The sequence below is a fragment of the Nonomuraea diastatica genome (assembly GCF_004349015.1).
GTDB lineage: Bacteria > Actinomycetota > Actinomycetes > Streptosporangiales > Streptosporangiaceae > Nonomuraea > Nonomuraea diastatica.
Genome location: NZ_SMKP01000053.1, coordinates 1 through 55090 on the forward strand (window position 1 = coordinate 1; position 55090 = coordinate 55090).

General features: G+C 71.5%; 50 protein-coding genes. 20 read left to right on the forward strand and 30 right to left on the reverse strand.

What is annotated here, in order from left to right; all coding sequences use genetic code 11:
• Window positions 1-175: 175 nt before the first annotated feature.
• From E1294_RS19735 to E1294_RS19745, 3 genes are all read right to left on the reverse strand, one after another.
• Window positions 176-1156 carry a hypothetical protein gene (locus tag E1294_RS19735; protein WP_132510151.1) on the reverse strand — a complete coding sequence of 327 codons (981 nt, stop codon included), beginning with the start codon at window positions 1154-1156 and terminating at the stop codon, window positions 176-178.
• A 37-nt stretch (window positions 1157-1193) separates the two neighbouring features.
• Window positions 1194-2840, reverse strand: a complete 1647-nt coding sequence (locus E1294_RS19740) for an ABC-F family ATP-binding cassette domain-containing protein (RefSeq protein WP_132510153.1) — start codon at window positions 2838-2840, stop codon at window positions 1194-1196.
• 240 nt (window positions 2841-3080) lie between these two features.
• A complete protein-coding gene (locus E1294_RS19745) occupies window positions 3081-3602 on the reverse strand; it encodes a CGNR zinc finger domain-containing protein (RefSeq protein WP_132510155.1) in 522 nt (173 codons plus the stop codon).
• Between the two features lie 25 nt (window positions 3603-3627).
• On the opposite strand from E1294_RS19745, the gene E1294_RS52805 reads away from it, so the two are divergent.
• Genes E1294_RS52805 through E1294_RS19755 form a run of 3 tightly spaced genes read left to right on the forward strand, consistent with a single transcriptional unit; the run spans window position 3628 to window position 5991 of the window.
• A complete protein-coding gene (locus E1294_RS52805; RefSeq protein WP_165977378.1) occupies window positions 3628-3801 on the forward strand; it encodes a hypothetical protein in 174 nt (57 codons plus the stop codon).
• A 52-nt stretch (window positions 3802-3853) separates the two neighbouring features.
• Entirely contained in the window at window positions 3854-5623 is a 1770-nt protein-coding gene (locus E1294_RS19750) for an AMP-dependent synthetase/ligase (RefSeq protein WP_132510157.1), read from the forward strand.
• Window positions 5620-5991: an acyl-CoA thioesterase gene (locus E1294_RS19755; RefSeq protein WP_132510159.1), complete on the forward strand. Its 372-nt coding sequence runs from the start codon at window positions 5620-5622 to the stop codon at window positions 5989-5991. The genes E1294_RS19750 and E1294_RS19755 overlap by 4 nt, the downstream gene beginning before the upstream one ends.
• Here E1294_RS19755 and E1294_RS19760 read toward each other — a convergent pair.
• Both E1294_RS19760 and E1294_RS19765 read right to left on the reverse strand, forming a co-directional pair.
• On the reverse strand, window positions 5975-7063 hold the full coding sequence (locus tag E1294_RS19760) for an acyltransferase family protein (protein WP_246083124.1): 1089 nt from the start codon (window positions 7061-7063) through the stop codon (window positions 5975-5977). The two genes, E1294_RS19755 and E1294_RS19760, sit on opposite strands and share 17 nt — an antisense overlap.
• Window positions 7060-7680: a TetR/AcrR family transcriptional regulator gene (locus E1294_RS19765; protein WP_132510163.1), complete on the reverse strand. Its 621-nt coding sequence runs from the start codon at window positions 7678-7680 to the stop codon at window positions 7060-7062. The genes E1294_RS19760 and E1294_RS19765 overlap by 4 nt, the downstream gene beginning before the upstream one ends.
• Window positions 7681-7795: 115 nt before the next feature.
• Here E1294_RS19765 and E1294_RS19770 point away from each other — a divergent pair, with 115 nt between their 5' ends.
• The gene (locus E1294_RS19770; protein ID WP_165977379.1) at window positions 7796-8236 is read left to right on the forward strand and encodes a YbaB/EbfC family nucleoid-associated protein; all 441 of its coding nucleotides are present in this window, start codon (window positions 7796-7798) and stop codon (window positions 8234-8236) included.
• A gap of 47 nt (window positions 8237-8283) precedes the next feature.
• Here E1294_RS19770 and E1294_RS19775 read toward each other — a convergent pair whose 3' ends face one another.
• From E1294_RS19775 to meaB, 4 genes are all read right to left on the reverse strand, one after another.
• Window positions 8284-8985 carry a hypothetical protein gene (locus tag E1294_RS19775; protein WP_132510167.1) on the reverse strand — a complete coding sequence of 234 codons (702 nt, stop codon included), beginning with the start codon at window positions 8983-8985 and terminating at the stop codon, window positions 8284-8286.
• The gene (locus E1294_RS19780) at window positions 8969-9283 is read right to left on the reverse strand and encodes a hypothetical protein (RefSeq protein WP_132510169.1); all 315 of its coding nucleotides are present in this window, start codon (window positions 9281-9283) and stop codon (window positions 8969-8971) included. Before E1294_RS19780 ends, E1294_RS19775 begins: the two co-directional genes overlap by 17 nt.
• 191 nt (window positions 9284-9474) lie before the next feature.
• The gene (locus E1294_RS19785) at window positions 9475-10416 is read right to left on the reverse strand and encodes an acyltransferase domain-containing protein (RefSeq protein ID WP_165977380.1); all 942 of its coding nucleotides are present in this window, start codon (window positions 10414-10416) and stop codon (window positions 9475-9477) included.
• 37 nt (window positions 10417-10453) lie between these two features.
• Complete coding sequence (meaB, locus tag E1294_RS19790; protein WP_132510171.1) at window positions 10454-11413, reverse strand: methylmalonyl Co-A mutase-associated GTPase MeaB; 960 nt, start codon at window positions 11411-11413, stop codon at window positions 10454-10456.
• Between the two features lie 111 nt (window positions 11414-11524).
• On the opposite strand from meaB, the gene E1294_RS19795 reads away from it, so the two are divergent.
• Complete coding sequence (locus E1294_RS19795; protein ID WP_132510173.1) at window positions 11525-14218, forward strand: serine/threonine-protein kinase; 2694 nt, start codon at window positions 11525-11527, stop codon at window positions 14216-14218.
• Window positions 14219-14220: 2 nt separating this feature from the next.
• Here the strand turns inward: E1294_RS19795 and scpA are convergent, their stop codons facing one another.
• The 5 genes from scpA to E1294_RS19825 all read right to left on the reverse strand — a co-directional run bounded on the left by scpA (window position 14221) and on the right by E1294_RS19825 (window position 23038).
• Window positions 14221-16380 carry a methylmalonyl-CoA mutase gene (scpA, locus tag E1294_RS19800; protein WP_132510175.1) on the reverse strand — a complete coding sequence of 720 codons (2160 nt, stop codon included), beginning with the start codon at window positions 16378-16380 and terminating at the stop codon, window positions 14221-14223.
• Window positions 16377-18215, reverse strand: a complete 1839-nt coding sequence (locus E1294_RS19805) for a methylmalonyl-CoA mutase subunit beta (protein ID WP_132510177.1) — start codon at window positions 18213-18215, stop codon at window positions 16377-16379. The genes scpA and E1294_RS19805 overlap by 4 nt, the downstream gene beginning before the upstream one ends.
• A gap of 60 nt (window positions 18216-18275) precedes the next feature.
• Window positions 18276-20120 carry a peptidoglycan-binding protein gene (locus E1294_RS55910; RefSeq protein WP_246083125.1) on the reverse strand — a complete coding sequence of 615 codons (1845 nt, stop codon included), beginning with the start codon at window positions 20118-20120 and terminating at the stop codon, window positions 18276-18278.
• 82 nt (window positions 20121-20202) lie between these two features.
• The gene (gene mtnA / locus E1294_RS19820; protein ID WP_132510179.1) at window positions 20203-21141 is read right to left on the reverse strand and encodes an S-methyl-5-thioribose-1-phosphate isomerase; all 939 of its coding nucleotides are present in this window, start codon (window positions 21139-21141) and stop codon (window positions 20203-20205) included.
• Between the two features lie 31 nt (window positions 21142-21172).
• Entirely contained in the window at window positions 21173-23038 is a 1866-nt protein-coding gene (locus tag E1294_RS19825; RefSeq protein ID WP_132510181.1) for a CASTOR/POLLUX-related putative ion channel, read from the reverse strand.
• A 121-nt stretch (window positions 23039-23159) separates the two neighbouring features.
• Between E1294_RS19825 and E1294_RS19830 the strand changes: the two genes are divergently transcribed.
• The 5 genes from E1294_RS19830 to E1294_RS19850 all read left to right on the forward strand — a co-directional run bounded on the left by E1294_RS19830 (window position 23160) and on the right by E1294_RS19850 (window position 30325).
• Complete coding sequence (locus tag E1294_RS19830) at window positions 23160-24659, forward strand: serine/threonine-protein kinase (RefSeq protein WP_132510183.1); 1500 nt, start codon at window positions 23160-23162, stop codon at window positions 24657-24659.
• Between the two features lie 59 nt (window positions 24660-24718).
• Window positions 24719-25828 (forward strand): DUF5925 domain-containing protein, encoded by a 1110-nt coding sequence (locus E1294_RS19835; RefSeq protein WP_132510185.1) that lies wholly within the window; start codon window positions 24719-24721, stop codon window positions 25826-25828.
• Window positions 25829-25978: 150 nt separating this feature from the next.
• Complete coding sequence (locus E1294_RS19840; protein ID WP_246083126.1) at window positions 25979-27205, forward strand: C39 family peptidase; 1227 nt, start codon at window positions 25979-25981, stop codon at window positions 27203-27205.
• Window positions 27206-27209: 4 nt separating this feature from the next.
• A complete protein-coding gene (locus E1294_RS19845) occupies window positions 27210-29066 on the forward strand; it encodes a prolyl oligopeptidase family serine peptidase (protein ID WP_246083127.1) in 1857 nt (618 codons plus the stop codon).
• The gene (locus tag E1294_RS19850; RefSeq protein WP_132510187.1) at window positions 29063-30325 is read left to right on the forward strand and encodes a M20/M25/M40 family metallo-hydrolase; all 1263 of its coding nucleotides are present in this window, start codon (window positions 29063-29065) and stop codon (window positions 30323-30325) included. The genes E1294_RS19845 and E1294_RS19850 overlap by 4 nt, the downstream gene beginning before the upstream one ends.
• Here E1294_RS19850 and E1294_RS57245 read toward each other — a convergent pair.
• From E1294_RS57245 to E1294_RS19875, 5 genes are all read right to left on the reverse strand, one after another.
• A complete protein-coding gene (locus E1294_RS57245; RefSeq protein ID WP_281284457.1) occupies window positions 30213-30452 on the reverse strand; it encodes an ATP-binding cassette domain-containing protein in 240 nt (79 codons plus the stop codon). The genes E1294_RS19850 and E1294_RS57245 overlap by 113 nt on opposite strands.
• 89 nt (window positions 30453-30541) lie before the next feature.
• Window positions 30542-30934, reverse strand: a complete 393-nt coding sequence (locus tag E1294_RS19860; protein ID WP_132510189.1) for a GntR family transcriptional regulator — start codon at window positions 30932-30934, stop codon at window positions 30542-30544.
• 63 nt (window positions 30935-30997) lie between these two features.
• Complete coding sequence (locus E1294_RS19865) at window positions 30998-31741, reverse strand: DUF427 domain-containing protein (RefSeq protein ID WP_132510191.1); 744 nt, start codon at window positions 31739-31741, stop codon at window positions 30998-31000.
• 39 nt (window positions 31742-31780) lie between these two features.
• On the reverse strand, window positions 31781-32368 hold the full coding sequence (locus E1294_RS19870) for a hypothetical protein (protein ID WP_132510193.1): 588 nt from the start codon (window positions 32366-32368) through the stop codon (window positions 31781-31783).
• 92 nt (window positions 32369-32460) lie between these two features.
• Complete coding sequence (locus E1294_RS19875) at window positions 32461-32958, reverse strand: adenylyltransferase/cytidyltransferase family protein (protein WP_425465213.1); 498 nt, start codon at window positions 32956-32958, stop codon at window positions 32461-32463.
• Between the two features lie 151 nt (window positions 32959-33109).
• On the opposite strand from E1294_RS19875, the gene E1294_RS19880 reads away from it, so the two are divergent.
• Window positions 33110-33580, forward strand: a complete 471-nt coding sequence (locus E1294_RS19880; protein WP_246083128.1) for an ATP-binding protein — start codon at window positions 33110-33112, stop codon at window positions 33578-33580.
• On the opposite strand, the gene E1294_RS19885 is transcribed toward E1294_RS19880, so the two are convergent.
• Window positions 33577-34383 (reverse strand): class I SAM-dependent methyltransferase, encoded by an 807-nt coding sequence (locus E1294_RS19885; RefSeq protein ID WP_132510199.1) that lies wholly within the window; start codon window positions 34381-34383, stop codon window positions 33577-33579. The two genes, E1294_RS19880 and E1294_RS19885, sit on opposite strands and share 4 nt — an antisense overlap.
• 41 nt (window positions 34384-34424) lie before the next feature.
• Complete coding sequence (locus E1294_RS19890) at window positions 34425-35414, reverse strand: helix-turn-helix transcriptional regulator (RefSeq protein ID WP_132510201.1); 990 nt, start codon at window positions 35412-35414, stop codon at window positions 34425-34427.
• Between the two features lie 64 nt (window positions 35415-35478).
• Between E1294_RS19890 and thrS the strand changes: the two genes are divergently transcribed.
• From thrS to E1294_RS19910, 4 genes are all read left to right on the forward strand, one after another.
• The gene (gene thrS, locus E1294_RS19895; RefSeq protein WP_132510203.1) at window positions 35479-36786 is read left to right on the forward strand and encodes a threonine--tRNA ligase; all 1308 of its coding nucleotides are present in this window, start codon (window positions 35479-35481) and stop codon (window positions 36784-36786) included.
• Window positions 36787-36874: 88 nt separating this feature from the next.
• Window positions 36875-39022, forward strand: coding sequence for a TRAP transporter permease (locus tag E1294_RS19900; RefSeq protein WP_220447830.1), 2148 nt, complete (start codon window positions 36875-36877; stop codon window positions 39020-39022).
• On the forward strand, window positions 39019-39966 hold the full coding sequence (locus tag E1294_RS19905) for a TAXI family TRAP transporter solute-binding subunit (RefSeq protein ID WP_132510205.1): 948 nt from the start codon (window positions 39019-39021) through the stop codon (window positions 39964-39966). The genes E1294_RS19900 and E1294_RS19905 overlap by 4 nt, the downstream gene beginning before the upstream one ends.
• A gap of 26 nt (window positions 39967-39992) precedes the next feature.
• Window positions 39993-40481 carry a DUF1850 domain-containing protein gene (locus E1294_RS19910; protein WP_165977382.1) on the forward strand — a complete coding sequence of 163 codons (489 nt, stop codon included), beginning with the start codon at window positions 39993-39995 and terminating at the stop codon, window positions 40479-40481.
• Here the strand turns inward: E1294_RS19910 and E1294_RS19915 are convergent.
• Window positions 40459-41427: a magnesium transporter CorA family protein gene (locus E1294_RS19915; protein ID WP_165977383.1), complete on the reverse strand. Its 969-nt coding sequence runs from the start codon at window positions 41425-41427 to the stop codon at window positions 40459-40461. The genes E1294_RS19910 and E1294_RS19915 overlap by 23 nt on opposite strands.
• A complete protein-coding gene (locus tag E1294_RS19920) occupies window positions 41427-42134 on the reverse strand; it encodes a DUF72 domain-containing protein (protein ID WP_132510211.1) in 708 nt (235 codons plus the stop codon). Before E1294_RS19920 ends, E1294_RS19915 begins: the two co-directional genes overlap by 1 nt.
• Before the next feature lie 87 nt (window positions 42135-42221).
• Between E1294_RS19920 and E1294_RS19925 the strand changes: the two genes are divergently transcribed.
• A complete protein-coding gene (locus E1294_RS19925) occupies window positions 42222-43670 on the forward strand; it encodes a YibE/F family protein (protein WP_132510213.1) in 1449 nt (482 codons plus the stop codon).
• A gap of 42 nt (window positions 43671-43712) precedes the next feature.
• Here the strand turns inward: E1294_RS19925 and E1294_RS19930 are convergent, their stop codons facing one another.
• The 4 genes from E1294_RS19930 to E1294_RS19945 form a co-directional block, all read right to left on the reverse strand.
• Window positions 43713-44570 carry an NAD(+)/NADH kinase gene (locus E1294_RS19930; protein ID WP_132510215.1) on the reverse strand — a complete coding sequence of 286 codons (858 nt, stop codon included), beginning with the start codon at window positions 44568-44570 and terminating at the stop codon, window positions 43713-43715.
• 14 nt (window positions 44571-44584) lie between these two features.
• The gene (locus E1294_RS19935) at window positions 44585-45916 is read right to left on the reverse strand and encodes an enolase C-terminal domain-like protein (protein WP_246083130.1); all 1332 of its coding nucleotides are present in this window, start codon (window positions 45914-45916) and stop codon (window positions 44585-44587) included.
• A 14-nt stretch (window positions 45917-45930) separates the two neighbouring features.
• Window positions 45931-46845 carry a 5-dehydro-4-deoxyglucarate dehydratase gene (gene kdgD, locus E1294_RS19940; protein WP_132510217.1) on the reverse strand — a complete coding sequence of 305 codons (915 nt, stop codon included), beginning with the start codon at window positions 46843-46845 and terminating at the stop codon, window positions 45931-45933.
• Between the two features lie 124 nt (window positions 46846-46969).
• On the reverse strand, window positions 46970-47926 hold the full coding sequence (locus E1294_RS19945) for a LysR family transcriptional regulator (RefSeq protein ID WP_132510219.1): 957 nt from the start codon (window positions 47924-47926) through the stop codon (window positions 46970-46972).
• A 169-nt stretch (window positions 47927-48095) separates the two neighbouring features.
• Here E1294_RS19945 and E1294_RS19950 point away from each other — a divergent pair, with 169 nt between their 5' ends.
• The 4 genes from E1294_RS19950 to E1294_RS19965 are packed head-to-tail and all read left to right on the forward strand — an operon-like array spanning window position 48096 to window position 52556.
• Window positions 48096-49103: a Bug family tripartite tricarboxylate transporter substrate binding protein gene (locus tag E1294_RS19950; RefSeq protein ID WP_132510221.1), complete on the forward strand. Its 1008-nt coding sequence runs from the start codon at window positions 48096-48098 to the stop codon at window positions 49101-49103.
• A 58-nt stretch (window positions 49104-49161) separates the two neighbouring features.
• Window positions 49162-49698: a tripartite tricarboxylate transporter TctB family protein gene (locus tag E1294_RS19955; protein WP_132510223.1), complete on the forward strand. Its 537-nt coding sequence runs from the start codon at window positions 49162-49164 to the stop codon at window positions 49696-49698.
• Window positions 49699-49707: 9 nt separating this feature from the next.
• Window positions 49708-51243 (forward strand): tripartite tricarboxylate transporter permease, encoded by a 1536-nt coding sequence (locus E1294_RS19960; RefSeq protein WP_132510225.1) that lies wholly within the window; start codon window positions 49708-49710, stop codon window positions 51241-51243.
• Window positions 51240-52556, forward strand: coding sequence for an enolase C-terminal domain-like protein (locus E1294_RS19965; RefSeq protein ID WP_132510227.1), 1317 nt, complete (start codon window positions 51240-51242; stop codon window positions 52554-52556). The genes E1294_RS19960 and E1294_RS19965 overlap by 4 nt, the downstream gene beginning before the upstream one ends.
• Here the strand turns inward: E1294_RS19965 and E1294_RS19970 are convergent, their stop codons facing one another.
• The 3 genes from E1294_RS19970 to E1294_RS19980 all read right to left on the reverse strand — a co-directional run.
• Entirely contained in the window at window positions 52557-53273 is a 717-nt protein-coding gene (locus E1294_RS19970) for a FadR/GntR family transcriptional regulator (RefSeq protein ID WP_132510229.1), read from the reverse strand.
• A gap of 10 nt (window positions 53274-53283) precedes the next feature.
• Window positions 53284-54414 (reverse strand): L-talarate/galactarate dehydratase, encoded by a 1131-nt coding sequence (locus tag E1294_RS19975; protein WP_132510231.1) that lies wholly within the window; start codon window positions 54412-54414, stop codon window positions 53284-53286.
• 4 nt (window positions 54415-54418) lie between these two features.
• A partial coding sequence (locus E1294_RS19980; protein WP_132510233.1) for a mandelate racemase/muconate lactonizing enzyme family protein occupies window positions 54419-55090 on the reverse strand: 672 nt, incomplete at its 5' end.

Here is a 55090-nt window from a genome sequence, read left to right on the forward strand (position 1 = left end):
CCCCCGGCCCCGGCCCCGCGTGGGGCGCGCCGCACCACGGCGGCGGCCACTACGGCCGCAAGGGCCACAAGGGCCAGCGCGGTTGGGTGGGCATGCTGTTCTCGAGCTGAGCCGGCTCGCCTCGTCGAGGGCCGCGCACCGGGCGGGTGCGCGGCCCTCGCGCCGTCCGTGGTTCTCAGCCGGGGAAGTCGTCCGGGTCCACCGGGGAGGTGCGGGCGTTGCCCCCGGAGATGGCGTGCAGGGTGACCCGCCAGTCGTGCCAGCGGATCTGCGTGGCGGTGTAGGTCGTCCTGAACTTCACCGTTTTCTGAAACCGCTCGAAGCTGCACTGGCGGGTGAACGCCTTGCGCTTGCCATCCCAGTCGACGCCGTGCGTGAAATAGATCCTGTACGTGCCGTCGCGCACGCCCCGCACCTTGAACGTCGCGTTCTTGCGCACGTAGACGCTGAACGCCTTGCTGCCGCCCCGCACGGCGGTGACCACCGCGTCACGGCCGCCGCCGTTGTCGATCTCCAGTGAGCTGCGGCCGTTGAGCGCGCCCTTGCGCACGTACGAGCCGTTGCGCAGCCTCCTGGTCTGCTTCTTCCCGGCCGTCACGCCGACGACGTCGGCCTTGTAGTCTCCGGCGCTCTCCAGGGCTTCTCCGGCCTCGTCGAGCTGGTCCAGCGTGTCGTCGAGGTCGGTGAGCACGGCCGAGGAGGTGCACAGGTCCCTGTCGCCGACCTTGTCGCCGGTGGAGGCCAGCGCGGATGCGACGGAGCGCAGGCCGGCGACGTAGGAGTCGTGCTGGGCGCGCACGGACTCAGGAGGGGTGAGGTCGGCCAGCTCGTCGGCTCCCCCGCTCAGGGCTGATTCCGCGCGGCCGAGCCGCTGGTCCAGGGCTTTGAGACTGCGCGCGCCCGCCAGCGCGTCGAGCGCGTCGCGTATGGGCTCGCGCTCGTTGTCGAGCTCGTTCTTGTACGCCTCGGGGGTGAGAGCGGTCGCGCTGGGGGCGGCGGGCGTGGCCCCGCTGACCGAGGGGACGCCGCCCTGGCCGCCGGCCACGCCGGTGACCTTCGACTCACCCCCTGTGGGCGAGGGCGAACCGGCCGAGCACGCGCCGAGCGTGAGCGTGGTGAGGGCGAGAACGCAGGAGATCAACCGCGGTGCTGCCACCTGCCACACTATCGCCCTGTTGATCCCCGGCCGTCAATCACGTTTCGGCCAGTCCGGCCTCCCTGTCCAGATGCAGCCGGCGGGTGATCCCGAGCGTCTCCAGGAACGGCATGTCGTGGCTGGCCACGATGAGCGCGCCCCGGTAGGCAGACAGCGCCTGCGCGAGCCGGCCGACGCTGGCCATGTCGAGGTTGTTCGTCGGCTCGTCGAGCAGGAGCAGCTGCGGCGGCGGCTCGGCCGACAGCAGCGCGGCCAGCGTCGCGCGGAAGCGCTCGCCGCCCGACAGCGTGCCGGCCGCCTGGTTGGCCCGCTCGCCCCTGAACAGGAAGCGCGCCAGGCGGGCGCGCACCTCGTTCACCGAGGCGGAGGGGGCGGCGGCGCGCACGTTGTCCACCACGCTCAGCGAGTCGTCCAGCAGGTCGAGCCGCTGCGGCAGGTAGCGGACGGGCACGTGGGCGCCGTGCGCCAGGATCCGCTTGAGCAGCGTGGTCTTGCCCGAACCGTTCGGCCCGAGCAGTGCGATGCGCTCCGGCCCGCGCACGACCAGGGTCTCCAGCACGGCCGTGCGGACCTCCTCCGCCCCGTTCTCTGCGCTGTCTTCCGGGCCGTCCTCTGGGCCGTCCTCTCGCGGGGCGGGTGCTGGAGGCGGGTCCAGCGGGAGGGTCAGGACCGTACGGCCTGCCGGCACCTCGGTGCCCGGCAACTGGATGCGGATCTCCGCGTCGTCGCGCACCGACTGCTCGGCCTCGGTCAGCCGCTCACGGGCCTCCTCCAGCTTCTCCAGGTGCAGGGTGCGCTGCTTGCCCGCGCTCACCTGAGCCTTGCGTTTGAGCCCGTTGGCGACGATCTTCGGCACCTTCTTGTTCTCGAATGCCTTCCTGCCCGTGCGCAGGCCCCTGTCGATCCTGGTGCGGGCCTCGACGAGCTCGCGCTGCTGCCGTCTCACCTCGCCTTCCGCGGTGCGCACCGTACGTTCCGCGGCCTCCTGCTCGTCCGCGACCTGCGCCTGGTAGGCGCTCAGGTTGCCGCCGTACATGCGCACGGCGCCGTCGCGCAGCTCGGCGACCTGGTCGACGAGTTCCAGCAGCGCCTGGTCGTGGCTGACGAGCAGCAGCACGCCCTGCCAGGCGGACACGGCGGCGTAGAGCCGCCTCCTCGCGTCGAGGTCGAGGTTGTTGGTGGGCTCGTCGAGCAGCAACACGTCGGGCCGTTTCAGCAGCTGGGCGGCGAGCGCGACCATGATGGTCTCGCCGCCGGAGAGCGTGCCGACCGTGCGGTCCAGGCCGACGTCGCCGAGGCCGAGCCGGTCGAGCTCGGCCCGCGCGCGTTCCTCGACGTCCCAGTCGTCGCCGACCGCGGTGAAGTGCTCCTCGGCGACGTCGCCGCCCTCGATGGCGTGCAGCGCCGCCCGGGTCGCGCTGATCTCCAGCAGGTCGGACACGGTACGGCCGGCGGCGAGCGGCACGCTCTGCGGCAGGTATCCCACGTTTCCCGAGACGGTGACGGAGCCGGACTGCGGGACCAGCTCACCGGCGATGATCTTGATCAGGGTGGACTTACCCGATCCGTTGAGCCCGATGAGCCCCGTACGTCCCGCGGGAAACGCGGCGTCGAGCCCGTCGAGCACCTTTCCGCCGTCCGGCCAGGCGAAGGAGACATGATCGATGACAAGAGAGAAAGACATAAGGCGGCTCCCATCACAAACGTCGAAATTTCGTGACGTGGCGGGAAATCACCGCATAGACGCGCAACCCAGGGGAACTCGTACGGAGTCCGTGATCGAGGCGAGGATCTCGCCGAGGTCAGGTGTGCGCGCAAGCCCAGGACAGGGCGGAACGGCGCGGTGCCCGCGACCTCAGATCCTCACGTCGGCTGCCCCCACGGATCGGCTATAAGACGACGGCAAGTTTATGCGACGTGTGAATCACCTGGCAAGGCTCCGTGCCCGGTGCGCCGCCACGTTCACCCTGTTGGCGCAGGCCGGCGAGCAGAACCGGCGGCGCCCGTTGCGCGAGGTGTCGATGTAGACGACACCGCAGCCGTCCCTGTCGCACCGCCCCAGCCGCCGGCCGCCGGCGAACGACATGGCCATGGCCAGGCCGCCGGCCGTGGTGTCCTTCGCCCTGGCCACGATGTCGGCGTCCACCGAGAAGAAGTGCAGGTGGGGCTCGCGGCCGTCGTGGGCGCTCACGTACGGCTTGGACGCGGTCACGTCGAGCAGCTCGTTGACCAGCCTGATCTGGGTGTCCTGGTCGAGCTCCCCGAACACCGGGCCGAGCCGTCGTGCCCACGCCCGCAGCTCCCCCGCCTGCCCGGAAGTGACGGCGGCGCGCAGCAGGCGGTGCTCGGTGAGCATCGCCTCGACCGCCGGTGGGCTGAAGTCGGTCGCGTTGACCAGCGCCGCCGCGAGGGCCGCTCCGTTGCCGCCGTAAGCGTTGAAATGCATAAGGCCATTACACCAGGTTGGAATCATGCACTCCGCAGATCTGCACGACCCTCTCACCTTGACCGTCGTCTCCTCCCATCGCACGTCCGAGGGCCTGGTCTCCTACCTGAGGTGCGCCTGCGGCGTCTGGGAGGTGCGAACCTCGCGCATGGTCGCGACCGCCACTCCCGGAGGACGGTCGATCAGGGCCATCGACTGAGACACCGCCGTGGTCCTAGAGTCGGCCCCACACACCCTCCAGGAGGTCAGGCATGTCCAGCATTCCGTCCTTGCTGCGCGACAGGATCGCGGCGACTCCAGACGCCGAGGCGTACCGGGTGCCCTCCGATGGAGGCTGGAACTCGCTGTCCTGGCGGGAGGTGGGCGAGCGGGTCCGCGGCCTGGCTCTGGGGCTGGCCCGGCTCGGCGCCGGGCCCGGCACGCGCGTGTCGATCCTCTGCTCCACCCGGCTCGAATGGATCCTGGCCGACCTGGCGGTCCTGTCCACGGGGGCGGCCACGACGACGATCTACCCGTCCAACACGGCCGCCGAGTCCGCCTTCGTCATCACCGACTCGGGCAGCACGATCGTCATCGCCGAGAACGACGAGCAGGTCGCCAAGATCAGGTCCGTGCGGAAGGAACTGCCCGGCGTCACCCACGTCGTGGTGATCGACGGCTCGCCGGGCGACGACGGCTGGGTGATCACCCTCGGCTCGCTCGGCGAGGACCCCGCGGGCGGCGACTACGACGCCATGGTCGACGCCATCGCCCAGGACGACCTGGCCACGCTCATCTACACCTCGGGCACCACCGGCCGGCCCAAGGGCGTGGAGCTGACCCACGACAACTGGCTCTACGCGGCCGGTGCCGTGCGCGAGATCGAGCTGATCTCCGAGGCCGACCTGCACTTCCTGTGGCTGCCGCTGTCGCACTCGTTCGGCAAGCTGCTGCAGGTCGTGATGATCGACGCCGGCGTGCCCACCGCGATCGACGGCCGCCTCGACAAGATCGCCGACAACCTGGGCGCGCTGCGGCCGACGGTCATGGCGGCCGCGCCGCGTATCTTCGAGAAGATCCACAACACGGTCGTGGCCAACGTGCGGCGCGAGGGCGGCGCGAAGCTGCCCATCTTCACCTGGGCGAAGCGGACGGGCATCAGGGTCGCGCGGGCCCGCCAGCGCGGGGTCTCCGTCCCGATCACCACCAGGATCGAGTACGCCCTGGCCGACCGCCTGGTCTTCGCCAAGCTCCGCGACCGGTTCGGCGGCCGGATCCGCTTCTTCATCTCGGGTGCCGCCCCGCTGTCGCAGGACATCGCCGAGTTCTTCGACGCGGCCGGCCTGACGATCCTCGAGGGGTACGGCCTGACCGAGTCGTCGGCGGGCAGCTTCCTCAACCGGCCCGAGTCGGTGCGGTTCGGGACGGTCGGGCAGCCGTTGCCCGGCACCGAGGTGCGCATCGCCGACGACGGCGAGATCCTGATCGGCGGGCGCGGCATCATGCGCGGCTACCACGGCCTGCCGGAGGAGACGGCGGCGGCGCTGCGGGACGGCTGGCTGCACACGGGCGACATCGGCGAGCTCGACGAGGCCGGGCGGCTGGTCATCACCGACCGCAAGAAGGAGCTGATCAAGACCTCGGGCGGGAAATACGTCGCGCCGACCTACCTGGAGGGCCGGATCAAGGCGGCCTGCCCGTACGTGTCGCACGTGTTCGTGCACGGCGACCGGCGCAACTACGTGACGGCGCTGGTCACCCTCGACATGGACGTCGTCAGGCCGTGGGCGGAGGCCGAGTCGCTGCCCTCGGACCCCCGCGAGCTGTGCGGGCACCCGCGCATGCGCGCGGAGGTCGAGAAGGCGATCGATCAGGTCAACGCCGTCGAGGCGAGCTACGCGACGGTCAAGAAGTTCACGATCCTCGCGGAGGACTTCACCGTCGAGACGGGCGAGCTGACCCCCAGCCTCAAGATCAGGCGCAAGGTGGTGGAGGAGCGCCACGGCGACGTCCTCGACTCCTTCTACGCCTCGCCGGCATGATCTCCTCCCTCCCGGTGCGCCCGCGGCACTGCGACGCCCAGGCCATGATGCACGCGGCCCGCTACTACGAGTTCTTCGAGGACGCGTTCCTCGACTGGCTGGGCGCCAGGGGCGGCTACGGGCGGCTCCGGGAGGGCGGGGCCGACCTGGTCGTCAAGGCGAGCGGCTGCGAGCACCACTCCCCCGCCCGCCTGGGCGACGTGCTGGCCGTGGAGAGCGAGCCGGCCAGGGTCGGCACCACGTCGATCACGATGACGTTCACGATGCGGCGGGAAGGCGACCTGGTGGCCGTCGGCACGATCACGTACGTGTGCGTGGCCGGCGGCCGGGCCGCCCCGCTGCCGGAGATGCTCACAACACCCGCTTAGCTCCGGGCAGCGACCGCACCGCGTAGGCCAGCGCCCAGCACACCGGAAGCGCGATGACGAGCATGACGGCGAACTTGGCGATCGCGATCGCCTCGATCGGGCTCAGCGCGTAGCCGAGGGCGACCAGCACGAGGGGGTGGATGATGTAGACGGTGAAGGCGTGGTCGGACAGGAACCTGCCGCGGGGCCCCTGGTCGCCGAAGCGCTCCCGGAAGACCACGGTCAGCCCGATGATCATGCTGACCGCGAAGACGGACTCCCACAGGGCCGTCAGCGCCGACGACAGAGGGCCGGCCGTCATGAACTGCGCCGGCACCAGCACCGCGCTCGACACGCCCGCCGCGACGAGGCCGAGCAGCCCGGCCTTGGCCGGCAACGTCTCGAACCAGCCGCGCCTGAAGGCGACGCACCCGAGCGCGAACATGGCCGCGTACTGCGGCAGGCACTGCGGCGAAGGAAGCCCGAGCACCGGCACGTAGGTGCCGGTCGGCACCGGGATCCGCCACAGGAACGTCGCGACCGCCAACCCCAGGACGAAGAGCGCGATCCAGCCGAACGTGAGCGGGACGGAACGCTGGTCGAGCGGCCTGCGCCGGCTCCGCCACAGCACGTAGACCAGCGCGAAGACGATCAGCACCTCGGCGAACCACATGGGCCCCGGATCCCAGGAGCCGATGTAGTACTGCCAGTACGGCATGCCCGCGGGCGCGGCCCACTCGGCGTATCCGGGGAAGTTGACCAGCGGCCGCAGCAGGAAGAGGAAGACGAGCAGCGGGACGCCCAGCCGTACGAGCCGGTCGCGCATGAAGGCGCGGCCGCCCTTGCGGTCGTAGGAGCGGGGGGTGAAGAAGCCGGAGATGAGGAAGAAGAAGCCCATGAAGAACGCCTGGTTGACGGAGACCAGGAGGTCGAGCAGTACACCTGAGGGGTCCTTGGCGGGCTCGGTGTAGAACCAGAGGGGGATGTTTCCGTAGGTGATCGCCGCGTGGTGGGCGACGACCAGCACGGTCAGCACGACCCTCAGGTTGTCGACCGCGTGGAGGCGGGTCGCCGCCCTGGGCTCGGTTTTCATGATCTGCATGCCCTTTCGAAGATGCCGGCCAGTTCCCTGGCGTGCGCGTCGAGGTCGTGGTCGGGGCAGGCGACCCAGTAGGCGAACATGTTGTCGATGGCGGAGGCCTGGGTGATGGCCATGACGCGGCGGTCGAAGTGCCGGAACTCTCCGCTCTCCTGGCCCAGCGAATAGATCCCCTCCAGCGCCCGGTAGATCTCCTCGTTGGCCTTGATCCCGTAGCGCAGGCGCCCGTCGGCGCCCCTGAGGTTGGTGAAGATCTCTCCCAGCGCCGCCAGCTGGGTGCGGTGGCCGCGCATGTGCTCGGCGACGCCCAGAATGTAGGCCCTGAGCAGTTCCCTGGCCGAGGTCAGGCCCTGCATCCTGGCCCCCATGGTTTCGGCGATGAGGCCGTAGGTCCGCTCGACGACCTCCACCATCAGCTCGTCCTTGCCGGCGAAATGGTAGGAGATGACGCCCTTGCTGATCCCCGCGTGCCGAGCGATGCGCGCCAGCGAAGCCTGGGCGAACCCGACCTCGGCGATCACCTCCACGGCGGACGCGACGATCTGGGCACGCCTGGCCTCCTCGATGAAGGAGCGGCGCTTCTGACCGCTCGACTCATTTCCTGACCGCATGGCCAAAAATTAGCACACACTTGGCGAACAACGCGCCGTCCGCCTAAGGTCGCGTAACAGATGCGGCCTGTGCTATCACCGTCGGTTGCAACCCGCACAGAACGGAAGGGAACCCGTGGAGAGCCCGCTTGGCAGCTTCGCCAACATCGATGTCGAGGCATTCCTGCGAGATTCCCGGCAACGCGCGACCGAGTTCGCGGCCGCGCAGAAAGAGGCCGCAGCGGCGGTCGGCCGGGCCACGGCGGCCAACGGCCACATCGTGGTCGAATGCACCGCGCAGGGCGGCGTGACCCGGCTCGAGATCGATCCGCGAGCGAAGCGCATGAGCGTCGGGGAGATGTCGGAAGCGATTCTCGCCGCCATCCATGACGCCGACGCCGACCTCCAGCGCCAGGTCTCCACGATCGTGGGCGACTCGTTCGGCGGCATGGGTCCCGCCATGGCCGACCCGGACACGGCACTGGCGAAGGTCGCCGAGGCGCAGCAGGCGTTCGACAGGATGATGAGCGACGCCATGGGTGAGCTGGACAAGATGCGCAGGAAACTCGGTTACTGAAGGCGTCTTCGCGGGGCAGGGTCCATCCCTGCCCCGCGAAGAGCGGATCAGGCGTTCGCGGTGGTACCGCCTTCCCGCCCCTCCGCCCATGACGGCTCGAAGCCGTCGCTGAGGCCGAAATGGGCATAGCCGGCAGCGAAGGTCGCTACGCCGGCCCGCACTGCGCACCGCATGAGAAAAGCCTGCAGCTTGCTGGTCGAGTCCTGTATGCACGACTTCAACCAATCCGCCTGAAGGTGCGTGTAAAACCTCGTTGCCGGTCCCCCGAGCAATGAGACCCACACCAGGTTCGCAACCAACCAGGACGCAAGGAGGAATCTGAGGTAGATGCCAACCGTCGATATGTTGGCCACGCACCTGAGCAGGAACGCGAGGCCCTCGGCGGACTCGGAGTCGGAGTCGGAGTCCACGACGAAGCCGGCCATCTGCTGCCCTGACTGGTCGCGCTCCGGCGCCTGCCAACTGGCCGGCGAGACGTTGTCGTGCAGCTGCTGCGCCGTTCGGCCCGCCCCGTAGACGCTGCCGGCGAAGGAGCTCCAGCCGTCCGCCACCCTGTGCAGCTCGTGCGGGTCGCTCGGCACCGTCAGCCCTGTCATGACCACGGTCTCTTTGAGCTGAGGGAAGACGGCCGCGCCGTACGCCAACATGGCGAGGGTGGCGTACTGCATGTCTCTGAGGTCGGCCTGGTCGAAGGGCATCCACGTGCTGGAGCTCGCGTCGGGGGCGGGGATCTTAAATGCGTCGGACATACTCTTCGTTCCTTTTGTCCGCGATCTCGATGTTGCCGGCGACCCCGTGCAGCCTGTCCCGGTGCTCGTGCAGTCCGGCGATGGCGTACGTGACCGCGCTCTCGGCATCGCCGACGATCTTGTCGTGTACGAGCGCGAGCGGGAGCCCGAGCACGCCCATGGCGAACGCTCCGATGCGCATGTTCGGGGGCATGCTTCCGGCGTCGTACAGGTGTGACGCCGGAGAGGTGCCGTCGCTGTCGCCAGTGAGAGCGTCGCCCAGCGCTCTGATCGCCGACAAATGATGGATACGTGGCACTTCGTCCCCTATCACACCTGCTCCCACTACACGATGTACGACTTGGGGGGCAATGTTAACAAGGTGTTGCGAAAGGTGCACGCAGGGCAGCGGCGGCATGGCTCATCACCGGTCGAGGCCGTCGCGATCCGCCACGTCAGAGCCCCGGCCCGGGCAGCGTCCATGACGCCGTTCGCGCCGCCGGGCCGGCGTCAGAAACGCAGCCAGCCGATGCGGCCGTACCAGGTGCCGCCGGAGGCGAGGTGGTCGGCGACGGCCCTCTCCAGGCGCGTACGGCGCGGCAGGCGGGCCGGGTCGGCGGCGTCCACGCCGAACACGAACGGCACCGTCTCGGCGTTGTCGAACCTGTGGAGCGGGTGGAAGCGCCGCTGGAAGGCGAGGATGTTGGATTCGGCCGGCAGGTGGCGGGCGAGCTGCTCGTCCAGCAGCCACGATCCGCACGTCATGACCTGGTAGTCCTCCTGCGGGAAGTGCCGGGGGAAGAACCGCCTGGCCCGATCGAACGACGCGTCGCACGCCTCGGGGGTGAGCGGGCCGTACAAGTCGGGGACGTGCACCTCGAGGGCCAGCCGCCGCGGCCCTACCGGGACACCCGCCTCCTCGATGGCCGCGGCGGTCCGCGAGCCCGCCGTGCCCCGGTTGAACTGGAGCCGGCCCAGAGCGTAGAGGATCCCGCGGGCGTGCAACATGAACCAGTGGGGCGCGTGCAGACCGCCGGTGCCGTGACGCTTGCGGTGCACGGCCATGTTGCGCCCCAGGTCGGCGAACGTCGCCCAGGACACCTCCTCCGGGATGCCCAGCTCGCGGTGGTAGCGGCGGGTGTGCGGGAGGGCGGCGAGGAAGACGTACACGTAGAAGTACGGCCCCAGCTCGGGCAGGGGCTGGAACGGCGGCGGGTCGTCCAGGTCACCCATCGTGGACACCAGCGAGTGCGCGCACCGCTCGGCCAGCCACCACTGCGGGCTGCCCGGCTCGGGGCGGGCGGCGAGCACGGCGTTGACGTCCTCGTGCGGCACGGCGAGACGCAGCAGCTCGGACGGCAGGTCATCGGGGAGGGCGAGGTCGATGCCGCCCAGGGTCTCGAGGTGGGCGAGCCAGGCGGGGTGGGCACTCAGCAGGGCCTTGACGTCCATCGTGAGCAGCCTAGCCGCCGCGCCCGGCCTTCAGAGATCAGGGGCGCTTGAACACCGAGAGGAGGCGGTCGGCCGCGAGCGCGGGGGTGAGGTCGCCCGCGAGGACGTCGCGCTCCACCTCCTCGGTGATCGCCGCGACGCCGGGATCGTGGCGCAGCTCCGCCAGCAGCCGGTCCCGCACCAGGGTCCAGGTCCACCGCACGAGCTGCCGGCGGCGCTTGGCGGGCAGGTCGATCGCCTGCTCGTGAGCCAGGACCTGCCGCCAGAGTTTGTCCAGCCCGTCACCGGTCAGGCCGCTGCAGGTCAGCACGGGCGGCGGCGGCGAGTCGGAGCGGAGCATCCGCAGCGCTCCCGCCAGCTCGCGCGCGGCCTTCCTGGCCGCCAGCTCGTGGTCGCCGTCGGCCTTGTTGACCGCGATCACGTCGGCCAGCTCCAGCACGCCCTTCTTGATCCCCTGGAGCTGGTCGCCGGTCCGCGCCAGCGTGAGCAGCAGGAACGTGTCGACCATGTCGGCCACGGCGGTCTCCGACTGGCCGACCCCGACCGTCTCGACCAGCACGACGTCGAACCCGGCCGCCTCCACGACCACCATGGCCTCCCTGGTCGCCTTGGCGACGCCGCCGAGGGTGCCGGACGTGGGCGAGGGGCGGATGAAGGCGGAGGGGTCGGCCGACAGGCGGGCCATGCGGGTCTTGTCGCCGAGAATGCTGCCGCCCGTCCTGGTGGAGGAAGGGTCCACGGCCAGCACCGCCACCTTGTGGCCCTGCTCGGTGAGCATGGTGCCGAAGGCGTCGATGAACGTCGACTTGCCCACGCCGGGCACGCCGGAGACACCCAGCCTGCGCGCGTGCCCGGACTGCGGAGTCAGCTCGACGAGAAGCTGCTGGGCCAGGGTCATGTGATCGGCTCTGGTCGACTCGACGAGCGTGATCGCCCGGCCGATCCACGTACGCGAGCCGGCGCGTACGCCGCGGGCGTAGTCCTCCAGCGAGTGCACCCGACTTACCCCTTTCTTCCCAGTTGATCAGCCTAATGTCTTACAAGGCTTGACATTTGCCAGTAGGGTGCTGGAGTTCTGATCTCAGCCGTCACAGGAGTCACTCCCCTCATGCCCAACGTCGAACCCCTTCACGAGGGCGACCCGGCAGCGGTGGGGCCGTACCGGCTGGTCGGGCGGCTCGGCGCGGGCGGCCACGGCGTCGTCTACCTCGGCCAGGCACGCAACGGAACCCCCGTCGCCGTCAAGGCGCTGCGCGAGGGCATCGTCATGGGCGGCCGGCTGGTCAAGGACATCGCCACCGCGCGCATGGTCGAGCCCTTCTGCATCGCGCGCGTGCTCGACGCGTCGACCAGCGGCAGGGCGTACATCGTGGCCGAGTACGTGGACGGGCGCTCGCTCCAGCAGGCAGGCCGGCACACCGGCGTGGAGCTGCAGCGGCTCGCCGTGGCGACCGCGACCGCGCTGGACGCGATCCACCAGGCGGGCGTACTCCACGGGGACTTCAAACCGGCCAACGTGCTGCTCGGGCCCGAGGGGCCGCGGGTGGTGGACTTCGGCATCGCGGCGGCGCTCGGCTCGGGCATGAAGGCGACCAGCACCATCGTGGGCACGCCTGCGTACATGGCCCCCGAGCAGCTCGCGGGCAAGCCGGTGGGCGCGCCCGCCGACGTGTTCGCGTGGGCGTCGGTGATCGTGTTCGCGGCCACGGGGGTGCCGCCGTTCGGGGACGACTCGCTGCCCGTGGTGATCAACCGCATCGTGAACGAGGAGCCGCGGATCGGCCAGCTGCCGCGGCCGCTGCGCGAGGTCGTGCCGGTGTGCCTGGCCAAGGACCCGGCGGCCCGCCCCGCGATGCGCGACGTCCTGCTCCACCTGACCGCGCCCCAGCGCAAGGGCACGCCCCCGACGCAGGCCGCCCCGTCCGCGCAAGCCACGTCCTCCCCGCGGGGGCCCGCTTCTCACCAGGGCGCCGCCTCCTCTCAAGGCGCCACCTCCCCTCACAGGGCCCCTGCCCCTCAAGGCGCCGCCTCTCCTCACAAAGCTCCTGCCGTCCACGGCACCGCCTCCCCTCACAGCGCCCTCTCCAAGCAGGCCGGCTCCGGGCAGGGCGGCGCACCTTCTCCGGAGACGGACGGCTCGCAGCAGGCGCCCGCGTACGACGCGCCGTACCAGACCCCAGCGCATGAGACCACCAGCCAGCCGGCCAGGAACGACACCCCCGACTGGCTCTGGGAGCAGACACCGGAACCGGCTGCCGCCGAGCCCGCGGCGGGGCCCGGTGGCGAACAGCCCCCGCAGCAAGCTCCCGGCCCAGCGGCCTGGCCCGACACGCCCGGCCAGCCGTGGCCGGAGACGCCCGGTCAGCCCCGGCTCGAGACGGCCGACTCCGCTGCCTGGCAGCAGACCGCCGACCAGACCCTCGATCAGGAAGCGTCCCCGCCCCTCGGCAGCGCCGCCGGCGGGCCCCCGCCCCTGGGCAGGGTCGTCGGCGAGCCCCTGCCCAGGCGCAGGACCAGACCGCCGCAGCAGGGCGGGGCTCCCGGTGACGCCGCGTCTCACCATGGAGCCGGGCAGGCCGCGTACCCGTCGCCCGATTACCAGCCGGGCGGCGGCCCGCACGGGTCCGGCCGCGAGGTTCGGGATCCGCAGGCAGGCCCAGCACAGGGAAACCCGGCGCAGGCAGGCCCGGCGCAGGCAGGCCCGGCGCAGGCAGGCCCGGCGCAGGATGGCCCGGCGCAGGATGGCTCGCCGCTCCAGGCGCTGTTCGATCTGTCGTCGCCGGTCGAGTCCACGCCCTGGCACGGCACGCAGCCGGCGTTCGGGCAGGAAACGCCGCACGGGTCCCCGGCCGGGTTCGGGGCACCGTCCGGACCCGGGACATATGAGACACCGTCCGGACCCGGGACATATGAGACACCGTCCGGACCCGGGACATACGAAGCACCGTCCGGACCCGGGACATACGAAGCACCGTCCGGACCCAGGACATACGAAGCACCGTCCGGACCCGGGACGCAGGACGAGGGGCAGGACCGTTACGGCGGGCAGGCGCCTGAGGTGCCGGCGTGGTCGGAGCCGCCCGCGCCGTTCGCCGCGAAGCAGGGGCTGGATTCGGCGCCGTTCGAGTCTCAGCCGCATGCCTCGGTGCCCCCTCATGCGCCCGAGTCGACGCACTCGGTGCCGACGCCGCAGTCCTCGGCGCTCGTCGACGCCCTGGTCGGCGGCGAGGGAACACCCGCGGCTCGCCCGCCGAGGAAGCGACGCCGGGCGAAGAAGGTGATCATCGCCTCCGTCTCCGGTGTGTGCGTGCTCGCTCTCGGCGGCGCCATCGTCTGGCTGACCCCCACCACGCCCACCCCCAAGACCACGAAACTCGCCGTCGTCAGCGACGCGCCGACGGCCTCTCCGTCCGCCACCAGGGCCGAGCGGCCTAGGCGCAGCCGTACGACCACGCCCGAGCCCGACGACTCGACCGGCACCGGCCGCGCCACGAAAGGCCGGTTGAGGCTGGTCTACGTACGGGCCGGGGGCGCCAGGAACGGCGACTGCTGGGCCGGCGGCGAGGCGACGCTCCAGGCGCTGGTCGAGCGGACCGGCGAGGCGGTGAACTTCGCCTACACCTGGTACGTCGACGGCTCCGCCATAGGCCGCGCGACGGCGGGGATCTCGCGGAACGGCCGGCGCTATCTGGCCGCGCCGCGCAGCCTCACGAGCTCGGGGGGCGTCCACAAGGTCACGTTGCGGATCACCTCTCCCCTCACCACCCAGCGGACCGTCTCCGTCACCATGTGCCCTCAGTAGCCCTATGGACGCCTCCTCAGCTGGTCGATGAGGTCGAGGGCGGCGTCGGCGATCACGGTGCCGGGCGGGAAGATCGCGGCGGCGCCGGCGGCCCGCAGCGCGTCGTGGTCGTCCGGCGGGATGACGCCGCCGACCACGATCATGGTCTCGCCGGCGTCGTGGTCGGCCAGCGCCTTGCGCAGCGCGGGCACCAGCGTGAGGTGGCCGGCGGCCAGCGACGACACGCCCACGATGTGCACGTCGGCCTCGACCGCCTGCCTGGCGACCTCTTCCGGCGTCTGGAACAGCGGGCCGACGTCGACGTCGAAGCCCAGGTCGGCGAAGGCCGTGGCGATGACCTTCTGGCCGCGGTCGTGACCGTCCTGGCCCATCTTGGCGACCAGGATGCGCGGGCGGCGCCCTTCGGCGCGTTCGAAGTCGGCGCAGGCCTGGCGGACGCGTTCGATGGCGGCTGAGGGGCCTGACTCGTCGCGGTACACCCCTGAGATGGTACGGACCTGCTCGGCGTGCCGGCCGAAGACCCGCTCCAGCGCGTCGGAGATCTCGCCGACCGTGGCCTTCGCGCGGGCGGCGTCGACGGCCAGCTTGAGCAGGTTGTGCTCCAGGCTGTGCTTCGGATCGGGCGCCGGGTTGTCGGCGGCCTTGGTGAGCGCGTTGAGCGCGTGCTGCACATCGGGCTCGTGGCGCTCGGCACGGAGCCTGGCGAGCTTGTCGAGCTGCTGGGCGCGTACGGAGCTGTTGTCGACCTTGAGCACCTCGATGTCCTCGTCACCGGTCGCGCGGTATTTGTTCACGCCGATGACGGGCTGGCGACCCGAGTCGATGCGGGCCTGGGTGCGGGCGGCCGCCTCCTCGATGCGCAGCTTGGGCAGGCCCGCCTCGATGGCCCTGGCCATGCCACCGGCGGCCTCGACCTCCTGGATGTGCTCCCATGCGCGTTCGGCGAGGTCGTGGGTGAGGCGTTCGACGTAGTAGGAGCCGCCCCAGGGGTCGATCACCTGCGTGGTTCCCGACTCCTGCTGGAGGAGGAGCTGGGTGTTGCGGGCGATGCGGGCGGAGAAGTCGGTGGGCAGGGCGAGGGCCTCGTCCAGGGCGTTGGTGTGCAGCGACTGGGTGTGGCCCTGGGTGGCGGCCATGGCCTCGACGCAGGTGCGGGCGACGTTGTTGAACACGTCTTGCGCGGTCAGGGACCAGCCGGAGGTCTGGCTGTGCGTACGGAGGCTCAGCGATTTCGGATTTTTCGCGTTGAATCCGGAAACGAGCTTGGCCCACAACAGCCGGGCGGCCCGCAGCTTGGCGACCTCCATGAAGAAGTTCATGCCGATGCACCAGAAGAACGACAACCGCGGCGCGAACCGGTCGATGTCCATGCCCGCGGCGACCCCGGCCCGCAGGTATTCGACGCCGTCGGCCAGCGTGTAGGCCAGCTCGAGGTCGAGCGTGGCGCCGGCCTCCTGGATGTGGTAGCCGGAAATGCTGATCGAATTGAATTTCGGCATCTTATCGCTCGTATACGCGAAAATATCCGAAATAATCCGCATCGATGGTGCCGGGGGATAAATGTAGGTGTTGCGGACCATGAATTCTTTGAGGATGTCGTTCTGGATCGTCCCCGCGAGCTGCTCCGGCGCGACGCCCTGCTCCTCGGCCGCCACGATGTACAGCGCGAGAACGGGCAGCACGGCACCGTTCATGGTCATGGACACGGACATGCGGTCGAGCGGGATCCCGTCGAACAGCTGCCGCATGTCGTAGATGGAGTCGATCGCCACCCCCGCCATGCCCACGTCCCCGGCGACGCGGGGGTGGTCGGAGTCGTAGCCGCGGTGCGTGGCCAGGTCGAACGCGACCGACAGGCCCTTCTGCCCGGCGGCGAGGTTGCGCCGGTAGAAGGCGTTGGAGTCCTCTGCCGTGGAGAAGCCCGCGTACTGGCGGACCGTCCACGGCTGGTTGACGTACATCGTGGGGTACGGGCCGCGCAGGTAGGGGGCCGCGCCGGGATAGGTGCGCAGGAAGTCGAGACCGTCGAGGTCGCCGGCGGTGTAGAGCGGCTTGACCTCGATGCCCTCGGGCGTCTCCCACACCTGGCCCGCCGGCTCGGGGGCGTTGGTCCCCGGCTTGGGACCGCCGTTGAGCGGGATGCCGGAGAAGTCCGGGATCATCGGGTCACCTCCAGGTCGTCGAAGGTCGTGCGGAGCACGGCCAGCGCGTCACAGCCCGCGTGGAGGGTGGCGTCCACGCCGTCGTAGTCTCCCTTCCCCGCCAGCCACACCTTCTTCGCCCCCGCCTTGCGCAGGGCGGTGGCGACAGCCGCGGCGTGCTGGGTGTACAGCTTGTCGCTCGAGCACAGGCAGGCGACCGTCGTGCCGCTGACGGCGAAGGCGGTGGCGATCTGCTCGGGATCGGTTCCCGGGCCCGCGGTCTCGGTCTCCAGGCCGCCCGCCTGGAAGAGGTTCGCCGCGAACGCGGCCCTGGCGGTGTGGGCGGCCACGGGGCCGATGGTGGCGAGGAACACCTTGGGGCGCTCGGCCTGCGCGTCGGCCAGATCGCGCAGCTCCTCGAACGGCTCGGCGTAGCGCACCCGCGGCTGCCCCGCGCTCCCGCTCGCCTCCGGCGGCTCCGGAGAGCGGCCCGCCCGTGGCGCGACCGGAGGACCGGTCCCTTCCGCCGGCTCGTCCCTCCGGACGTCGTCAGGCGTCTCCTGCGGGGGTGTGCCGGTGGCCGGGGCAGGGCGGAGGGGTTTCTCGCGGATGTCGGGGTATTCGCTCACGCCCGTGATCGGGTGGCGCCGGTGGGCGACGTCGTCGGCGCGGCGGGCACGGGTGGCGGCGATACGATCGGACACCAGCCCGGCCCCCGCCACGATCCCCCCGGAGGTCTCGATCTCCTGGAACCAGTCCCACGCCCGCTCGGCCAGGTCGGCGGTGCGGCGTTCGACGTACCAGGAGCCGCCGGCGGGGTCGATCACCCGTCCCACACCCGACTCCTCCAGCAGCAGCGCCTGCGTGTTGCGGGCGATACGGCGGGAGAAGGCGTCCGGCAGCCGGAGGCGGGCGTCGAACGGCCGCACCGTGACCGCCTCGGCTCCGCCCACGCCGGCGGCGAAGCAGGCGAGCGTGGTGCGCAGCATGTTCACCCAGGGGTCGCGGGCGGTCATCATGGCCGCGCTCGTCACGGCGTGCTGCGCCTGGCCTCCGTACTCGGCGGCGCCGCAGACCTCGGCGACCCTGGCCCAGAGCCGGCGCGCCGCGCGCAGCTTGGCGATGGTGGCGAACTGGTCGGCGGTGGCGGCGTACCGGAACTCGATCTGCCCAAGCGCTTGCTCGACAGAGAGCCCGCCGCCGGTGAGCGCCCGCAGCTCCGCGACGCCCTGCGCCATCGAGCAACCCAGCTCCTCGGCGTCGCTCGCGCCGGCGTCATGGTAGGGCGTCGCGTCCACGACGACGGCCCGCAGCCCGGGGAAGCCGGCGACGCAGCGGCGCGCCAGCCCGGCCCCGAGCGCACCGGAGGCCCCCAGGTTGCCGCTCAGCGTGGTGCCGCGGGCCGCGGCCAGGCCGAACAGCGCCTCGGCGGCCTCCGCGGCGAGCTCGCCGGCCTCCAGCACGACAGGGGCCAGGTCGAGGTAGACGTCCTTCAGCACCGTGCCGAGCTCGCCCACCGGGATGGCGCCGGGCCCGGCGACCAGCCACAGCGAGGTGACACCGCTCTCCAGGTCGGCCAGCACGGCCTCGGGGTCGGCCACGGTGTGCCGCTGCCGCACGTCCCATCCGGGCACGGCCCTGGCCCCGCGGACGTAAGGGGCCGCGCCTGGCAGCCCCGGATCCCCAGGCAGGTCACCGGCGTCGTAGAGCGGCGCGACCGACACCCCGTCGTAGGTCAGGGTCGACAGCGCCTCCTCGGGAGAGTCCGCCTCGATCCCGGATTTGCGCAGGACCGCCACCGCCAGCGCCCGCCAGTCGTCGCGCGACACGGGCGCGAACCCCGCTGCCAGTTCCATGTTCGGATAGTAGGCGGAAGGCCGCGAACCCAGTAACCCAGGGTCCACCCCTACGCGGGATCAGCTGGTCGGGGCCTCCCACGTCAGCCGCCACGTGATCGGGCCCACGATCCCGTCGTCGTCGACTTCCTGCACGCGCTGGAATCTGCGGCACACATCGCGCGACTCAGCACCGTACGCGCCGTCCACGTCGATGTCCCAGCCGCGCCTGCGCATCTGCGCCTGCCACGTCCGCACGTCCTCACCGCGCGTCACCGGAGGGTACCTCAGCAGCCGCCCGGGGAACGGCGGCGTCGAGGGTGCCGGCGGCGCGGGCGTGCCGGGACGCGGGGCGCCACGCCTGACCCAGGCGTAGAGCGGGTCACCGGGACAGTCGGTGGCGTAGCCGTCGCGGTGCCCCTTGATCTCCTTGCCCGCGCGGCCGCGTCCGCGCAGGTGCTCGATCGCGTCGACGATCGCGTGCAGGACGCCGTCGGGCGGCTGCACGAGCCCCGTGTTGCCCACCAGCCCGAGCACGGCGTAGTGGCCGGAGTTGAGCCCCGGGCCGTTGGCGGCGGGCAGATGATGCGGCCCGCGCCCCTGGAACACCTTCCGGTGCGGGCAGGCGATCATGGTGTTGCCGGTGAAGTAGACGGTCCCGTCTCTGCGTGCCAGCCAGCTCTGGTTCTCGGTCCTGGGACACCAGATCTGGCCGTGGTACGTCTCCTTCCTGATGGTGAGGCCGGCGTCGCCGCGCTGTGCGGCCGGCCGCGGCACGACGTGCCGCCGACTGCCGACGGAGACCATCCACCCACCCGTCTCCGTGTCACCGACCGGCGGCACGCGGTGCAGCGACGCCCCCGACCCTGACAGCAGCACGGCGACCATGAAGGCCTCCGCCGCCGCCCGGTCCGTCCGCACGAGCCCATCGGGCCCGGCGTCACCCGCCGCCAGGGAGGTCTCCACGAACAGGGCGAGCTGCGCCCCCGACAGGGAGAGCAGGAAGTCGAGCGCGGGCACCCTGCCGGGTGCCACCTCATGCAGCCGCAGGCCCGCGCCGGCCGGGAGACGGAACGCGACACGATCGCCCGTGGTCGTCTCCCGCCATCGGGGACCATCGCTCCCCCGCCGGCGGAGCCGATCGGCGGGAGGGCCGAAGACCCCGTGGAGCGCAGCACGGATGCGCGCGAGATGCGCTTCGTCGTCCGGCGGCCGGTGGATCGCGACGCCGCCCTGAGAAGGGGTGCGCTCGACGACCCCCGCCGTCCAGAACCACGCGGCCAGTTCCACGAAGGCGTCCGACCATTTCGGCTCGGCCGGCAGGTCGGCGCAGGGAGCCGCGATCGCGATGCGGTCGTCGTGGCCGATGGTCTCGGTGGTCACCCACAGGCGCTCACGAAGGGTGACCGTCCGGCCCGTCCTCCCGGCGGGAAGCCACTTCGCGCCCGGCCCCCTCCACCGTACGGGGCCGGGGCCGCGGCGGCGGCGCTCCACCGGCCAGCGGTGATGGGGCGTGGTCAACGAGGAGTGGCCGGCGCCTTCCATCCGGATCATCTCCCGCTCCCGCGCGGGGAACACGCACACCTCGACCACGGGCTGCCACTCCGACATGCCGGTGCCGTGGTCGAGCGTCAGCGCGATGTCGCCGGGACGCAGCTCACGGTAGGACCTCCACCCCTGACGGGTGAGGATCTCGGTCTTCTCGTCCACGCAGTAGCCGATGTCGATCCAGCCGTTGCCGTCCATGTGGTGACCTTGAATGGAACGCACCAAGGCCGTGCAGGCGTTGTGGTCGGAGGCGATGCCGGGGTCGACCCTGCCACCCGTGTAGTGGACCTTCACACCCTTGGTGGAGTCGAGCTGCGTGTAGTCGCCGCGTGGCGCGCGAGCGTTCCAGTCGCGCCTTGATACCAGGTCGATGGCCACAGGTGAGCTCCGGGGGTCGCTGTCGGTGACGACCGAGCGTAACGCGGGTGGCGCGGACAGGTCCTGGAGATGGGGGATTTGGTCAGGGGCGGATCACCCGCTGGTCCGTCACGATCGCGGTGATGAGGTCGTGCGGTGTCACGTCGAACGCCGGGTTCACCGCGCGCGTGCCCTCCGGTGCCACGCGCACCCCTCTGATGGCCACGATCTCGTCCTCGCCCCGGTCCTCGATCGCGATCTGCTCACCGGACGGGGTGTTCTGGTCGATCGTGGACTCGGGCGCGACCACCACGAACGGCACCCCGGCGCGTTCCGCTCCGAGCGCGAGCGCGTACGAGCCGATCTTGTTGGCGGTGTCACCGTTGGCGGCGATGCGGTCGGCGCCGATGAGCACGGCGTCCACCTCGCCCTTGGCCAGCAGGTAGGGGCCCGCGGAGTCGGCGATGAGCCGGTGCGGCGCGCCCATCCTGGCCAGCTCCCAGGTGGTGAGGCGGGCGCCCTGCAGCAGCGGCCGGGTCTCCAGCGCCAGCACCTCGGCCAGCCGCCCGCGCTCGTGCAGCGTCTGGACGACGCCGAGCGCGGTGCCGCGTTCGACGGCGGCGAGCCCGCCGGTGTTGCAGACGGTCATGATCCGCAGCCGGTCGCCGTCGAGGAGGTCGGCGCCGCGCTCCCCCATGGACCGGCAGGCGGCGATGTCGGCGTCGCGGACGCGCAGCGCGGCGGCGAGCACCGCATCGCGGCCCTCCGGCAGGTGCGCGGCGACCTTGTCGACCCCCCACGCGAGGTTGACCGCGGTCGGCCTGGCGGCGCGCAGCCTGGCGATCTGGCCGGGGTCGCCGCCGGCCAGCACGACACCCAGCGCCCCGGCCACGCCGAGCGCGGGGGCGCCGCGCACGGCCAGCCGCCCGATGGCGTCGACGAGCTCGTCCACGGTGTGGATGCGCAGCAACACGCACTTGTCGGGCAGCAGCGTCTGGTCCACGAGCTCGACCGCGCCGTCCACCCAGTCAATGGTCCTCACGGGCACACGCTAACCCACCAGGGCGCGGGGGTCAGCGTTCGGCGAGGACGATCACCGAGTCCGCCTCCTCCAGGACGATGGGCTCGGTCTTGTCCGGGTTGAGGACGATGCCGTAGTGCGGCGGATCGTTCCTCGCCGTGTTCTTGCGGTAGCCGATGGCCGTCTCGCCCCTGCGCCGGGCGGACTCCACGACCGTGGAGAACGACACCTTCGCCCCCGTCTTCACGTAGGAGCCGGCGGGGCGCGGGTAGATCTCCGACCCGCGTGAGTCGAACAGGTAGCCGAACACGTCGGCCAGGTGCCGGTTCTCGGCGAGCTGGGCGAGGAGCAGGCCGATGACGGTGTCGCTGATGACGATGTCGTCGGCCTCGGTGACCTCGGCCAGGGAGCGGTTGTTCTCGTCGTGCATCTCGCTGACGATCGAGTAGTGCTCGCCGAGCGCGCTCTGCATGTCGCGGAGCTGCAGCAGCGTCATGAGCGTGCGCGTGTCGGAGTGGTGCGGGTCGAAACGGTCGTCGCTGAGCACGATGACATGCTGGAAGAGGCCGACGCCGAGCGATTCGAGGGCGAAGCGGTCGGTGGTGTCGCAGTCCTTGACGTTGACGGTGAGGTTGCGCAGGCCGGCCAGGCCGGTGCCGGCCTTGGGGTGGTCGGCGGCGATCTCCAGGACGGCGCCGCGGGCGACGTAGCCGTCGAGGTAGCGGACGATCTGCTCGGCCCTGCCGTTCCAGTTGAGCAGCAGCGTGCGCTCCGGTTCGGCGGGCGTGCGCTCCGACTCGACGATGGCGCCGTCCTCGACGGACGGCATGCCGGCCGCCAGGCGGACGTGGGAGTCGTCGTGGGCGATGACGATGACCTGGTCGTCGGCGTCGATGACGGTGTCGCCCGGCGGGTTCAGCACGACGCCGGACGGCCGGCGCAGGCCGATCACGGAGGCGGTCTGGTAGGCGTGCAGCGCCTCGCCGTACGTGACGCCGACGAGCTTCTTCGGGGTGCGCAGGTAGATCTCGCCGCCGTCGAAGTTGAGCAGGTCCATGCACACCACGGACATGCCGGACTGGCGCGAGGACTGCACGATGAGCCGGGACGCGGTGTCGTCGGAGTCGACCAGGTGCACCTCCTGGCCGCCGGCCAGGCGGGCGGCGGCGATGTTGCGGCTGGAGGTCAGTGCCGCGACGGCCGGCGGGTGCACGCCATCGCGCTTGGCCAGCGCGAGCAGGATCTTGATGACGTGGGCGTCGGGGTCCTCACGCTCGGGCGAGAGCACGACGACCGACCGGGCCGCCGCGAGGTTCATCAGGTCGAGGTCGTGCGGCTCGGTGGGCCGCCCGGTGCGGCAGACGATGCGCGTCTTGCCCAGGTCGCCGGCCTGCTCGCGGATCTGCTCCTCCATCTCCAGTTTGTCACGTTCCGCCAGGATGGCGATCACCGAGTTGCGCTGGCTCGCCTGCGCCTTGGCCAGCTCGGCCACGATCGTGAAGATCTGGTCGGACCAGCCGAGCACCACCGTGTGGCCGGACTCGACGATCCGGGAGCGGCCCCTGCGCAGGCGGTCGACCTTCTGCTTGAGCCCGTTGGAGAGCAGGCCGACGAGCATGCTGACGATAAAGATGCCGCCGAGCGAGCCGACGAACATCACCGTCATGTAAGCCGTCGAGCCTTCGTCGCTGGAGATCTTGCCGGGGCTGAGCGCGTGCATGAGCGCGACCCAGAGCACGTGTCCGGGACCGGTCACGCCCTCCGGCTCGTTGGGCGCGAGCCAGAGCGTCAGCACCGTGACCACGACGAGGAGCGCGACCGACACCAGGGCCAGCCAGCCGATCAGCGATGCCGTCCCTCTGGACATGGTGTTGTCGAACCAGTACCGCGTCCTTTCGCGGAACGTGATCTTCGACACTTCCCCTGATACCTCCGCGTAAGGAGTGAATTGACCCAACGGTCTAAAGTACCGGTGGATCTTGGCATCTGCATGATGATGGGCTCTTTGCCGTGTGTGTGACGACGGTAACGTATCGCCCATGGTGACCCCCCTGACACCAGACGACCCGGCGTCGCTGGGCGATTACCGCCTGGACTGCAGGCTCGGCGAGGGCGGGCAGGGCGTGGTCTACCTCGCCCGTTCCCCCTCCGGCGAACAGGTCGCGGTCAAGCTGCTCAACACCGGCGACACCGAGACCAGGGCCAGGCTCGCGCGGGAGCTCGACGCGCTGGCGGGCATCGCCTCCTTCTGCACGGCCCGGGTGCTCGACGTCTCCACCGGCGGGCCGCGGCCCTACGTGGTGAGCGAATACGTGGAAGGCCCCTCGCTGTCCGACCGGGTGCGCGAGCGCGGCCCGCTGCGGGGCGGCGACCTGGAGCGCCTGGTGGTGGGCACGGCCACGGCGCTGGCCGCCATCCACGCGGCCGGGATCGTGCACCGCGACTTCAAGCCGTCCAACGTGCTGCTCGGCCCCGACGGGCCCAGGGTGGTCGACTTCGGCATCGCCAGGGCGGAGGGGACGGCGACCATCACCTCCGGCCTGATCGGCACGCCCGCCTACCTGGCGCCCGAGCAGATCAACGGCACTCCCGCGGCTCCGGCCTCCGACGTCTTCGCGTGGGCCGCCTCCATGGTGTACGCGGCCACGGGAACGAGCCCGTTCGGGGCCGACACCGTCCCCGCCGTGCTGCACCGGGTGCTGCACGCGGAGCCGGACCTGTCGCCGTTGCCGCCGCGCCTGCGCGGGGTGATCGCGTCCTGCCTGTCCAAGGACCCCGCGCACCGTCCCTCGGCGCAGCAGCTCATGGTGTCCCTGGTCACCCCCGGCCACCCGGCCGGACCGCCCACGGGGCCCGCGGGCTCGGGAGCACCTTCCGCCGGCCCGTCATCGCGCACCGGCCCCACGGGACCGCTCAGCAGCGCGGAGACCACGGGCGAGACGCGGCGCGCCCGCAGACGTGGTCTGCTGCTCGGCGCGGTGGCGGTCGTGGTCGCCGCCGCCGCGGCCACCACCACGGCCCTGTTCATACACCCCCCGCTCGCGGAGGGCGACCGCTCGCCCACGGCCGCCCCTCCCACGCAGTCGCCGCCCGCCGGCACGCCGTCCCCGACCGGGCCGTCGGACAGCCCGTCACCGGACGGATCAAGCACCGCCTCCGCCGGCGCTACACCCACCGGGTCCGAGCCTTCGCCGGGCCAGGGTCTGCGGATCCCGGCCCGCTTCGAGGGCGTCTGGACGGGCCGTACCACCAGCACCAACCCGATGGACCCTGACGACAACGAGAACACGGTGGAGTTGAAGGAGGGCGAGTCCACCGCCAGGTGGCGCGAACGCGACGGCGACGACGACTGCCGGGGCACCATCACCCTGACCGAGGTGGAGGAGGCCCGGCTGACCTTCGCCCTGGGCCAGAACGAGGGCGGTTGTGTCCCCGGCACCATCGTGCTGGCGTTGGAGGGCGACTCGCTCGCCTATACCTGGCGCGACGTTCCCGGCCTCGGTCTCATCTCGCAGACGGGTACCCTCAACAAGGAATGACCACTTCTCCTCCCGGAAACCCTTCGACATCCGACGACCCTGCGGAGATCATTACCGATATGTCAGTGATCAGGGAGGTGCCGTTCCCCAGCCCGGACGCCTCAGAGCTCCCGATGAACATCAGCATCGACGACGCCGACTCCGCCATCGACCTCATCGACGCCCTGGCGCTGTCGCCGTTCGCGACGGGTGCGCAGCCCTGGTCCCGGCTGGCCAATCTGGACCGCGTACGCCCTGAGGCCACGCTCAGCCCCGCCGAAGGCCGCGTGCTGCGCACGGCGCGGGTCGAGGACGGCCCGGAGTCGCGGCTCATCAGCGGCGACGGCTGGACCCTGCGCGTCGTGCGCCACCGCGACCGCACGGCCACGGTCAGCGTGACGGCGGTGAGCGAGGAGCTGGCCAAGTCGGTGCTCCACGAGACCATCGACGGCGCGGAAGAGGCCATGCCTGACGTCGACCACGTCGAGATGGGCTTCTGGTGGCGCGGCACGCACGGCGGCACCCGCTCCGAGCGGCCGATCACGGCTCAGACGTGGGACGAGATCAGCGCCAACTACTCCGGCAAGGTGCGCGCGTCCCTCGACAGGCTGATGTCCGTCACGCCGTCCGGCGTGAACGGCCGGCTCATCCTCCTGCACGGACAGCCGGGCACCGGCAAGACCACGCTGCTGCGCACGCTGGCCAAGCAGTGGCACGACTGGTGCCAGGTCGACTGCGTGCTCGACCCCGAGCGGCTGTTCAACGAGCCGGGCTACCTGATGGAGGTGGCGGTCGGCTACGACACCGATGAGGACGCCCAGCGCTGGCGGCTGCTCGTCCTGGAGGACTGCGACGAGCTGATCAGCGCCGGCGCCAAGGCCCAGGCGGGTCAGGGTCTGTCGCGCCTGCTCAACCTGACGGACGGCCTGCTCGGCCAGGGCCGCGACGTGCTCGTGGCGATCACCACGAACGAAGACCTCGCCCGCCTCCACCCTGCCGTCGTACGCCCGGGCCGCTGCCTGGCGCAGCTCGAGGTGGGGCCGCTGAGCAGGGACGAGGCGATCGCGTGGCTCGGCACGTCGCAGGGCGTGGGCCCGTCGGGGGCGACGCTCGCGGAGCTGTACGCGCGCCGCGCGGGCCGGGAGATCCCCCACTCCTTCGACAACGACTCCACGGGCCTGTACCTCTGACCGCGGGGCCCGCGCACCCGCTCAGGACAGGCAGGTGTGCGGCGTCCCCAATCCCGGCGCCGTTCCGCCCGTCCTGGAGGGGCGGCGCGGGCACGGTACGCGAACCAGGCGGCGCGGCCGGGCCGGTACGTAAACCATCCGATGTGCGACATGGAGTGCGAAACCACAATATGGGTGGTGCTCACCGTCGACCCGTCCCCCGTTGCCTTCGCCCGCTTCGCGGTGCCCGACGGGTGGCCCGGCCGGGGATCCGGCAGCAGGCCCGACCGGGGGCCGCGCACCTGGATCGGTGAGGAGCACCCGATCGGGTTCGCCGCCACGCAGCTCGTCCCCTCGTGGACCGCTCGCACCCCGCCGGGCACGTGGATCGAGATCGCGCTGCGCGCCACGACGGCGTCCGGCGCCCGCTCCAAGTGGTACGTCATGGGCCGCTGGTCCGAGCACGGCGACCCGCGCACCTCGGTGCCCGGCCAGGGCGACGGGGACGGCGACGTGGCGGTGGACACGTTCGTCGCCAGGCGTCCCGTCGTGGCCTACCAGCTGCGGGTCACCCGACACGGCGAGAGCGCCCGCGTCACCGGCCTGGGCGTGATGGCCTCGGCCCTGCCGCGGCACCCGCTCCCGCCGAGCACTGTCGGCGGGCCTGGCGCCGACGGCGGCACGGTCGATGCCACCGGGCCGGACGCAGACGCCTGGCCGGACCCTCAAGCCGGGCCGGACGCCGACGCAGGGCCGGACGCCGGCGGCGGGGCGGGGGCCGTCGAGCTGGCGGTGCCCCGGCACTCGCAGTACGCGCACGCCGGGCACCACCTGCGCTGGGACGGCGGCGGCGCCAACTGGTGCAGCCCCGCCTCGGTGGCCATGGTGCTCGGCTTCTGGGGCCGCGGCCCCGGCCCTGGCGAGCTGGCCTGGGTCGGGGCGGACGACCCCGCCCCGATGGTGGACCACGCGGCCATGGGCGTGTACGACGAGAGCTACCAGGGCACCGGCAACTGGCCGTTCAACGTCGCGTACGCGGGGCGGTTCGGGCTGGCCGGCTTCGTGACGCGGCTGCGGTCGGCGGCGGAGCTGGAGCGGTTCGTACGGGCCGGGATCCCCGTGATCACGTCCCAGTCGTTCAAGGCGCACGAGCTGCCCGGCTCCGGCTACTCCACGAACGGGCACATCATGGTCGTGACGGGTTTCACCGCCGCGGGCGACGTCGTCGTGAACGACCCTGCCGCGCCCGCCGGGGCCGAGGTCCGCCGGGTCTATCCGCGGGCCGCGTTCGAGCGTGTGTGGCTCAGGAGCCCAGGCAGCGGCGGCAGCGGCGGCATCGTGTACATCCTTCACCCACCCGACCGTCCCCTTCCTCCCTGTACGAATGGCAATTGGTGACTTCATGAGCATTCGACCGATCGACGTGGCCCGTACCGACGGCGGCCCTCAGTGGGTGGAGGCGGTGGCCACGCCCTCAGGCACCGAGGTCTGGTGGGACGAGCCGCGCCCGCATGAGGGCGGCAGGCGCTGTGTGGTGCGCCGCCTCCCTGACGGCTCCCGCGTGGACGTCCTGCCGCCCGGCTGGAACGCGCGCAACCGGGTGGTCGAGTACGGCGGCCGCTCCTGGCGGCCGCTGCCCGGCGGCGGGCTCGTCTTCACCAACTGGGCCGACCAGCGCCTTTACCGCCTCGACGCGGGTGAGGACCCGGTGGCGATCACTCCCGTGGATACGTACCGTTACGCGGACCTGTACCTGCCCCCGGGACGCGAGGAGGTGTGGGCGGTCAGGGAGACGGAGAACGTGCGGGATCTGGTGGCGGTGCCGCTGGAGGGCGGCCGGACCAGAGTCATCGTCAAAGCCCACCATTTCCTGATGAATCCTCGGATATCACCCAACGGCCGCTTTGTCGCATGGATCGGCTGGGACCACCCCAACATGCCCTGGGACGGCACCGAGCTCTGCGTGGCCGAGCTGCGCGCGGACGGCACGGCCGGCCCGCACCGCGTGGTGGCGGGCGGCCCGCGCGAGTCGGTCGCCCAGGCCGAGTGGCGCGACGACACCGCTCTGTACGCGGTCACCGACCCCACCGGCTGGTGGAACGTGCATCTCGTGCCCGCCGACGGCGCGCCGTGCCGCAACCTCACGCCGATGGAGCTGGAGTTCGGCGGCGCGGCGTGGAAGCCGGGCATGACATACCTGGCGCTCGCGGACGACGGTGACCTGGTCGTCGTGTACGGCACCGCCGACCGCCGCCGCCTGGGCGTGCTGGACCCCGAGACCGGCGGCCTGCGCGAGATCGGCGGCGCGGCCACCCACTGGTCCTCGACCGTGTCGGTGGCGGGCGGCAAGGCGGCGGCGGTGCGCGCGACGCCGTACACCCCGCTGGAGGTGGCGCTGGTCGACCTCGACGGCGCGTACGAGATCGTGTCGGCGCCCAAGCCGCTGCCGGACGAGGAGCTGCTGCCCACGCCGGAGGCGATGACGATCGAGGACGTGCACGCGCACCTCTACCCGCCGTCGGGGACCACCGGCCCGAGCCCGTACGTGATCTTCGTGCACGGCGGGCCGACCGGGCACCTGCCGATCGTGCTCGACCTGGAGATCGCCTACTTCACCAGCAGGGGCATCGGCGTGGCCGTGGTGAACTACGGCGGCTCGACCGGCTACGGCCGGGCCTACCGGGAGCGCCTGCGCCACCAGTGGGGCGTGGTCGACGTGCAGGACTGCGCCAAGGTGGCCCGTGGCCTGGTGGAGCTGGGCCGGGCCGACGCGTCGCGGATCGCCGTCCGCGGCGGCAGCGCCGGGGGCTGGACCACGGTGGCGGCGCTCGTCCACAGCGACGTGTTCGCGGGCGGGGTCGCGCACTACGCGATCACCGACCCGGAGAGCTGGGCCGCGGAGACGCACGACTTCGAGTCCCGCTATCTGGACGGCCTCGTGGGCCCGCTGCCCGAGACACGAGAGCGCTACACCGAGCGTTCGCCGCTGCTGAACGCCGCCCGCGCGTCGGGCCCGTGCCTGATGTTGCACGGCTTGGAGGACGCGATCGTGGACGTCGGGCAGGCGGAGCGGTTCGCCGCCGAGCTGGACCGGCACGGCAAGGCGTGGGCCCTGCTGACGTTCCCCGGCGAGCAGCACGGCTGGCGCAGGGAAGAGACCATTGTCGCGGTGCTGGAGGCCGAGCTGGCCTTCTACGGGCTGCTCTTCGACCTGGAGACGCCCGAGGTGCCGCCGTTGACGCTTAAGGGGAGAGCATGAAGAGCGTTGCCGAGATCTGCTCGGATCTGATCAGGTTCGACACCACCAACCCGGGCTCGGGCGAGCGGCCCGCCGCCGAGTACGTCGCCACGCTGCTGGCCGACGCCGGCCTCGATCCCGTGGTGTTCGAGTCGGCGCCGAAGCGGACCACCGTCGTGGCGCGGATCGACGGCGACTCCCCCGACGCGCTGCTCATCCACGGCCACCTCGACGTCGTGCCCGCCGACCCGGCGGAGTGGCGGATGCACCCGTTCTCCGGGGAGATCGTGGACGACTGCGTGTACGGCCGGGGCGCGGTCGACATGAAGGGCTCGTGCGCGATGACCCTCGCGACCGTGCTCGACCTGGCCGCGCGGGGAGTGCGCCCGAAACGCGATCTGGTGCTGGCGTTCCTCGCCGACGAGGAGGCGACGGGCGACTTCGGCTCGCGGCACGCCGTCACCGAGCACCGCGAGCTGTTCGACGGCGTCACGGAGGCGATCAGCGAGTCGGGCGGCTTCAGCGTGGCCTCCGGCGAGCACCGGGTCTACCCGATCGCGGTGGGCGAGCGCGGCACCGCCTGGATGAGGCTCACCGCGCGCGGCGTGGCCGGTCACGGGTCCCGCCCCGCCGTGGACAACCCGGTGGCGACGATGGCGCACGCCCTGTCGCGGGTGGCCGCTCACCAGTGGCCGGTGCGCCTGACGCCGTCGGTCGCGGCGCTCATCGGGAACCTGTCGGAGATCACGGGGCAGCGCATCGACGTCGACCGCCTGGACGAGGAGGCAGTCCGTCTGGGCCCGCTGGGCAGCCTGTTCAAGGGCCAGATCCGCAACTCCGCGAACCCGACGATGCTGGACGCCGGCTACAAGGTCAACGTCGTGCCCTCGACCGCCGGGGCGCACGTGGACGGGCGTTACCTGCCGGGCCTGCGGGACGAGTTCCTGGAGACGATCGACGCGCTGCTCGGGCCGAAGATCACCCGCGAGTTCGTCAACCTGGAGGACGCCCCCGCCGCACCGTACCCGTCGGCGTTCTTCGACGAGCTGGCGGGCTCGCTCATGGCGGAGGACCCGCTCGCGCGGCCTGTGCCGTACGTGATGGCCGGCGGCACGGACGCGAAGTCGTTCGCGCGGATCGGGATCAAGGGGTACGGCTTCGCGCCGCTCATGCTCCGGCCGGACCTCGACTACTTCGGGATGTTCCACGGCAAGGACGAGCGGGTGCCGGTGGAGGGGCTGGAGTTCGGCACCCGGGTGCTCGCCCGCCTGATCGCCTGAGCCGCCCGGCTCCCGCCTCGGACACGATGTCCCCATGGTCGAGCTCCCGCGCCGGCCGCAGCAGCCCGACGGCGGCGTGCATGAGCGTGGACTTGCCCGCGCCGTTCTGCCCCACGAGCGCGGCCACGCGCCCGGCCGGGACCGCCAGCGAGCAGTCGCGCAACGCCCACGTGCGGCGGTAACGCACGCCGAGCCCCGTCGCCTCGAGCGCGGGCCTCATGCCGCCCCCTCCTTCGCGGCGTCGGCCAGGACCACGGTGAACAGCGCCCGCAGGTCGTCGTGGTCGAGCCCGGCCGCGCGGGCCTCGCGCACCCACTCCTCCAGGCCGCGCCGCAAGCGGGTGTGCTCGGCGAGCGTCGGCCCCGCGATCCCCCGGCGCACGAACGTCCCCATGCCTGGCCGGCCCTCGACCAGGCCCTCGCGCTCCACCTCCCGGTACGCCCTGAGCACGGTGTTGGGGTTGATGGCCAGGCGCTCGACCACCTCGCGCGCGGTCGGCAGCTGGTCACCCGGCCGCAGCGTGCCGAGCCTGAGCGCCTGCCTCACCTGGTGGACGAGCTGCAGGTAGGTCGACACCCCCGACCTGCGGTCGAGCTGGAACTCGATCACTACAACACCGTTTCACTATTCGAATAGTGAAACGGTGTTGTACGAGGTCGTGATCTGTCAACCTCAGCCGAACTTGGTCTTGGGACGCTCCTGCAGCTCGCCGTCGAGGTAGATGTCGAGCTTCTCGTCGTAGAAGGCGATCAGCCCGGCGACCCGCTCGCTCTCGGGCAGCGGTGTCCGGTAGGACCAGGCGAGGTCCTCCTTGCCGTTGACCGACCAGTATTCGGCCGACCCCTTGTACGGGCAGTGCGTGACCGTGCCCGTGGGCTCCAGCAGGTCGAGCCGGACATCCGTCTTCGGCAGGTAGTAGCGGGCGGGCAACCCGGTCTCGAAGAGGATGCGCGGGTTGCGGGAGTCGGCCACGGTCACCCCGTCGACCTCGACCCGCACGTGCCGCGAGCTTGGCAGGATGTCCACCCGGGTGTACGGGTCGCGCGGGTGGAAGAAGACCTCCTCGTCCTCCTCGAACCAGGCGTCCATGGCGTCCCACTCGAAGCGCACGTGGCCGCGGATCTCCTCCAGCGGGGAGTCGCGGTAGACCAGCGCCGCGCCGGGGGCCTCCTTGGCGCCCGCGGCGACCGTGTGCACCAGGCCGTCGCCCCTGCTCGGCGAGTGCTTGGCCGTGCCGGCCGGCATGAGCGCCGACTCGTCGACGTCCGCCAGCGGGAAGTAGTAGGCCGGATAGTAGGGGACCTCCCACACCAGCAGGGCGGAGGCGGTGTCGGCCACCGCCCGGCCGCCGAGGTAGGTCCGCACCCGTTTGGCTGTGCGCTCGACGCGTACCCGGCCGCGTTTCGTGGCATCCATGCTCGCGGCAACCGCCGCGGGCACCCCGCTATTCCGCGGTCATCCCAGGCCGAACGCGGCCAGCGTGGCCCACGTCACCAGCGCCCCCACCGCCGTGCCCGCCACCACCTGCGGCCAGGTGTGGTGTGTCAGGCGCACCCTGGCCCAGCACACCAGCGCAACGACGGCGGCGCCGACGACCGCGGCCGGCCAGGAGGGCAGCACGTGCGCGAGCACCACCACCGTGCCCGCGCAGACGGCGGCGTGGAAGGAGATCTTCCAGCGCAGCGTGATCGGCACGGTCACCGCCAGCGCGGCCAGCATCGCGGTCACGGTGGCGACGAGCAGCGTCGGCGCGCCCATGAGGACCAGCAGCGCCAGCGCCACCAGCACCGCTGCCACCGCGGCCAGCAACGGGCGCGTGCGGCGGTCGCGGTCGACGATGTGGTGCGAGTCGAGCCGCCCCGAGCGCACGCCGACCGCGATCACCGCCGCCGGCACTCCACCGCAGAACGCCGAGGCGACCAGGCCCCACGCCGCCCCGCTCCAGCCCTGCGCGAGCAGGCCCACGAGCGGCGGCATGACGATGACCAGCACCTGCGGTGCCAGCAGGTTGGTCACCTGTCTCGCCACGAGGTCACCCGTCATGACAGCCAAGATTACGCGATCATGGCGCGCGGCCCCGGCGACATGCCTGCGCCCCGCCCGCGTCCAGCCTGCGCCCCGCCCGCGTCCGGTGGTCAGCCCTTTCCTGCCGCGTTCACGATGCGGGTGGTCGAGCGGCCGGGGATGGCCTCCATCTCCCAGCACTCCGTGCCCAGGATCGCCGCTGCGGCGGCCCGCGCGCCCGCGTGCGGGTCGCCCGCCGTGTGCGCGAGCGCGCCCGGCCGCATCGGGGCGAGCAGGTCGATGTAGTCCTCAGGCCCGTGCGCCTCGGGCGGCCCCGTCACGATGAACACTCCGGTCACGAAGCGGAGCGCGGCCAGCACCTCGGCGCGTTCCGCCGCCGGGTTGAGCGGCCTGCTGGGGCCCTTCCACGCACGCACCCGCGGATCGTCCTCGACGCCGACGACCAGCGGCAGCCCGCGCTCGGCCACCGCTCCCAGATAGCGCACATGGCCCACGTGCAGGATGTCGAAGACGCCGGTCACGACCGCCGCACCCGGCCGGTCGTACGGGCGCACCCAGACGGCATCCAGGCTGTTCACGCCACCTCCTCGCACGCTGCGCTCCCCCATGGGCCTAGACGACTCGTCGATCGCAGCGTACTCGGTCGCCCCCGGAGGGAGCGCAGCCGACCTTGGGAAAGCCCATTCCTACCTTTTCGCGATAATCTCCAGCACCCGTCTGGCGCGTCTCATAAAGTCACCGGATTTGGGGGAGGTCGCCGTGGCACCGCCGGACTCGCACCGCGTCGATGGGGTCGATGGGACCGAGGAGAGTGATCCGCCCGCCGGCCATGATCTCGTGGCCCGGCTGCCGGGGAGCCCCTCCCAGGTCTCCAGGGCCAGGAGCCTCGTGACGGACGCGCTCGGCCGCGATCACCCCCTCCACGACGACGTCGTGCTGCTGACCAGCGAGCTGGCCACGAACGCGGTGCTGCACAGCCGGTCCGGCGCCGGGGGGTCGTTCACGGTGACCGTGACGCGCTCGGACACGCTGGTGCGGGTGTTCGTGGCGGACGCCGGGTCGGAGGGGCCTCCCTGCGTGTGCCGTACGAGTGCGCGGGCGACCAGCGGCCGGGGCCTGCCGTTGATCGAGGCGCTCAGCCACCGCTGGGGTTTCACCCGCGAGCACGGTTCGACGACCGTCTGGTTCGAGCTGCTCCAGGGCCGCGTGCCCGCGGGACTGGCCGTCTAGCTTCCGAGCACGCCTGGGCGGTATTGCCAGACCAGTTCCAGCCACGGCGGCGCCACCGTCATGAAGTGCTCCCAGCCGCCCGGCTCCGCGTCGTCGCGCTCACCGCGGACCTCGGACAGCAGCGTCAGCAGAAAACCCTCCCGGGTCAGGTTGTTGACGATCCGGCTCAGCGTCTGCGTGTACTCCCTGGGTTCGCGGACGACCCGGCCTGACGGTGTCCGGTCGTAGACCCAGTCCTGGTCGGGGTAGCAGGTCGCGGCTTCGTCCGTGTAGGGCTGCTTGAGCGTGTAGCCCTCCCCGTTCCACGACTCGTGCGTGAGGCCGGAGAAGAACGGGTTGGCGCACATCAGGTAGTAGTGGCCGCCCGTCTCGACGACTCCCGCGACCTCGCGGAACACGATCCGGCAGTCGGGGACGAACGTCAGCGAGTACGGATGCCAGACCAGGTCGAACGACGCGTCGCCGAGAACCGACAGGTCTCGCATGTCCCCTTGGACGGTGCGGATGCCGACGCCGTAGTGCTCGGCGGCCGATCGGTCACGCGCCAGTTGCCCCGTCGAGATGTCGAGAACCGTCACGTCGGCTCCGAGCAGGGCGAAGGCCGCGGACTGCTGCCCGCCTCCTCCCGCCAGGCAGAGCACCCTCCCGCCCGCCAGATCGCGGGGAAGGCCCAGCCGCTCCAGGCCGAGATAGTTGCGGGCCCGCTCCGCGTCCAGGTCGAGCATGGGTCGGGTGAACAAGGCGTCCGCTTCCACCAGGGCTTCCCAGCGTTCCTGGTTGTAGCGGTAGACGTCGTCATGCACGGCGATCACCCTTCCACGCGCTCCGGGCGATCGCCACTTCTTTACTTCCCGGCCGCACCCCGCACGTCAAGGCGGCACAGGCCCTCGGCGAGGGCCTTGGTGGTCAGGCGGGTGCGGCTGTCGCAGCCCAGCTTGGCGAAGATGTGCTCCAGGTGGGTGGTGACCGTGCGGACGCTGAGCACGAGCGCGGCGGCGATCTGCGGGTTGGAGTCGCCCGCGGCCACCCTGGTGAGCACGTCGACCTCCCGGCCCGTGAGGTCGTAGGGCAGCGGGCACGGGCGCTCGGCGGCGATGGCGCCCTGCAGCGCGCCCTGGAACCCGACGCCCGCCCTGAGCAGCCGCAGCTCGTGCCATCCGCCGGCGCCGTCGAGCCAGAGCCCGTGCCTGCTCAGCTCGCGCGAGTCGATGAACGCGCGGGCGAAGGCGGCCATCGCCGGGTCGTCCCGCAGCGCGGGCGAGACCTCGCGCCCCGGCACCTCGCGCCGGATGCCGAGCCGGTCGAAGGCGACCGCGCGGAAGCCGGCCGGCAGCCCCACCGGGTCGATCACGCAGCGGGTCAGGTCGGTGACGTGGGCCAGCATGGGGCTCACGGCGGCCACGAGCGCTTGCGTGCGGCGCGGGAAGTCGTCACGGGAGACCAGGTGCAGCAGCCCGGTGTAGCGGCCGCCGCCGAGGAACAGCGGCGCGGTCAGCCCGGCCCGCCACCCGTAGGGGGCCAGATGGCGCCGGAAATAGCGCTCGGTGCCCGGCTCGGGCATGCCGACCGGCGCTCTGGTGGCCAGGGCCCTGCGATAGGCATCCAGCCCGGCGTACTCCTCCGCCGCGTCGCGGTCGATGCGCGGGTGCCCGTCGGACACGACGCTCTGGTGCCGCCCGGTGGCGGGATCGAAGGCGACGAACTCGTAGGCGTCGAGCGGGACCACGCGGCGCAGCGCCGCCATCGCGGCGCACGCGCCGCCACCGCCCGCGACCTGGTAGCCGACCTCGGCGAACACCTGCAGCTGGCGGACGTCCAGGGTGATCTCGGCCACGGCCTCTTTATATCATTTGCCATTCCTTGAGGTTCTCGTGAAGGTTTCCTTCACCCCGCGCCGGATGTTATGGTCATCGCATGCAGCGCGCTCTCGTCACGACGACGCCGGACCTCGTCCCGGCGCGCTGATTCCATGCTTCCCGGGCGAACGCCCGGGAACGCGGTCGTTCGCCCTTTCCACGCAAAGGACGATCATGAACGACCACCGCAGGCTCGGCCGCGAGCTGGGCATCTTCGACACCGACCCGCTGATCGGCTCCGGCCTGCCCTGCTGGCTGCCGGCGGGCGCGGCCGTGCGCAAGGCCATCGAGGACTACGTCTACGAGCTCGAACGCCGCAACGGCTACCAGCACGTCAACTCCCCCGTGCTCGGCAAGCGCGAGCTGTACGAACGATCGGGGCACTGGGCGCACTACGCGGAGGACATGTTCCCGCCCATGAACGTGGGCGGCGAGGAGTTCGTGTTGCGGCCCAGCCTGTGCCCGCACCACGCGCTCATCTACCGCTCGCGCGGGCGCAGCCGCCGGGAGCTGCCGCTGCGCCTGGCGGAGCTGGGCGGGATGTACCGCTCGGAGCTGTCCGGCGTGCTCGGCGGGCTGACCAGGGTGCGCGCCATCCAGCTCAACGACGGCCACGTCTTCTGCGCTCCCGAGCAGGCCGCCGCCGAGGTGTCGGCCTCGCTCGACCTGATCGAGGCCGCGCACGCCCAGCTCGGCATCCGGGCCGCCCGCTACCAGCTGTCCTTGCGGGGCGACGGCGACAAGTTCGTGGACGACCCCGGCATGTGGGCGCGGTCGGAGGCGGTGCTGCGCGAGGTGCTGAAGGAACGTGGGCGCGACTACGACGAGGGGCGGGGCGAAGGCGCCTTCTACGGGCCGAAGATCGACATCCAGATCACCGACCCGGCCGGCCGCGAGGCCACCCTGTCCACCGTCCAGGTCGACTACTTCCAGCCGGAGCGCTTCGACCTGAGCTACGCCGGCGGCGCGCGGCCCGTCATGGTGCACCGCAGCGTCGTGGGCGGCATCGAGCGCCTGGTCGCGCACCTCATCGAGGTGCACGGCGGGGCCTTCCCCGCCTGGCTGGCGCCCGTCCAGGCGGTGGTGCTGCCGCTGTCCGACGCGGAGCTGCCCGCCGCCGAGTCGGTGCTGCGGCGGTGCCTGGCCGCCGGGCTGCGGGCGGAGCTGGCGCCCGCCGGCCGGGGCAGTCTCGGGGCCAGGATCCGGGCGCACCGGCTGGTGCCGTACCAGCTCGTCGTGGGGCCGCGCGAGGCGGCGGACGGCGGGGTCGCGGTGCGGCGGCGGGACGGCAGCCAGGCCGGTGACGTGCCCGTCGAGCGGCTGGCGGCCGATTCGCGTCCCTTGTACTGATAACGGAAACCAAATAGGTAACGGCCTCTTCCCAGATCAAGTAAGGGACTCGTAAAGTCCCTGCAACGCGCCCTGTCGGGAGGACGACTTGACCGAGCTGAGCGACCGTGAGGCCGACCTGGTTTCCGCGCACGAACAGGAACGCCCGGCGCGGCAGCTCGGCGGGGCCTTGCGGCTCGGCGTGTGGATCCTCGGCGGGCTGCTGTCGGTCTATGCGCTGGTGGTGGTGTTCCGGCCGGTCGAGGCGCTGCAGCACCGGATGACGTTCCTGGCCGTGGCGCTGCCGCTGGTGTTCGTCTGCTACCGCTCGGGCACGTCGGACTACCTGCGGCGGAGGATGTGGCTGCTGCGGCTGAGGTGGCGGACGCGGCGCCGCCGGGCCGATGACCGCCTGGCCGCGGTCGGCGCCGGCGCCCCCGAGGTCTCCGACCTCTCCGCCGACGGCGTGCCCGAGACCGGAGCCGAGACCGGGACCGGCGCGCGCCCGTCCGAGGCCCCCGACGTGCGCCCGTCCGAGGCCAAGTTCCAGGCCGGGGCCGGCGCGCTGCGGTCCGAGCGGCCGAGCGTCATGGACTGGGTGCTGGCCGCGGCCTCGCTGGCCGTGCTGGTCTATCCGCTGGCCGCGATCGACGACTTCCGCAACCGGGGCTCGGGCGCGGCGCTGACGGACCTCGACATCGTGGCCGGTCTGGCGCTGATGGTGCTGCTGCTGGAGGCGGTACGCCGGACCGTCGGCATGGCGTTGGCCATCATCTGCGTCATTTTCCTGATTTATGCCTATTACGGGGCATATCTGCCGATTGATTGGACCATCGGCCACCGGGGCTTCGACCTCAGCCAGATCGTCTCGCAGCTCTACACCGGCACCGAAGGCTTCTTCGGCGTCCCGATGCAGGTGGCCGCGAGTTACATCATCCTGTTCACCATCTACGGCGCCGTGCTGGACTATTCGGGCGCGAGCCGGTTCTTCATCGACCTGAGCTTCGCCGCCTTCCGCAGGTCCCGCTCCGCCCCCGGCCGCACCGTCGCCACCGCGGGCTTCCTGCTCGGCACCGTGTCGGGCTCGGGCGTGGCCACCACGGTCAGCCTCGGCAGCGTCGCCTGGCCGGTGCTCAAGCGGGCCGGCTACCCGAGGGAGCCGGCCGGCGGCATCCTGGCCGCGAGCGGCATCGGCGCCATCCTGTCGCCGCCCACGCTCGGCGCGGCGGCGTTCATCATCGCCGAATACCTCCGGGTCGGCTATCTCGAGGTGCTGCTGTACGCGACGATCCCGACCCTGCTCTACTACCTGGGCATCTTCCTGGCCATCGAGATCGACTCGCGCCGCTTCGGCACCCACGCCGTGCCGGTCGACGCGCCCAGAGCGGGCCGGCTGCTGCTGCGCTTCGGCTACCACTTCAGCTCGCTGATCCTCATCATCGTGCTGATGGCGCTCGACCGGTCGGCGTTCCAGGCGGTGGTGATCGCCACAGCGGTCGCGTTCGCGCTGTCTTTCCTCGACCCGCAGCACCGGATGGGCCCGAAACGCATCGGGCAGGCGCTGGCCAAGGGCGCGCTGGAGGTGTTGCCCGTGACGGCCGTGTGCGCGGCGGCGGGCATCATCGTCGGCGTCATCACCCAGACCGGCCTGGGCCTCAACCTCAGCGCGATCATCGTGGACTTCGCGGCGGGCCACCTGATCCTGACCACGCTCATGTCCGCCGTCGCGGTCATGCTGCTGGGCCTGGCCGTGCCGGTGACCGCGAGCTTCATCATCGCGGCGGTCATCATCGGCCCGGCGCTCACCGCGCTCGGGGTGACCCAGGCCGAGGCGTACATGTTCGTCTTCTACTACGCGGTGCTGTCGGAGGTGAGCCCGCCCACCGCGCTGTCGGCGGTCGCGGCGGCCGCGATCACCGGCGGCAACACGTACCGCACGATGATGATGGCCTGGCGCTACACGCTGCCGGCCTTCCTGGTGCCGTTCGCCTTCGTGCTCACGCCCAACGGGCAGGCGCTGCTCGGGCAGGGGCCGATCGGCACCGTGCTGCTGATGGCCGCCGTATCGGCCGTCGCCGTGGCGGCCCTGGCCATGGCGATGGGCGGCCTGTCCGGCTGGTTCGAGCGGGTGCTGGCGTTCGTCGCCGCGGTGCTGCTGCTGTTCCTCCAGCCCGTCCCCATCGTCGCCGGTCTGGCCGTGCTGGCCGTGGCCGCCGCCGTGCATCTGGTCAGAAGAAGGAGAAGGGACCCAGCGTGAAGCGGATTCTTGCGATAGTCGCAGCGGCCGTCCTGACCGTGGCGGGCTGCGGCGGAGGCGCGGGCGGCGGCTCGGGCAACCGGCTGTCGATCGCCACGGGCGGCACGACGGGCGTCTACTACGTCTACGGCGGCGGCCTGGCCAAGCAGCTGTCGTCCAACATCTCCGACACCCAGGCCACCGCGTCCGTCACCTCCGCGTCGGTCGAGAACATCAAGCTCCTCGCCAGCGGCAAGGCCGACATCGGTTTCTCCCAGGCCGACACCGCGGCCGACGCGGTCAACGCCAAGGACACCTTCACCGCGAAACAGCCCATCAAAGCCATCGCCCGCATCTACGACAACTACGCGCACGTCGTGGTCGCCCCCGGCGTCGAAGCGGCCAAGGTCGCCGACCTGAAGGGCAAGCGCGTCTCGCTCGGGCCCGCCAACTCCGGCACCCAGGTCGTGGCCAGGCGCATCCTGGAGGCGGCCGGCGTCAACCCCGACTCCGGCATCACCAAGCAGCAGCTGTCCATCAACGAGTCGGTGCAGGCGGCCAAGGACGGCACCATCGACGCGTTCTTCTGGGTCGGCGGCCTGCCCACGGCCGGCATCACCGACCTGGCGACGAGCAAGCCCGACATGAAGCTGCTCGACACCAGCGACGTCCTGGAGAAGATGCGCGCGACGTACGGGGAGCAGTACGTCCCGCTCGACGTGGACACGTCCGTCTACAAGTTGTCCGGCGCCATCAAGACCGTCGGCATCGCGAACCTGCTGCTGGTGCCCGACTCGATGGACGAGCAGCTCGCGTACGACATCACCAAGACCCTGTTCGCCAAGAAGGCCGAGCTGACGGCCGTGCACCCCGAGGCGGAGAAGCTCGACGTCAAGCTGGGCCAGCAGGTGGCGCCGGTCGAGCTGCACCCGGGCGCCGCCCGCTACTACAAGGAACAGGCCTGACCCGGCTGCTCCTGGCGCTCGCTCTGGTGGCGGCGCTCGGCTCCGGCGGCGGCGCCGGGCGCCTCACCGTGAACGGCCTGCCCGTCGTCGCGGGTTCCTTCGCGATCGCCTACGTGCACTCGGTCTACAAGGCGCCCTCGGCGGAGGTGTTCACCGTCGAAGGGCGGCGGTTCACCATGCGGGCGGTCGTCTCGGCGAGCGACAGCGTGCTCGACTACTACGCCCTCGACGGCACGCGGGCCCGCACCCACGAGGGCCTGTGGGTGCTGCGCCTGGCGGCGCCCGCGACGTACGACGGGTTGTCGCTGCTCACCACCTCGGTCGGCCGCAGAACCCTGCTCGCGGGCGGCCGCTGCCTGCCCCTCTATCCCGCGTCCGGCGCCGCTCAGGTGCGGGTCGCGGTGCGGCTCACGCCCGACGTGCGCGGCCGTTCCTGCCGGCCACCGTACGACGGGCTGCGTACGACGGGCTGGGCGCTGCCGGGCCCGGCGTTCACAACCAGTCGTTCTTCTTGAACACCGAGTACAGCACCACCGAGGTGATCGCCACGAGGACCGTGGAGGCCCAGAGCCCCCAGCTCTGCCCGGTGCCGGGAACGGGCACGTTCTGCCCGTAGAAGCCGGTGATCAGCGTGGGCACCGCGATGATGGCGGCCCAGCTGGTGATCCGTTTCATGATCTCGTCCAGCCGGAAGCCCTGCTGGGCGAGGCGGGTCTCGCGGACGTTCGCGAGCATCTCGCGGATGCCCTCGACCCACTCCGTCGCCCGCAGCACGTGGTCGTAGACGTCCGCGTAGTAGGGGGCCATCACGGGGTCGGCGACGATGTCCTGGTCGCGGTGGAGCAGGGTGCCGATCACCTCGCGCATCGGCATCGTGATCTTGCGGACGCGGGTGGTGTTCTTGCGCAGGTCGAACATCGTGCGCTGCAGCCGCCTGCCGTCGCCGGGACTCCCTTCGTACAGGGACTCCTCCAGGGCCTCCGCCTGCGCGTCGAGTTCTTCCACCAGGTCGAGCTGGCCGTCCACCACGTAGTCGAGCAGCCCGTGCAGCAAGAACGTCACCCCGTGCCCCGCCAGGCGGGACAGGGTGTCCCAGCGCCTGACCACCTCGTCGATGTCGAAGGCGTCGCTGTCGCGCACGGTGACCAGGGCGTTCGCGGTGACGAAGACGTTCACCTCGACGGGACGGAGCCGCCCATTCTCCATGTGCACCCCGTAGACCGTGACGAACAGGTGGTTGTCGTAGACGTCGACCTTCGGCCGCTGCCGGTCGGTGAGCGCGTCCTCCATCGCCAGCTCGTGCAGCCCCAGCTCCGAGCCGACCGCGATGAGCTCGGCGGCCGAAGGGCGGCACAGGTCGAGCCAGACGACGTTGCCGCGATCCGGCGCATGCTCGGAGAGCTCCTCGATGGGGAAGCCCTCCTTCTCGAGGACGCCGTTCCGGTAGAGACGCGTACGCACTAGCAGAGTCTGGCGAATCGTCTCGCGTCACGCACCGCCGCTCCCCCCAGGTCGTTGTTGAAGTAGACGTAGGCGTCCTGCCAGCCCGCCTCGCGCACCCGCCCGGCCCACGTCCTCAGCGCGGTGTCGCCGTACGCGATGCCGGCCCGCCCCTGGTGCAGGCGTACGTACCCCCATTCCGCGGTGCGCCAGAGCGGGCTCTGCGGCCGGCCGCGGCGATCCGCCCAGCACAGCGCGGCACCCCGGGCGCGCAGGATGTCGTGCACCTCGCCGGTCCACCACGAGTCGTGGCGCGGCTCCACGGCCACCCTGACGCGCGCGGGGAAGCAGGCCAGGCACCGGTCGAGGCGGCCGGGATCGACCTGGAGGGTGGGCGGGAGCTGCAGCAGGACCGGGCCGAGCTTGTCCTTCAGCTCCGACGCGGCGCCCATCAGCCGCCGCACCGGCTCCTCCGGCTCGGCCAGCCGCTTGATGTGGGTGAGGAACCTGCTCGCTTTGACGGCCATCACGAAGCGCGGGGGCGTCCTGTCGCGCCAGGCGGCGAACGACTCAGGGCCGGGCAGGCGGTAGAAGGCGTTGTTGCTCTCTACCGTGGGGAACTCCGCCGCGTACGTCTCCAGCCAGAGCCGCTGCGGCACCCCCTGCGGATACAGCACGCCCCGCCAGTCCTTGTACTGCCATCCCGAGGTGCCCACCAGGCATGTCATGCCGTTGCAGCTACCCAGGCCCGCCGCGTGCAGTACTGTCCTTGTTCGTCAGCCAAGGAGGACCTTTCACCCGATGGGCGTTATCTGATGGGCGCCGGGCACGGGCACGGCGCGTCCGCACCCCGCTCGCGGCGCACGACGATGGCGAGCCTGGCCGTCCTGGTGCCGGTGGCCGTCGTCACGCTGGCGGCCCTGCTGTGGCTCTGGCCGGACGGCCGGCCCGGCGACGGCGCGCAGCCGTCGGCCGTCGAGTTGCTGACCGGCACGGTCACCGATGTCACGCTCAAACGCTGCCCCGCCGCCCCCGAGGGTGCGCCGCGGCCCGACCCCGCCACCTGCGGCACCGCCACGGTCAAGGTCGGTGAGGGGCGCGACGCCGGCCGTGACGTCACGCTCCGCCTGCCGGGCGGCCCGGGGGCGCAGCACTTCGCGCCGGGCGACGGCGTGATCCTGCTGCGCGACGCCGACGGGGCCTACCAGGTCTCCGACCATGACCGGGCGACGCCGCTGTGGTTGTTCGGCGTGGCCTTCGCGGTCGCGGTGATCGCGTTCGGCCGCTGGCGCGGGGTGACGGCGCTGATCGGCCTGGCGGTCACGTTCGTGCTGCTGCTGACGTTCGTCATCCCCGGCATCCTGGAGGGCAAGTCCCCGATGCTGGTGGCCATCGTCGGGGCGGCTGCGATCATGCTGACGGTGCTCTACCTCACGCACGGCTTCTCGCTGCCCACGTCCATGGCCGTGCTCGGCACGCTGGCCAGCCTGGCGCTGACGGGCGCGCTGTCGTACGCGGCGCTCGTGTTCGCCCGGCTCAACGGGGTCACCGACGACAGCGCGCTGACCCTGGGCATGAGCCTGTCGATCGACACGCAGGGGCTGCTGCTGGCCGGGATCATCATCGGCGCGCTGGGGGTGCTCGACGACGTCACGGTCACGCAGGCGGTGACGGTTGCCGAGCTGGCCCACGCCAACCCGGCGTACGGTTTCGCCCGCCTCTACCAGGCGGCCAGCCGCATCGGGCGGGCCCACATCGCCTCGGTGATCAACACGATCATCCTGGCGTACGCGGGGGCGTCGCTGCCGCTGCTGCTGCTGTTCAGCATCGGGGAGCAGCCTCTGGGGCAGGTGCTGACGACGCCGGTCATCGCCCAGGAGATCGTCCGCAGTGTGGCCGGCACGCTCGGCCTCATCGCCGCCGTCCCCATCACCACGGCCCTGGCCGCCCTGGCGGCAACCCGCCGCAGGGGAGGGCCCGCGGACGCCTCCTCCTCCCGCCACCATCGCGCAGGCCCCGGGGAGCCAGCCTCCCGCCGCGGGGATGGCCCGGGGGCGCCCGCCTCACGCCACTGGGAAGGCTCCGGGGAGCCCGCCTCCCGCCACCGCGGGAGCCCCGCGGAGCCACGCGCGGCTCAGGCTCCGGGGGAGGACTTCTTCGCCCCGCACCCCTCCCAGGACCGGGACGGTCTCCCCGGACCGGAGGAGGAGACCCGCCGGGCGCCCGAACGCCCGGCCCGCCACCGCCGCCGCGCGAGCACCTGAGAGAGCTCCCGAGCCGCCTGATCGGTGCGCCCGCACGGCAGGTCAGTACGCCTCGGCGCTGCCGTTCACACGCAGTTTGCGCCGGGCCCGGTCGTAGAAGGTGGTGCCCAGCCGCACCACCTGAGCCGCCCCCGGCCAGGCGGCGACCGTGACGCGGTCACCCGGGCACAGGTGACCGACCACGGCCCCGTCGACCTCGACCGCGAGCCGTCCGCTGGTGGGCAGCACCTCGAGCGTCACCTCCTCGTCGGCGGGCAGCACCAGGGCCCGGTTGAAGGCCGAGTGGGCGGCGGAGGGCACGACGAGCACGGCCTCCACCCGGGGCGACACGATGGGCCCGCCGGCGGAGAAACTGTAGGCGGTAGACCCGGTGGAGGTCGCCACGATCACGGCGTCGGCGGCGAAACGGACGAAGTCGCTGCCGGCCGGGCTCACCGCGACGCCCGCCAGCCCCTCTCCGGGGATCCGCACGAGGGCGATGTCGTTGAACGCGGTCACCTCCGCGCCCCCGACCTCGCTCCTGATCGCCATGCGCGGCTCGATCGTATAGCGGTGGCCGTCGATCGCCGACAGCGTCTCGTCCATTTCGCTCACGTCGATCTCCGCGAGGAACCCGAGCCGCCCCACGTTGACCCCCAGGATGGGCGTGCGCCGCCCGGCGAGCAACCGCATCGTGCGCAGCATCGTCCCGTCGCCGCCGAGCCCGACCAGCAGGTCGGACCGGTCGACGAGCGTGTCGGCGTCGACCGGCACGGCGCTGCAGTCGATGCGGCCCACCTCCTCGGGCAGGCCGAGCACGGTGGCGTCGTTGCCGGCCGCCCAGCGCAGGATGGTGTCGATCGCCTTCCTTGAGTCGCGCTGTGGGTGTAGCACCAGCCCGACCGTCCTGACCATGCCCATGGGGCCACCCTAGGTCAGCGGTCGAGGCAGGGACGTTTCGGGTCGAACACCCAGTCCTTCACGAGATACCGCATGGCCACGGCGTCGTCGCGGGCGCCGAGCCCATGGCGGAGATAGAGCTCGTGGGCCTCGGCGAGGGCCGCGCGGTCGAGCTCCACGCCGAGCCCGGGGGCGGTGGGCACGTCGACGGCGCCGTCCACGATCCGTGGCGCCCTGGTGGTGAGGGCCTGGCCGTCCTGCCAGATCCAGTGCGTGTCCAGGGCGGTGATCTCGCCCGGAGCGGCGGCTCCGACGTGCGTGAACATCGCCAGCGAGATGTCGAAGTGGTTGTTGGAGTGTGAACCCCAGGTCAGGCCGAAGTCGTGGCAGAGCTGGGCGACCCTGACGGAGCCGGACATCGTCCAGAAGTGCGGGTCGGCGAGCGGGATGTCGACGGCGTTCGCGCGTACGGCGTGCGCCATCTCCCGCCAGTCGGTGGCGACCATGTTCGTGGCGGTGCGCAGGCCGGTGGCACGCCGGAACTCCGCCATCGTCTCCCGGCCGGAGAAGCGGCCCTCGGCCCCGCACGGGTCCTCGGCGTAGGCGAGCACGCCGCCGAGCCCCGCGCACAGCCGGACGGCGTCGGCCAGCAGCCAGCCGCCGTTGGGGTCGACGGTGATTCGCGCTCCGGGGAACCTGGCGGCCAGCGCCCTGACCGTCTCGACCTCCTCCTCGCCGGGCAGCACCCCGCCTTTGAGCTTGAAGTCGGCGAACCCGTACCGCTCCTGGGCCGCCTCGGCCAGCGCGACCACCGCGTCCGGTGTCAGGGCCTCGCGGCGGCGCAGCCGGGACCAGCGGTCGTCGTCCCCTTCGCCGGTCTCGTCGACGCGGTAGGGCAGGTCGGTCCTGCCCGGGTCGCCGACGTAGAAGAGGTAGCCCAGCATCGGCACCCGGTCGCGCTGCTGCCCGTCGCCGAGCAGCTCCGCCACCGGGACGCCGAGGTACTGGCCGTGCAGGTCGAGCAGGCTGGACTCCAGCCCGGTGACCGCGTGCACCGTGGTGCGCAGGTCGAAGGTCTGCACGCCCCGCCCTCCGGCGTCCCGGTCGGCGAACCGGGCGGCCACCGAGCGCAGCAGGCTGCGGTGGCGCGCCACGGGCCGGCCGGCCAGCAGTGCCGCCGCCTCTTCGACGGTGCGGCGGATCGCCTCGCCGCCCGGCACCTCGCCGAGGCCCGTACGCCCGTCGGAATCGGTCGTGATGACGACGTTGCGGGTGAAGAACGGTCCGTGGGCGCCGCTGAGGTTGAGCAACATGCTGTCGTACCCGGCCACCGGGACGACCTCGACGCTCTGGATGGTGGGAGACACGGGCGGGAACCCTCTCAGCTGATCTTGTTGACGAGGGCGGTCAGCTCGGCGAGCTCGTCCTCGGTGAGGTTCTGCAACGGCGGCCGCACGGGCCCGCCATGGCGTCCGGCGGCGGTCAGCCCGGCCTTGATGATGGACACGGCGTACCCCTTCACGCGGTCGCGGATGTCCAGGTAGGGGACCACGAACTCCTTGATCCGGCGGTAGACCGCCTCCCGGTTCTGGGCGCGGACGTCGGCGTAGAAGTCGAGCGCGTACTGGGGGACGAAGTTGAAGATGGCCGAGGAGTACGTGCTCATGCCGAGCTGGAGCAGCGGCAGCGCGAAGGTCTCCGCGGTCGGGAGGCCGCCGATGTAGGCTAGGCGGTCGCCGACGCCGGCGTAGATGCGGGCGAGGTTCTCGATGTCGCCGACGCCGTCCTTGAAGCCGACGAGGGTCTCGTTCCTGTCGGCCAGGATCTCGACGGAACGGTCGGTCAGGACGGCGTTGGCGCGGCTGTAGACGACCACGCCGAGCCCCGTGCTGCGGCAGACCGCGCTGACGTGCTCGATCAGACCCGCCTGGCCGGCCTCCGTGAGGTAGGGGGGCATGAGCAGCAGCCCGTCGGCGCCCGCGGCCTCGGCGGCCTGGGCCTGCGCGACGGCGTTGGCGGTGCCCCCGGTGGCGGGGGCCACGACCGGCAGCCTGCCGCCGACCTCGCCGACCGCCGCGCTGACCACCCGGTCGATCTCGGCGGAGGTCAGCGAGAAGCCCTCGCCGGTGCCCCCGGCGGTGAACAGGCCTGCCACGGGGAAGCTGCTCAGCCAGGCGAGGTGCTCGCGGTAGCGCGCCTCGTCGAACTGGAGGTCCTCGGTGAAGTGGGTGACGGGGAAGGACAGCAGGCCGCTTTTGAGCTGGGTCGCGAGCTCTTGCGGGGTGAAGCTGGGCATGGCGGTCCTTTGCTTTACACGCGGCAGTGGGGTCCCCCGTGCGCCGCAGGTCAGGTCTGTCGCCGCCAGGCTAGAGAGCAGGGGCGATTCCTGTCCAAGTGCATTTTCGTATCCGGCGATGCCGTCAGGGCATCGAAGCGGGCGTCGAAGGCCCGGCCGGCGGGGCCGCCTCGAGATCGGGAAGCAGGTCGAGCACGCGCCAGAGCGCGGGGTTGGTCGAGCCGCGGTCCCAGATCACGTGCAGCTCGACCGGCTCGCCGGTGGCGCTCTCGTCGCTCTCCAGCGGATCGCCGCCGCCGCGCGCCAGGTCGCAGAAGGTGACGCCGTCCACGCCGAGCGAGCACGCGCTGGCGGGCGCCAGCGCGACGCCCCGTCCGGCCGCCACGAGGAGCACCGCGGTGAGGATCTGGTGCACCTGCTGTTCGATCCTCGGGTGGGCGTTGGTGAGGAAGTGCACGGTCAGCTCGTGGAAGTAACGCGACTGCACCGGGTTGTAGCTGATCACCGGCAGGCCGTCGAAGTCGTCGGGCACGAGCGGCCGGCCGAGACCGGCGAGCGGATGCCCCATGGGCACGACGGCGCACAGCGGCTCGCGGAAGACGACCCGCGAGTCGAGCGTGGCGATGTCGAACGGCGGGCGCGCGAGCCCCACGTCCAGCTCGCCGCGTAGCAGGCCGTCGACCTGCCCGGCGGTGACCCGTTCGTGGAGGATGACGTCGATCTCCGGCAGCTGCTCCGACAACCGCCGCAGCAGCGCGCCCAGCATGCTGATCGCCGAGACGGCCGTGAAGCCGAGCCGCACGGTCCCGGCGACGCCGCTGGCGATCCTGCGTGCGCGGTCGCCCGCGGTGTCGACGAGCGTGAGCATGCGCCGCGCGTCGTCCAGGAAGGAGCGGCCGGCGTCGGTGAGGACCACGCGCCGGTTGTCGCGCTCCAGCAGGGTCACGCCGACCACCCGCTCCAGCTTCTGGATGTGGCGGCTGAGCGGGGGTTGGGTCATGCGCAGCCGATCAGCGGCCCGGCCGAAGTGGAGCTCCTCGGCGACTGCCACGAATGCCCGGATCTGATCAAGTGTTAGCATGATGCGGAAAGAGTATCACTTGATACCGAATTGAGCCTGGACAGGCATCGAAGCTGCTCCTTAGTCTCCGGAGACTACAGAGAACGGAACAAAACCCCACTTGACGTCCGTCCGCATCTCCGCTCCACCGCACACCACGCGTGGCATCGCCCGCACGAAGGAGAAGTCCATGCCGGCATCCCGGACAACCCCCCGCCGCATTCTCGCGGGAGTCCTCGGCACCGCCGCCGCCATCGCGCTGACCGCGTGCGGTGGGGTCAAGACGACCTCCACCGGCGGTGCAGGCGGCGAATATCCGTCGGGCAACATCGAGTTCAGCGTCGGCGCCTCGCCGGGCGGCTCGACCGACCTCATCACCCGGGCGCTGGCCCAGGGCATGGCCAAGGAGCTCGGCGTCTCCACGCCGGTGCTCAACAAGCCGGGCGCCAACGGCGCGCTCAACGCCAAGGAGCTGCAGTCGGCGGCCCCCGACGGCTACAAGATCGCCGTCCAGAACGCCTCGCTCTTCACCATCACGCCGCTCACGGTGTCGCCCGCCGAGGCCACGAAGATCGACTCGTTCGACGTCATCACCGGCATCTCGCGCGACGACTACGTCATGGCGACCAACCCCAAGTCCGGCTACACGTCGATCAAGGACATGAAGAAGGCCGGCAAGACGATCCGCTACGGCACGACCGGCGTGGGCACGGGCGCCCAGCTGGCCTCCGCGCTGACCTTCAAGTCGGCCGGCATCGAGGCCACGGCCGTGCCCTTCGACGGCGGCGCCCCCGCGCTGACCGCCCTGCTCGGCAACCAGGTCGACGTCTCCACCATGCAGATCGGCGAGGCGATCGAGAACGTCAAGGCGGGCAAGCTCGTGCCGCTCGCGGTCTTCTCGAAGGAGCGCATCCCCTACATGCCCGACGTGCCGACGGCCACGGAGCAGGGCTTCGACGTGCAGGTGACGCAGTACCGCTTCCTCACCGCGCCCAGGGGCGCGCCGCAGGACGTCAAGACGAAGCTGCTCGACGCGGCCAAGAAGACGTTCGCCACGCCGGAGTACAAGAAGTTCAACGAGCAGAACTCGCTCACTCCGATGGAGGTCACCCCCGAAGAGGTCCTCAGCTCCCTGCAGGGCGACACCGCCACCTACAAGAAGCAGCTGGACGAGTTCGGGATCAGCCTGGCCGGCTGACCGAGGTCCCGGCAGGCCGCCCCCACCCCGCTCGTCCGCCCGCCACCAAGGAGTGAGCATGTCCATGCCCGACCCCGCCAGGTCGCCCGATCCGCTCGATGCCGTCGCCGTCGAGGCCGAGCGGCTCCAGGCCGAGCTGGACGAGTCACGGCCGCCGCACGCGGGACCCCTCTCGCAGATGGCGGCGGCACTGGCAGGACTCGGCGCCGGGATCTTCGGCGCGGCCGGATCGTACGCGCTCGGGCTCGGCAGCCTCACCCAGCCGGGGCCCGGCCTGTGGCCGTTCGCCATCAGCGTGGTCATCGTCGTGCTGTCCGCTACGCTCGTCGCCGCGGGCCGCCGCCTGGAGGACGCCGAGCGGTTCTCGAAGGCGAGCCTGCTCACCCTGGTCGCGCTGGTGACGCTCGTGCTGCTCGCCGCGCTCCTCCCCGTGATCGGCTTCGAGATCCCGTCGCTCCTGCTGATGTTCGTCTGGCTGCGCTGGCTGGGCAAGGAGTCGTGGTTGTCGTCCATCGTGATCAGCGTCTGCACCGTGGCCGCGTTCTACGTGCTCTTCGTCCTGCTGCTGCAGGTCCCGCTCCCGCGCCTCATCTGAGAAAGTCACATGGACCTCTCCCCGATTCTCAACGGCTTCGGCGTCGTCCTGGAGCCGGCCAACCTGCTCTACTGCTTCGTCGGCGTCATCATCGGCATGCTCATCGGCGTGCTCCCCGGGCTCGGCCCCGGCGCGACGATCGCCATCCTGCTGCCCCTCACGTACGGCATCGGGCCCGTTCCGGCGATCATCATGCTGGCGGGCATCTTCTACGGCGCCCAGTACGGCGGGACCATCACCTCCGTGCTGCTGCGCCTGCCAGGCGAGGCGTCCTCGGTGGTGACCGTCTTCGACGGCTTCGCGCTGGCCAAACAGGGCAGGGCCGGCACCGCGCTCGGTATCGCGGCCATCGGCTCCTTCATCGGGGGCACCGTCTCGATCCTCGGCCTGACGCTGCTGGCCCCGATCGTCGCCGGTTTCGCGCTCGACTTCGGGCCCCCGGAGTACGCGGCGCTGGGCGTGCTCGGCGTCCTGCTGATCTCGTCGGTGGGCAACGGCCACAAGCTCAAGGCCATCATCGCCGCCTGCGTCGGGCTGCTGCTCGCGACCGTGGGCCGCGACACCTTCACGGGCGCGGAGCGCTTCACCTTCGACAGCCTCAACCTGGCCGAAGGCATCGACTTCGTGCCGCTCGCCATGGGCCTGTTCGGGCTCAGCGAGATCCTCTACAACATCGAGGAACGCCACAACCAGGTCCACTCGCCCGCCAAGGTCGGCAACGTCTGGCCGTCCCGTAAGGACCTCGGCCAGTCCAAGGGCGCGATCGGGCGGGGCTCGCTCATCGGCTTCTTCCTCGGCGTGCTGCCCGGCGGCGGCGCGACGCTGTCCTCCCTGGCCGCGTACGCGTTCGAGAAACGGCGCGCGAAGCGGCCCGAGCGCTTCGGCAGGGGCGCCGTCGAGGGCGTGGCCGCGCCGGAGACCGCCAACAACGCCGCTGCCACCTCGTCGTTCATCCCGCTGCTGACCCTCGGCATCCCGGCCAACGCCACGATGGCCCTCATCTTCGGCGCGCTGCTCATCCAGGGCATCCAGCCGGGCCCGCAACTCGTCGCCCAGCACCCCGACGTCTTCTGGGGCGTCATCAACTCGATGTACCTCGGCAACATCCTGCTGCTCATCATGAGCATCCCGATGGTCGGCGTCTTCGTGCGGATCCTGCGGGTCCGGCCCGCGATCCTGGCGCCGATCACGGTGCTCATCACGCTGCTCGGCGCGTACACGGTGAACAACCAGGTGTACGACGTCTTCCTGGTGATCGTCTTCGGCCTGCTCGGCTACCTGATGAAGAAGCTCGGCTTCGAGCCGGGGCCGCTCGTGCTGGCGTTCGTGCTCGGTTCGATGATCGAGAACTCCTCGCGGCAGTCGCTGCTCATCTTCGGCGGCGACCCGACCGGCTTCTTCACCCGCCCGATCTCGGGCACGGTGCTCGCGCTGGTCGTGCTGGTCGCCGTCCTGCCCCTGCTCCGTAAGGCCCTGCGCCGCCGGAAACCCGCCGGGGAACCGGCCGGGCGCGCGGACGACCCCGTGGAGGAGAACACACCATGACCACGCGCGCCGGACACCAGCCCACGCCGGAGGGAGAGGCGGCCGTCGACGCTGGGGGCCGGGTCAGCCGGGTCTCCGTCACCCCCGTCGCCTTCCGCGACCCGCCCCTGCTCAACGTCGTCGGCGTGCACCAGCCCTTCGTGCTGCGCGCCATCGTCCAGGTGCACACGGACGCCGGACTGGTCGGGCTCGGGGAGACGTACGCCGACCGGGCCCACCTCCAGCGTCTCGAAGCCGTCGCCGCCGCCCTTCCCGGGCTCGACGCGTTCGACCTCAACGGGCTGCGCCGCGTGGTCGTGGCGGCGCTGGGCGCGTCCACCGGCGGCGCGGGAGCCAGCTTCGGCGGCATGCTCGACCTGTCGAGCGCGGTCGACACCGTGGCGGCGCCGTTCGAGGTGGCCCTGCTCGACCTGCAGGGCAGGGTGCTCGGCCGCCCGGTCAGCGACCTGCTCGGCGGCGCCGTACGCGAGCGTGTGCCGTACTCGGCGTACCTGTTCTACAAGTGGGCCGGCCACCCGGGCCGGGACGACGACCCGTGGGGCGAGGGCCGCACGCCCGAGCAGATGGTCGCCCAGGCGCGGCGCATGGTCGACGACTACGGTTTCGGCGCGATCAAGCTCAAGGGCGGTGTGTACGAGCCCCGCCACGAGATCGAGACCGTCGAGGCGCTGGCCGCGGCCTTCCCCGGGCATGCCCTGCGCATCGACCCCAACGGCGCCTGGACCGTCGAGACCTCGGTCGAGGTGGCGGGCCGGCTCTCCGGCGTGCTCGAATATCTCGAGGACCCCACGCCGGGCATCGACGGCATGGCGGCCGTCGCCCGGCAGAGCGACCTGCCGCTCGCGACCAACATGTGCGTCATCGCCTTCGACCATCTCAAGCCGGCCGTCGCCGCCGACGCCGTGCAGGTCGTGTTGTCGGACCATCACCTGTGGGGCGGCCTGCGGCGCTCGGCGCTGCTGGGCGGCATCTGCGAGACGTTCGGCATGGGCCTGTCGATGCACTCCAACTCGCACCTCGGCGTGAGCCTGGCGGCGATGACGCATCTGGCCGCCGCGATCCCTAACCTCACCTACGCCTGCGACACGCACTACCCGTGGAAGGCCGAGGAGGTCATCAGGCCCGGCGTGCTGGAGTTCCGCGAGGGGAGCGTGGCCGTGCCCACCGGGCCCGGTCTCGGCGTGGAACTGGACGAGGACGCGCTCGCGGCCCTGCACGAGCAGTACGTCACGTGCGGGCAGCGCGGCCGCGAGGACACCGCCTACATGCGGACGGTCGTGCCGGGCTTCACGCCCAACACGGCCCGCTGGTAGCTAGGGCGCCTGCAGCCGGGCTCGGGAGTTGGACAGGTGCAGCCGCATCGCGGCCCGCGCCGCCGCCGCGTCCTGGTCGGCGACGGCGCGGTAGACGTTCTCGTGTTCGAGCGTCACCCGGGTGAGGTGGGTGGCGTCGGAGACCGTGTAGCCGTGTGCCAGCCGCGTGCGCGGCAACATGATCATCATGGGGCCGAGCGAGGCGAGCAGGTCGGAGTAGAACCGGTTGCCGGAGGCCAGCGCGACCTTGAGGTGGAACCGGAAGTCGGCCTCGACGGCGTGGCCGGGGTGCCGGTCGGAGTGCCCGAGGTCGACGAGGGCGCGTTCGATGGCCTTGAGCTGCAGGTCGGTGCGGCGCTCCGCGGCCAGCCCCGCCGACTCGGACTCGACCCCGATGCGGAAGTCGATCATGTCGAGGACGTCGCGGTGCGTACGGACCCGCGAGGCCTCCACGGAGAACGGCGCGGGGGCGGGCAGGTCGAGCACGAACGAGCCGCGGCCCTGGAAGGTCTCGACGAGCCCTGCCGCCTGCAGGCGCGAGATGGCCTCGCGGACCACCGTGCGGCTCACGCCGAACTCCTCGACCAGCGAGGACTCGGTCGGCAGCTTCTGGCCGGGGGCGATCTCGCCGGCCAGGATGCGGGCCTTCAGCCGTTCGACGAGCTCGTGGGCGAGCCCACGCCCGGTGTCGCGATCGAGCTTTCCGTCCGGCGGCACGGGTGACAATCTACCCGCCCGCCGCGCGGAACTCGACGGCGTCGAGGCGCCAGGCCGCGGCCTCGTCCGCGACGCTGAGCCCGAGGCCGGGCCGGTCGGGGACCCGCATGCGGCCGCCCTCGATCGTGAGCCGCTCGTTGAACAGCGGCGACAACCACTCGATGTGCTCGACCCAGGAGTCGCGCGGGTGTGCGGCGGCCAGGTGCACGTGGATCTCCATCACGAAGTGCGGCGCGACCTGGAGACCGGCGTGGTCGGCCAGCGCGGCGACCTTGAGGTAGGGGGTGATGCCGCCGGCGCGGGGCACGTCGGGCTGGAGGACGTCGCAGGCGCGCAGGTCGATGAGGCGCACCAGGTCGGGGACGCTGGAGAGCATCTCGCCGGTGGCGATGGGGGTGTCGAGGGCGTCGGCGAGCCGGGCGTGCCCTTCGGCGTCGTACGCGTCGAGCGGCTCCTCGATCCAGACCAGGCCCAGCTCCTCGACCGCCCGCCCGAACCGCAGCGCCGAGTGACGGTCCCACTGCTGATTGGCGTCCACCATGAGCGGAACCTCCTCGCCCAGGTGCTCACGCACCGCCGCCAGCCTGCGCAGGTCCTCCCTCATGTCCGGCTGACCGACCTTGATCTTGATCCCGCCGACGCCGCTCTCGATCGACTGCGTGGCCCGCGCCTTGACCTCCTCGATCGGCGCCTGGAGGTAGCCGCCGGAGGTGTTGTACGTCCTCACGACATCGCGGAACGAGCCCAGCAGCTTCGCCAGCGGCAATCCCGCCCGCTTCGCCTTCAGATCCCAGAGGGCGACGTCGACGGCGGAGATCGCCTGCGTCGCGGCGCCGGACCTGCCGACGGACGCGCCCGCCCACAACAGCAGGTCGTAGACCTTGCCGACGTCGGACGGATCCTGACCCAGCAGGCGCTCCCCCACCTCCTTGGCGTGGGCGTACTGGGCCGGGGTGCCGGCGCGGGTGGTGTAGGAGAAGCCCAGCCCTCCCAGGCCGTCGGCCGTGGTGACCTCGCAGGTCAGCACGTCGATCCGGGACAGCGGGCGCTGGCGTCCCGTGGCGACCTTGGCGTCGTTCACGGGGGACGGGAGGGGAACGGCGTAGCGGCGGAACCGTACGGACTCGACGCGGTCGCTCACGGGGTCACGCCCGCCCGAACGCGACGCTGTCCACGACCCATTTGCGGCACTGCTCGCTCAGCGTGAAGCCGAGGCCGGGACGGTCGGGCACGATCATGCGGCCGTCACGGGTTTCCAGACGCTCGTTGAACAGGGGGTCGAGCCATTCGAAGTGCTCGACCCACGGCTCGCGCGGGTAGGCGGCGGCCAGGTGGAGGTGGATCTCCATGGCGAAGTGCGGCGCGAGTTGCAGGCCCGCGTGGTCGGCGAGGGTGGCCAGGCGCAGGAAGGGGGTGATGCCGCCGACGCGCGGCGCGTCGGGCTGGATGATGTCGGCGGCGCGGGCCTCGATGAGCCGGACGTGCTCGGCGACGCTGGAGAGCATCTCGCCGGTGGCGATGGGGGTGTCGAGGGCGTCGGCGAGCCGGGCGTGCCCTTCGGCGTCGTACGCGTCGAGCGGCTCCTCGATCCAGACCAGGCCCAGCTCCTCGACCGCCCGCCCGAACCGCAGCGCCGAGTGACGGTCCCACTGCTGATTGGCGTCCACCATGAGCGGAACCTCCTCGCCCAGGTGCTCACGCACCGCCGCCAGCCTGCGCAGGTCCTCCCTCATGTCCGGCTGACCGACCTTGATCTTGATCCCGCCGACGCCGCTCTCGATCGACTGCGTGGCCCGCGCCTTGACCTCCTCGATCGG

Coding starts and splice junctions, on each gene's coding strand:
- E1294_RS19945 (WP_132510219.1), bottom strand. CDS start 47,926: ATGCTAACACTTGATCAGATCCGGGCATTCGTGGCAGTCGCCGAGGAG.
- E1294_RS19740 (WP_132510153.1), bottom strand. CDS start 2,840: ATGTCTTTCTCTCTTGTCATCGATCATGTCTCCTTCGCCTGGCCGGAC.
- E1294_RS19925 (WP_132510213.1), top strand. CDS start 42,222: ATGGGCGCCGGGCACGGGCACGGCGCGTCCGCACCCCGCTCGCGGCGC.
- E1294_RS19750 (WP_132510157.1), top strand. CDS start 3,854: ATGTCCAGCATTCCGTCCTTGCTGCGCGACAGGATCGCGGCGACTCCA.
- E1294_RS19960 (WP_132510225.1), top strand. CDS start 49,708: ATGGACCTCTCCCCGATTCTCAACGGCTTCGGCGTCGTCCTGGAGCCG.
- E1294_RS19965 (WP_132510227.1), top strand. CDS start 51,240: ATGACCACGCGCGCCGGACACCAGCCCACGCCGGAGGGAGAGGCGGCC.
- E1294_RS19745 (WP_132510155.1), bottom strand. CDS start 3,602: ATGCATTTCAACGCTTACGGCGGCAACGGAGCGGCCCTCGCGGCGGCG.
- scpA (WP_132510175.1), bottom strand. CDS start 16,380: ATGATCCCGGACTTCTCCGGCATCCCGCTCAACGGCGGTCCCAAGCCG.
- E1294_RS19765 (WP_132510163.1), bottom strand. CDS start 7,680: ATGCGGTCAGGAAATGAGTCGAGCGGTCAGAAGCGCCGCTCCTTCATC.
- E1294_RS19875 (WP_425465213.1), bottom strand. CDS start 32,958: ATGGGGGAGCGCAGCGTGCGAGGAGGTGGCGTGAACAGCCTGGATGCC.
- E1294_RS19930 (WP_132510215.1), bottom strand. CDS start 44,570: ATGGGCATGGTCAGGACGGTCGGGCTGGTGCTACACCCACAGCGCGAC.
- E1294_RS19835 (WP_132510185.1), top strand. CDS start 24,719: ATGTCAGTGATCAGGGAGGTGCCGTTCCCCAGCCCGGACGCCTCAGAG.
- E1294_RS19805 (WP_132510177.1), bottom strand. CDS start 18,215: ATGGAACTGGCAGCGGGGTTCGCGCCCGTGTCGCGCGACGACTGGCGG.
- E1294_RS19850 (WP_132510187.1), top strand. CDS start 29,063: ATGAAGAGCGTTGCCGAGATCTGCTCGGATCTGATCAGGTTCGACACC.
- E1294_RS19870 (WP_132510193.1), bottom strand. CDS start 32,368: ATGACGGGTGACCTCGTGGCGAGACAGGTGACCAACCTGCTGGCACCG.
- E1294_RS19785 (WP_165977380.1), bottom strand. CDS start 10,416: ATGGACGTCAAGGCCCTGCTGAGTGCCCACCCCGCCTGGCTCGCCCAC.
- E1294_RS19950 (WP_132510221.1), top strand. CDS start 48,096: ATGCCGGCATCCCGGACAACCCCCCGCCGCATTCTCGCGGGAGTCCTC.
- E1294_RS19775 (WP_132510167.1), bottom strand. CDS start 8,985: ATGTCCGACGCATTTAAGATCCCCGCCCCCGACGCGAGCTCCAGCACG.
- E1294_RS19955 (WP_132510223.1), top strand. CDS start 49,162: ATGTCCATGCCCGACCCCGCCAGGTCGCCCGATCCGCTCGATGCCGTC.
- E1294_RS19845 (WP_246083127.1), top strand. CDS start 27,210: ATGAGCATTCGACCGATCGACGTGGCCCGTACCGACGGCGGCCCTCAG.
- kdgD (WP_132510217.1), bottom strand. CDS start 46,845: ATGCCCAGCTTCACCCCGCAAGAGCTCGCGACCCAGCTCAAAAGCGGC.
- E1294_RS19755 (WP_132510159.1), top strand. CDS start 5,620: ATGATCTCCTCCCTCCCGGTGCGCCCGCGGCACTGCGACGCCCAGGCC.
- E1294_RS19830 (WP_132510183.1), top strand. CDS start 23,160: ATGGTGACCCCCCTGACACCAGACGACCCGGCGTCGCTGGGCGATTAC.
- E1294_RS19865 (WP_132510191.1), bottom strand. CDS start 31,741: ATGGATGCCACGAAACGCGGCCGGGTACGCGTCGAGCGCACAGCCAAA.
- E1294_RS19795 (WP_132510173.1), top strand. CDS start 11,525: ATGCCCAACGTCGAACCCCTTCACGAGGGCGACCCGGCAGCGGTGGGG.
- E1294_RS19840 (WP_246083126.1), top strand. CDS start 25,979: ATGGAGTGCGAAACCACAATATGGGTGGTGCTCACCGTCGACCCGTCC.
- E1294_RS19760 (WP_246083124.1), bottom strand. CDS start 7,063: ATGAAAACCGAGCCCAGGGCGGCGACCCGCCTCCACGCGGTCGACAAC.
- E1294_RS19920 (WP_132510211.1), bottom strand. CDS start 42,134: ATGACATGCCTGGTGGGCACCTCGGGATGGCAGTACAAGGACTGGCGG.
- thrS (WP_132510203.1), top strand. CDS start 35,479: ATGTTATGGTCATCGCATGCAGCGCGCTCTCGTCACGACGACGCCGGA.
- E1294_RS52805 (WP_165977378.1), top strand. CDS start 3,628: ATGCACTCCGCAGATCTGCACGACCCTCTCACCTTGACCGTCGTCTCC.